57 protein-coding genes and 1 pseudogene (1 of these 58 running past the window's edge) are annotated in these 57,671 nt (G+C 52.6%); 37 read left to right on the top strand and 21 right to left on the bottom strand.

Annotated elements, in window-relative coordinates:
* The 15 genes from DZC51_RS06235 to DZC51_RS06165 all read left to right on the top strand — a co-directional run.
* On the top strand, positions 1–1,468 hold the 3' portion of the coding sequence (locus DZC51_RS06235; protein WP_157294519.1) for a class I adenylate-forming enzyme family protein. 101 nt of this gene lie to the left of the window's left edge; the window shows 1,468 of its 1,569 coding nt (coding positions 102–1,569); its start codon lies beyond the left edge, outside the window; its stop codon occupies positions 1,466–1,468.
* The gene (locus tag DZC51_RS06230) at positions 1,462–2,703 is read left to right on the top strand and encodes an acyl-CoA dehydrogenase family protein (RefSeq protein ID WP_157294518.1); all 1,242 of its coding nucleotides are present in this window, start codon (positions 1,462–1,464) and stop codon (positions 2,701–2,703) included. The genes DZC51_RS06235 and DZC51_RS06230 overlap by 7 nt, the downstream gene beginning before the upstream one ends.
* On the top strand, positions 2,700–3,692 hold the full coding sequence (locus DZC51_RS06225; RefSeq protein ID WP_157294517.1) for an NADPH:quinone oxidoreductase family protein: 993 nt from the start codon (positions 2,700–2,702) through the stop codon (positions 3,690–3,692). The genes DZC51_RS06230 and DZC51_RS06225 overlap by 4 nt, the downstream gene beginning before the upstream one ends.
* 190 nt (positions 3,693–3,882) lie before the next feature.
* Positions 3,883–5,004 carry a TRAP transporter substrate-binding protein DctP gene (gene dctP, locus DZC51_RS06220; protein WP_157294516.1) on the top strand — a complete coding sequence of 374 codons (1,122 nt, stop codon included), beginning with the start codon at positions 3,883–3,885 and terminating at the stop codon, positions 5,002–5,004.
* 64 nt (positions 5,005–5,068) lie between these two features.
* A complete protein-coding gene (locus DZC51_RS06215; RefSeq protein ID WP_157294515.1) occupies positions 5,069–6,421 on the top strand; it encodes a TRAP transporter large permease in 1,353 nt (450 codons plus the stop codon).
* Between the two features lie 5 nt (positions 6,422–6,426).
* Positions 6,427–6,990 (top strand): TRAP transporter small permease, encoded by a 564-nt coding sequence (locus tag DZC51_RS06210; protein WP_157294514.1) that lies wholly within the window; start codon positions 6,427–6,429, stop codon positions 6,988–6,990.
* Positions 6,991–6,998: 8 nt separating this feature from the next.
* Positions 6,999–7,742, top strand: coding sequence for a 2-phosphosulfolactate phosphatase (locus DZC51_RS06205; protein WP_157294513.1), 744 nt, complete (start codon positions 6,999–7,001; stop codon positions 7,740–7,742).
* The gene (locus DZC51_RS06200) at positions 7,739–8,770 is read left to right on the top strand and encodes a phosphotransferase family protein (RefSeq protein ID WP_157294512.1); all 1,032 of its coding nucleotides are present in this window, start codon (positions 7,739–7,741) and stop codon (positions 8,768–8,770) included. The genes DZC51_RS06205 and DZC51_RS06200 overlap by 4 nt, the downstream gene beginning before the upstream one ends.
* Complete coding sequence (locus tag DZC51_RS06195) at positions 8,767–9,159, top strand: FAS1-like dehydratase domain-containing protein (RefSeq protein ID WP_157294511.1); 393 nt, start codon at positions 8,767–8,769, stop codon at positions 9,157–9,159. The genes DZC51_RS06200 and DZC51_RS06195 overlap by 4 nt, the downstream gene beginning before the upstream one ends.
* Positions 9,156–9,521: a MaoC family dehydratase gene (locus DZC51_RS06190; protein ID WP_157294510.1), complete on the top strand. Its 366-nt coding sequence runs from the start codon at positions 9,156–9,158 to the stop codon at positions 9,519–9,521. The genes DZC51_RS06195 and DZC51_RS06190 overlap by 4 nt, the downstream gene beginning before the upstream one ends.
* A complete protein-coding gene (locus DZC51_RS06185) occupies positions 9,518–10,417 on the top strand; it encodes an NAD(P)H-dependent flavin oxidoreductase (RefSeq protein ID WP_157294509.1) in 900 nt (299 codons plus the stop codon). The genes DZC51_RS06190 and DZC51_RS06185 overlap by 4 nt, the downstream gene beginning before the upstream one ends.
* A complete protein-coding gene (locus DZC51_RS06180) occupies positions 10,410–11,240 on the top strand; it encodes an enoyl-CoA hydratase-related protein (protein ID WP_157294508.1) in 831 nt (276 codons plus the stop codon). The genes DZC51_RS06185 and DZC51_RS06180 overlap by 8 nt, the downstream gene beginning before the upstream one ends.
* Entirely contained in the window at positions 11,237–12,004 is a 768-nt protein-coding gene (locus DZC51_RS06175; RefSeq protein WP_157294507.1) for an enoyl-CoA hydratase/isomerase family protein, read from the top strand. The genes DZC51_RS06180 and DZC51_RS06175 overlap by 4 nt, the downstream gene beginning before the upstream one ends.
* 4 nt (positions 12,005–12,008) lie before the next feature.
* Positions 12,009–12,881, top strand: a complete 873-nt coding sequence (locus DZC51_RS06170) for a 3-hydroxyacyl-CoA dehydrogenase family protein (protein WP_157294506.1) — start codon at positions 12,009–12,011, stop codon at positions 12,879–12,881.
* A 17-nt stretch (positions 12,882–12,898) separates the two neighbouring features.
* Entirely contained in the window at positions 12,899–13,651 is a 753-nt protein-coding gene (locus DZC51_RS06165; RefSeq protein ID WP_157294505.1) for an SDR family NAD(P)-dependent oxidoreductase, read from the top strand.
* A 587-nt stretch (positions 13,652–14,238) separates the two neighbouring features.
* On the opposite strand, the gene DZC51_RS06160 is transcribed toward DZC51_RS06165, so the two are convergent.
* Entirely contained in the window at positions 14,239–15,099 is an 861-nt protein-coding gene (locus DZC51_RS06160; protein ID WP_157294504.1) for a glycerophosphodiester phosphodiesterase, read from the bottom strand.
* Positions 15,100–15,602: 503 nt separating this feature from the next.
* Between DZC51_RS06160 and DZC51_RS06155 the strand changes: the two genes are divergently transcribed.
* The 4 genes from DZC51_RS06155 to DZC51_RS06140 all read left to right on the top strand — a co-directional run bounded on the left by DZC51_RS06155 (position 15,603) and on the right by DZC51_RS06140 (position 17,702).
* Positions 15,603–15,818, top strand: coding sequence for a hypothetical protein (locus tag DZC51_RS06155; RefSeq protein WP_157294503.1), 216 nt, complete (start codon positions 15,603–15,605; stop codon positions 15,816–15,818).
* 153 nt (positions 15,819–15,971) lie between these two features.
* On the top strand, positions 15,972–16,886 hold the full coding sequence (locus tag DZC51_RS06150) for a hypothetical protein (protein ID WP_157294502.1): 915 nt from the start codon (positions 15,972–15,974) through the stop codon (positions 16,884–16,886).
* Positions 16,864–17,070 carry a hypothetical protein gene (locus tag DZC51_RS06145; protein ID WP_157294501.1) on the top strand — a complete coding sequence of 69 codons (207 nt, stop codon included), beginning with the start codon at positions 16,864–16,866 and terminating at the stop codon, positions 17,068–17,070. The genes DZC51_RS06150 and DZC51_RS06145 overlap by 23 nt, the downstream gene beginning before the upstream one ends.
* Before the next feature lie 113 nt (positions 17,071–17,183).
* The gene (locus DZC51_RS06140) at positions 17,184–17,702 is read left to right on the top strand and encodes a YfiT family bacillithiol transferase (protein WP_157294500.1); all 519 of its coding nucleotides are present in this window, start codon (positions 17,184–17,186) and stop codon (positions 17,700–17,702) included.
* 64 nt (positions 17,703–17,766) lie between these two features.
* Here DZC51_RS06140 and DZC51_RS06135 read toward each other — a convergent pair whose 3' ends face one another.
* Positions 17,767–18,030, bottom strand: coding sequence for a hypothetical protein (locus tag DZC51_RS06135; RefSeq protein ID WP_157294499.1), 264 nt, complete (start codon positions 18,028–18,030; stop codon positions 17,767–17,769).
* 216 nt (positions 18,031–18,246) lie between these two features.
* On the opposite strand from DZC51_RS06135, the gene DZC51_RS06130 reads away from it, so the two are divergent.
* On the top strand, positions 18,247–18,405 hold the full coding sequence (locus DZC51_RS06130) for a hypothetical protein (protein WP_157294498.1): 159 nt from the start codon (positions 18,247–18,249) through the stop codon (positions 18,403–18,405).
* 64 nt (positions 18,406–18,469) lie between these two features.
* Here the strand turns inward: DZC51_RS06130 and DZC51_RS06125 are convergent, their stop codons facing one another.
* Positions 18,470–19,162, bottom strand: a complete 693-nt coding sequence (locus DZC51_RS06125) for a GDSL-type esterase/lipase family protein (RefSeq protein WP_157294497.1) — start codon at positions 19,160–19,162, stop codon at positions 18,470–18,472.
* Between the two features lie 137 nt (positions 19,163–19,299).
* Here DZC51_RS06125 and DZC51_RS06120 point away from each other — a divergent pair, with 137 nt between their 5' ends.
* Complete coding sequence (locus tag DZC51_RS06120; RefSeq protein WP_157294496.1) at positions 19,300–19,998, top strand: GntR family transcriptional regulator; 699 nt, start codon at positions 19,300–19,302, stop codon at positions 19,996–19,998.
* Between the two features lie 36 nt (positions 19,999–20,034).
* On the opposite strand, the gene DZC51_RS06115 is transcribed toward DZC51_RS06120, so the two are convergent.
* Complete coding sequence (locus DZC51_RS06115) at positions 20,035–21,672, bottom strand: SLC13 family permease (protein ID WP_157294495.1); 1,638 nt, start codon at positions 21,670–21,672, stop codon at positions 20,035–20,037.
* A 226-nt stretch (positions 21,673–21,898) separates the two neighbouring features.
* Between DZC51_RS06115 and DZC51_RS06110 the strand changes: the two genes are divergently transcribed.
* From DZC51_RS06110 to tcuA, 3 genes are all read left to right on the top strand, one after another.
* On the top strand, positions 21,899–22,993 hold the full coding sequence (locus DZC51_RS06110; protein WP_198304073.1) for a tartrate dehydrogenase: 1,095 nt from the start codon (positions 21,899–21,901) through the stop codon (positions 22,991–22,993).
* A gap of 95 nt (positions 22,994–23,088) precedes the next feature.
* Positions 23,089–24,234, top strand: a complete 1,146-nt coding sequence (locus tag DZC51_RS06105) for a glycerate kinase family protein (protein ID WP_157294493.1) — start codon at positions 23,089–23,091, stop codon at positions 24,232–24,234.
* 147 nt (positions 24,235–24,381) lie between these two features.
* Positions 24,382–25,872: an FAD-dependent tricarballylate dehydrogenase TcuA gene (tcuA, locus tag DZC51_RS06100; protein WP_157294492.1), complete on the top strand. Its 1,491-nt coding sequence runs from the start codon at positions 24,382–24,384 to the stop codon at positions 25,870–25,872.
* 307 nt (positions 25,873–26,179) lie between these two features.
* Here tcuA and DZC51_RS06095 read toward each other — a convergent pair whose 3' ends face one another.
* Positions 26,180–27,058: a LysR family transcriptional regulator gene (locus DZC51_RS06095; RefSeq protein WP_157294491.1), complete on the bottom strand. Its 879-nt coding sequence runs from the start codon at positions 27,056–27,058 to the stop codon at positions 26,180–26,182.
* A 111-nt stretch (positions 27,059–27,169) separates the two neighbouring features.
* Between DZC51_RS06095 and yyaC the strand changes: the two genes are divergently transcribed.
* Complete coding sequence (gene yyaC / locus DZC51_RS06090) at positions 27,170–27,766, top strand: spore protease YyaC (RefSeq protein ID WP_232524071.1); 597 nt, start codon at positions 27,170–27,172, stop codon at positions 27,764–27,766.
* A gap of 101 nt (positions 27,767–27,867) precedes the next feature.
* On the opposite strand, the gene DZC51_RS06085 is transcribed toward yyaC, so the two are convergent.
* On the bottom strand, positions 27,868–29,181 hold the full coding sequence (locus DZC51_RS06085) for a CitMHS family transporter (RefSeq protein WP_157294490.1): 1,314 nt from the start codon (positions 29,179–29,181) through the stop codon (positions 27,868–27,870).
* 165 nt (positions 29,182–29,346) lie between these two features.
* Positions 29,347–30,210, bottom strand: a complete 864-nt coding sequence (locus DZC51_RS06080) for a LysR family transcriptional regulator (RefSeq protein ID WP_157294489.1) — start codon at positions 30,208–30,210, stop codon at positions 29,347–29,349.
* A gap of 149 nt (positions 30,211–30,359) precedes the next feature.
* Between DZC51_RS06080 and DZC51_RS06075 the strand changes: the two genes are divergently transcribed.
* A complete protein-coding gene (locus tag DZC51_RS06075) occupies positions 30,360–31,487 on the top strand; it encodes a 2-methylaconitate cis-trans isomerase PrpF family protein (protein ID WP_157294488.1) in 1,128 nt (375 codons plus the stop codon).
* Between the two features lie 866 nt (positions 31,488–32,353).
* On the opposite strand, the gene DZC51_RS06070 is transcribed toward DZC51_RS06075, so the two are convergent.
* Complete coding sequence (locus DZC51_RS06070; RefSeq protein ID WP_157294487.1) at positions 32,354–32,869, bottom strand: SMI1/KNR4 family protein; 516 nt, start codon at positions 32,867–32,869, stop codon at positions 32,354–32,356.
* A gap of 22 nt (positions 32,870–32,891) precedes the next feature.
* Complete coding sequence (nhaC, locus tag DZC51_RS06065) at positions 32,892–34,265, bottom strand: Na+/H+ antiporter NhaC (protein ID WP_157294486.1); 1,374 nt, start codon at positions 34,263–34,265, stop codon at positions 32,892–32,894.
* Positions 34,266–35,589: 1,324 nt separating this feature from the next.
* On the opposite strand from nhaC, the gene DZC51_RS06060 reads away from it, so the two are divergent.
* Both DZC51_RS06060 and DZC51_RS06055 read left to right on the top strand, forming a co-directional pair.
* Complete coding sequence (locus tag DZC51_RS06060; RefSeq protein WP_157294485.1) at positions 35,590–36,549, top strand: S8 family peptidase; 960 nt, start codon at positions 35,590–35,592, stop codon at positions 36,547–36,549.
* Positions 36,546–37,307: an endonuclease I family protein gene (locus DZC51_RS06055; RefSeq protein WP_157294484.1), complete on the top strand. Its 762-nt coding sequence runs from the start codon at positions 36,546–36,548 to the stop codon at positions 37,305–37,307. Before DZC51_RS06060 ends, DZC51_RS06055 begins: the two co-directional genes overlap by 4 nt.
* 36 nt (positions 37,308–37,343) lie before the next feature.
* On the opposite strand, the gene DZC51_RS06050 is transcribed toward DZC51_RS06055, so the two are convergent.
* The 10 genes and pseudogenes from DZC51_RS06050 to DZC51_RS06005 all read right to left on the bottom strand — a co-directional run.
* A complete protein-coding gene (locus DZC51_RS06050; protein WP_157294483.1) occupies positions 37,344–38,237 on the bottom strand; it encodes a sulfurtransferase in 894 nt (297 codons plus the stop codon).
* A 228-nt stretch (positions 38,238–38,465) separates the two neighbouring features.
* The gene (locus DZC51_RS06045; RefSeq protein ID WP_157294482.1) at positions 38,466–39,071 is read right to left on the bottom strand and encodes a hypothetical protein; all 606 of its coding nucleotides are present in this window, start codon (positions 39,069–39,071) and stop codon (positions 38,466–38,468) included.
* A 277-nt stretch (positions 39,072–39,348) separates the two neighbouring features.
* Positions 39,349–40,062 (bottom strand): PoNe immunity protein domain-containing protein, encoded by a 714-nt coding sequence (locus DZC51_RS06040; RefSeq protein ID WP_157294481.1) that lies wholly within the window; start codon positions 40,060–40,062, stop codon positions 39,349–39,351.
* A gap of 3 nt (positions 40,063–40,065) precedes the next feature.
* Entirely contained in the window at positions 40,066–40,797 is a 732-nt protein-coding gene (locus DZC51_RS06035; RefSeq protein WP_157294480.1) for a PoNe immunity protein domain-containing protein, read from the bottom strand.
* Between the two features lie 5 nt (positions 40,798–40,802).
* The gene (locus DZC51_RS06030; protein WP_198304072.1) at positions 40,803–41,519 is read right to left on the bottom strand and encodes a PoNe immunity protein domain-containing protein; all 717 of its coding nucleotides are present in this window, start codon (positions 41,517–41,519) and stop codon (positions 40,803–40,805) included.
* Positions 41,520–41,524: 5 nt separating this feature from the next.
* A complete protein-coding gene (locus DZC51_RS06025; RefSeq protein ID WP_157294478.1) occupies positions 41,525–42,241 on the bottom strand; it encodes a PoNe immunity protein domain-containing protein in 717 nt (238 codons plus the stop codon).
* A gap of 18 nt (positions 42,242–42,259) precedes the next feature.
* On the bottom strand, positions 42,260–42,973 hold the full coding sequence (locus DZC51_RS06020; protein ID WP_157294477.1) for a PoNe immunity protein domain-containing protein: 714 nt from the start codon (positions 42,971–42,973) through the stop codon (positions 42,260–42,262).
* Entirely contained in the window at positions 42,970–43,701 is a 732-nt protein-coding gene (locus DZC51_RS06015) for a PoNe immunity protein domain-containing protein (protein ID WP_157294476.1), read from the bottom strand. Before DZC51_RS06015 ends, DZC51_RS06020 begins: the two co-directional genes overlap by 4 nt.
* A 119-nt stretch (positions 43,702–43,820) precedes the next feature.
* Complete coding sequence (locus DZC51_RS06010) at positions 43,821–44,555, bottom strand: PoNe immunity protein domain-containing protein (RefSeq protein WP_232524070.1); 735 nt, start codon at positions 44,553–44,555, stop codon at positions 43,821–43,823.
* Positions 44,556–44,686: 131 nt separating this feature from the next.
* Positions 44,687–44,770, bottom strand: a pseudogene (locus tag DZC51_RS06005) (PoNe immunity protein domain-containing protein); the annotation flags it as partial.
* A gap of 31 nt (positions 44,771–44,801) precedes the next feature.
* Between DZC51_RS06005 and DZC51_RS06000 the strand changes: the two are divergent.
* The 4 genes from DZC51_RS06000 to DZC51_RS05985 all read left to right on the top strand — a co-directional run bounded on the left by DZC51_RS06000 (position 44,802) and on the right by DZC51_RS05985 (position 48,461).
* Positions 44,802–45,218, top strand: coding sequence for a DapH/DapD/GlmU-related protein (locus tag DZC51_RS06000; protein ID WP_370513676.1), 417 nt, complete (start codon positions 44,802–44,804; stop codon positions 45,216–45,218).
* Positions 45,219–45,498: 280 nt separating this feature from the next.
* Positions 45,499–46,473: an agmatinase family protein gene (locus tag DZC51_RS05995; RefSeq protein WP_157294474.1), complete on the top strand. Its 975-nt coding sequence runs from the start codon at positions 45,499–45,501 to the stop codon at positions 46,471–46,473.
* Positions 46,474–46,494: 21 nt separating this feature from the next.
* Positions 46,495–47,136 carry a helix-turn-helix transcriptional regulator gene (locus DZC51_RS05990; RefSeq protein ID WP_157294473.1) on the top strand — a complete coding sequence of 214 codons (642 nt, stop codon included), beginning with the start codon at positions 46,495–46,497 and terminating at the stop codon, positions 47,134–47,136.
* Positions 47,137–47,210: 74 nt separating this feature from the next.
* On the top strand, positions 47,211–48,461 hold the full coding sequence (locus DZC51_RS05985; protein WP_157294472.1) for an Nramp family divalent metal transporter: 1,251 nt from the start codon (positions 47,211–47,213) through the stop codon (positions 48,459–48,461).
* Positions 48,462–48,633: 172 nt separating this feature from the next.
* Here DZC51_RS05985 and DZC51_RS05980 read toward each other — a convergent pair whose 3' ends face one another.
* Entirely contained in the window at positions 48,634–49,611 is a 978-nt protein-coding gene (locus DZC51_RS05980; RefSeq protein ID WP_157294471.1) for a DMT family transporter, read from the bottom strand.
* A 123-nt stretch (positions 49,612–49,734) separates the two neighbouring features.
* Between DZC51_RS05980 and DZC51_RS05975 the strand changes: the two genes are divergently transcribed.
* From DZC51_RS05975 to DZC51_RS05955, 5 genes are all read left to right on the top strand, one after another.
* Positions 49,735–50,628 (top strand): LysR family transcriptional regulator, encoded by an 894-nt coding sequence (locus DZC51_RS05975; protein WP_157294470.1) that lies wholly within the window; start codon positions 49,735–49,737, stop codon positions 50,626–50,628.
* Positions 50,629–51,035: 407 nt separating this feature from the next.
* On the top strand, positions 51,036–52,073 hold the full coding sequence (locus DZC51_RS05970) for a hypothetical protein (RefSeq protein WP_157294469.1): 1,038 nt from the start codon (positions 51,036–51,038) through the stop codon (positions 52,071–52,073).
* Positions 52,070–54,088 carry an McrB family protein gene (locus tag DZC51_RS05965; RefSeq protein ID WP_157294468.1) on the top strand — a complete coding sequence of 673 codons (2,019 nt, stop codon included), beginning with the start codon at positions 52,070–52,072 and terminating at the stop codon, positions 54,086–54,088. Before DZC51_RS05970 ends, DZC51_RS05965 begins: the two co-directional genes overlap by 4 nt.
* Positions 54,072–55,811 carry a DUF2357 domain-containing protein gene (locus tag DZC51_RS05960; protein WP_157294467.1) on the top strand — a complete coding sequence of 580 codons (1,740 nt, stop codon included), beginning with the start codon at positions 54,072–54,074 and terminating at the stop codon, positions 55,809–55,811. Before DZC51_RS05965 ends, DZC51_RS05960 begins: the two co-directional genes overlap by 17 nt.
* The gene (locus DZC51_RS05955; protein ID WP_157294466.1) at positions 55,808–56,212 is read left to right on the top strand and encodes a hypothetical protein; all 405 of its coding nucleotides are present in this window, start codon (positions 55,808–55,810) and stop codon (positions 56,210–56,212) included. The genes DZC51_RS05960 and DZC51_RS05955 overlap by 4 nt, the downstream gene beginning before the upstream one ends.
* Positions 56,213–56,263: 51 nt before the next feature.
* Here the strand turns inward: DZC51_RS05955 and DZC51_RS05950 are convergent.
* Positions 56,264–57,591, bottom strand: a protein-coding gene (locus DZC51_RS05950; protein WP_370513675.1) for an IS3 family transposase whose coding sequence is annotated in 2 segments (ribosomal slippage) — positions 56,264–57,204 and positions 57,204–57,591 — 1,329 coding nt in all. Because the reading frame shifts where the segments join, the coding sequence is not laid out codon by codon here.
* Between the last annotated feature and the right edge of the window lie 80 nt (positions 57,592–57,671).

The raw sequence follows: 57,671 nt of genomic DNA, 5'->3' as shown, positions 1-57,671 counted from the left end.
GGTGGAAACATACCCCGATAAAACCGCTGTCTCGAGCGAGCAGGGCGACCTCACCTACAGGGAGTTCGAAAGATGCTCGAAAAACCTGGCCGCCTTTCTCCAAAATGAGCTGCATATCCGAAAAGGCGACCGGGTGGCGAGCCTGATCGGCAACAGCCTCGAGTTTCCGATCGTCTGCTACGCCTGCGCCATGATCGGGGCCATCATGGTCCCTGTCAATACGAAACTGTCCAAAGAAGAAATCGCCTACATCCTCAATCACTCGGGAGCAAAAACGGTCCTGCATCAGGAACCGCTCAAAGAAAAAATCACCGACACACCTCACCTGGAATCACACCATGAAATCACCGGACTCATCCGGAAAGTCGCCCGGGCCAACCTGGTCAATCTCCGGGATACCACCGTCGAAGAAACCGATCCCGCCTATATCCTGTACACGTCCGGCACGACCGGACGGCCAAAGGGCGCGGTCATCTCCCACATCAATGTCATCCACAGCATCATGAACTACAAAAACATCCTGGACTCTGATGAGACCCTGTCGACCGTCATCGCCGTGCCGATGTTCCATGTGACCGGCCTGGTCGGGCAACTGCTCCATCAGTTCTACAACGGCGGCACGGTCTACTCGATGGAACGCTATCAGAACGAAGCCTACATCGACCTTGTTCTCGAAAATAAGATCAATTTCCTTTTCAACGTACCGACCATCTTCATCATGATGTCGACCAGCCGGAAGTTCCTTGAGAACGACTTCAGCTTTGTACGAAAAGTCGCCTATGGCGGTTCGCCGATCTACCGGCAGACATTCGAGACGATGAAGCGGGCGTTCCCGAATGCCGAACTCCACAATGCGTATGGCTCAACGGAAACCACTTCTCCGGCGACGATCATGCCGACCGCATACGACGAAAGCAAGGTCCGCTCCTGCGGCCGCCCGGTTCCGGTCGCCGACATCAAGATCGTCGATGAAAACGGAGAAGAGCTTCCGGCCGGAAAGACAGGTGAGCTCTACATCCGGGGCCCGATGGTCGTGGAAGGCTACTGGGAAAATGAAGAAGCCAACCTGAAAAACTTCACCGACGGCTACTGGCACTCCGGTGACCTCGGCCAGATCGACGAAGACGGATTCGTCTACATCCTGGACCGTAAAAAAGACATGATCAACCGCGCAGGCGAGAAGATTTTCTCCATCGAAGTGGAGGACGTCCTGAAAGCCCATCCCGAGATCAATGAAGCGGCCGTGGTCGGTGAGCCCGACACCGTATTCGGCGAGCGGGTCAAGGCATTCATTGTCTCCCCGACGCTGGACGAAAAGGACACCGAAGCCATCCGCCAATTCTGCCTCGAGCGCCTGGCCAAATTCAAAGTACCCGAATCGATCGTATTCCTGGATGAACTGCCGAGGAATGCCTCCGGCAAAATCCTGAAGACAGCCCTGAAAAACAAAGGAGGATCATCATGCTAAAAGAACTATCCCCGAAAGCGCAAAAAATCAAGGACCAGCTCACTCAATTTATGGACGAACACGTCTACAAAAATGAGGCGGTGTACGAACAGCAGCTGAACGACGCGGAAAACCGCTGGGTCGTCCCGCCAGTCATCGAGGAACTCAAGGCGAAAGCCAAGGCGGAAGGCCTATGGAACCTGTTCATTGACAACGAGGAATACGGTCTTGGGCTGACCAACTACGAATATGCCCATCTGTGCGAGATCATGGGACGTTCCCTGATCGCACCGGAAATCTTCAACTGCAACGCACCGGACACCGGCAACATGGAAGTGTTCATGAAATACGGCACCGAAGAGCAGAAGGAAAAATGGCTCAAGCCGCTCCTGGAAGGCGAGATCCGCTCCGTCTTCTCGATGACCGAGATTGAAGTCGCTTCCTCGGACGCGACGAACATCCAGGCATCGATCACCCGTGACGGCGACGAATACGTCATCAACGGCAAGAAATGGTGGTCGTCGGGCGCGATGGACCCGCGCTGCAAAGTCGCAATCGTCATGGGCAAGTCCGATCCGGAAGCGGAAACATACCGCCAGCAGTCGATGATCATCGTTCCGTTCGATGCGCCGGGCGTGGAAGTCAAACGCTATCTGCCGGTATTCGGCTATGACCATGCTCCGCACGGCCATGCGGAAGTGCACTACAACAATGTCCGGGTTCCTGCTTCCAACATCCTTCTCGGAGAGGGACGCGGATTTGAAATCGCACAGGGACGCCTCGGGCCTGGCCGTATCCACCACTGCATGCGGGCGATCGGTGCCGCTGAACGCGCGCTGGAACTCATGATCGAGCGGGCGGACGGCCGCGAGACATTCGGCTCCCGCAACATCGACAAAGCGGTCATCCGCGAACAGATCGCGGAAAGCCGGATCGAGATCGACGCGGCGCGTCTCCTCACTTTGTCCGCTGCCCACAAGATGGACACCGAAGGCAACAAGGCGGCCCGCAAGGAGATCTCCATGACGAAAATCGCGGCACCGCGGATGTGCCTGAACGTCATCGACCGCGCCATCCAACTGTTCGGCGGAGCAGGTGTATCGGATGACACCGTCCTCGCGGCGCACTGGGCCAACGCCCGCACGCTCCGGATTGTCGACGGCCCTGACCAGGTCCACCTCCGCGACATCGCCAAGCTCGAAATCCGCGAGCAGCTGAACGAAAGGACGTCCAAAGAAAAGGAGCCCGTGCGATGAGGGCCTGGCAGATCACTAAGCTGGACGATCCGCATGAAGCGCTCCAGCTAAACAAAGTCTCACCGTCCCAACTGCAGCCCGGCGAGGTCCGCATCGGCGTCCGGGCGGCGGCGATGAATTTCTTCGATATTCTCCAGTGCCAGGGCAAGTACCAGGAAACCCACGACCTCCCGTTCACACCGGGAGCGGAAGTCAGCGGCGTCATCAAGGAAACGGCTGCCGGGTCCGTCCTGAAAGAGGGGGACCGGGTCATCGCCACACCGCTCCTGCCGAACGGCGGATTCGCGGAAGACCTGGTGATCGACGAGTCGCTCGTCTTCCCGATCCCTGATGAGCTGAGCCATGAAAAAGCGGCGTCGATGTTCATCACCTACCAGACGGCCTACTTCGCTCTCCATAGAATGGGCGGAATCAAAGAAGGGCAGGTGCTCCTCGTCCACGCCGGTTCCGGCGGCGTCGGCTCCGCTGCCATCCAACTCGGAAAAGCGGCAGGCGCCACGGTCATCGCGACCGCCGGATCAGATGAAAAAACAGACATCTGCCGCAACATCGGAGCGGACTATGCGATCAACTACCGGGCCGAAGACTTCGTGAAAGAAGTCAAGGCGATCACGGAAGGCCAAGGGGCGGACCTGATTTTCGACCCGGTCGGCGGGGACGTGTTCGACAAATCGAGAAAATGCATCGCCTTCGAGGGCAAGATCCTCGTCATCGGTTTTGCGGGCGGACGCATCGCGGATGCCCCGACCAACCACGTGCTCATCAAGAACTACTCGGTCGTCGGCGTGCACTGGGGCTACTTCAGGAAGCTCCACCCGGAAGAAGTGGCCAACTACCACGCCGCACTCATGGAGTTGTATAAGGAAGGGAAAATAGACCCGCTCGTCTACGGAGCCTATCCGTTCGAACAACTGCCGGACGCACTCGGCAAACTGTCGAACCGGGAGACGTACGGGAAGCTGCTGCTGAAGGTCGGAGAACATCAATAAAAGAAATGACCTATTAGAGGAAAGTGCTGTATTTACCTGTTGATTGCAGTGAAGGCCGTCGACTCCTGCGGAAAAGGAAGTGCGGAGAGACGCTGCAGGCGGCTTGATGCCTTCCCCGCGGAAAGCGTACGGCCGTAACGGAAATCAACAACGATCTATAACAAAGCCAAAAGAAAAGGAGTTGACAGAAATGAGATGGACCAAGAAATCAAAAATGTTGGGGGCCGTTCTTCTCGGGGCCTCGATGATGCTTGCAGCATGCGGGGGAGAGACGTCCTCTGAAGACGCCGCTTCCGCAGAAGGCGAAAAGATCACGCTCCGCGCCGCTACGGGACTCAGCCCGCAGCATGCCTGGTGGGCAGGCGGGATGGAGCCTTGGATGGAGCGGGTCACCGAGCTGACGGACGGCCAGGTGGAGTTTGAGACGTTCGTATCCGGCGAGCTGGTTGCCGTTCCGGACGAGGCGGAAGCGGTGGAAAACGGTACGGTTGACGTCGCCCTGGTTCTGCCGATTTACCAGCCGGACCAGTTCCCGATGGCGGAAGTGACTATGCTCCCGCTCAACCACTCGGACACGCTGATCGCCTCACATGCATGGAAAGCGCTACTTGAGAGCGATGTGGAGCTTCAGGACGGCAAGACGTTCACCGAGCTCCAATTCGACCAGTTCAAAGTCTTCCCGATCTCGACCACTCAGGAATACTCGATTTCGACGACCGGCAAGGAGTTCGCATCTGCGGGAGATGTCAAAGGCACATCACTCCGGACGCCGTCACGGATCCATGAGATGTACGCCAAGCAAACCGAACTCAACAGTATCACGATGCCTGCGGTGGAAATGTATGATGCGCTGAGCCGCGGCGCGTTCGACGGCAGCTTCTACAGCATCGCGGACTGGACCGGCTACGGCTTCCAGGACCTGTTCAAGTACACGGTGACGGGCATCAACTTCGGACACTTCAACGCGTTCATCGGCATGGATGAAGAGAAGTTCGAGTCTCTGCCTGAAAATGTCCAGGAAGCGATGGAACAGGCGACAGAAGAGTACTTTGAAGACTCCGCGCAGATCTGGATGGACCGCTCAGAAGAAGTGAAGAAGATGAACGAAGAGCAGGGCGGCGAGTTCGTCGACTTCGCGACGCTTCCTCAGGATGTGCAGGACCACTTTAATGAAGGAATCGAAAACACATGGGGCGACTATGCCAAGCTTCTCGAGGACAACGGCCTTCCGGGCACCGAACTCGTCAAGCTCTGGAGGGACCTTATGATCGAACAGGGCGGAGAAGTGCCTCAGAAAGTCAAAGATATGTAATAGAAGAAAAGGCGATAATCCTGGCATTATCGCCTTTTCTCAACCTAAATGGGGGTGAAACAAGATGGACAGCTATTTGGTGGTCGGAATCATCATCTTCATGATGATCATGTTTCTTCTGATGGGGATGTACATCCACTCAGTCTTGCTGGCAAGCGGCATCATCGGCCTGATCCTGCTCGAGGGCTTCTCGATCCTTCCGGGCCTGCTCGGAAATGAACCATTCAACCGGGTGGCGAGCTATACGCTCACGACCATCCCGCTGTTTGTCCTGATGGCGCAGTTTATCCTGCACTCAGGCCTGGTCCAGGACATTTTCTACATCGTGCACAAAATCTCCCGCGGCCGGCGGAGCCTGCTCGGCACCTTGACGCTCATCATCGGCGGAATGCTCGGGGCGGTATCCGGCTCAGGGACGGCGACGGCCGCATCGCTCGGACAGGTCGCGGTTCCCGAACTCCGGAAACACGGTTACAGCGGACCGCTTGCCGGGGCCATCGCATCGGCCGGCGGCTCACTGTCCGGCATCATCCCGCCGAGCATCATCCTGATCCTTTACGGGGTCGCGACGGAAACACCGGTCGGTGCGCTGTTCATCGGCGCGTTCATCCCTGGCGTGCTTGTCATGGTGACGTTCATCATCGCAATGCTGTTCTATTACCGGAGAGAAGCCAAAAGGTCCCCGGCCGCTGCGGAAGTCCAGGCTGAAATTGCAGCCGCGGCCGAGGCGGAGGCAGCGGAGGAGAATGTCCCGGTCTCGAGACTGGCCGTCTCCGTCCTCATGGGCGTGGTCATCGTCGCCACCATTTTCGGAGGCATCTATTCCGGAATCTTTACGCCGACGGAAGCCGGAGCAGTCGGCTCGGTAGTGGGCCTTCTGACCGCGCTTCTCCTCGGCAAGGTGAACCTGAATTTCTTCAAGGCCTCCCTTACAGAGACCATCAAGCTCACGGGGATGGTCATGCTGATCATGATCGGCGCGCAGATTTTCGGCCGGTTTGTCTCGCTGTCGCTCTTGCCGAGAAAGCTGATCAACCTGCTGGAGCCCCTGATGGCGACGCCGGCACTTGTCCTTCTACTGATTTCCGCCATCCTTTTCATCATGTTCATGTTCATCGAAGGGGCGGCGGTCATCCTCATGACGATCCCGGTGTTCCTGCCGATCATCACGGCGCTCCAGGTCGACGTGCTCTGGTTCGGGGTGTTCATCTCCGTTATCTGTACAATCGGCCTCATCACGCCGCCTGTAGGACTGAGCGTCTATGCGGTGTCTGGCGTGACCGGCATCAGTTCGGGTTCGATCTTTAAAATCGGTATGGGGTTTGCGGTATTTTCGATGATCGTCGTCTGCGGACTCATGATCGCATTCCCTGAACTGGCGACATGGCTGCCGTCGATCAGCAGCGGAAAGGGGTGAGCGGAATGACGACTTTCTATAAACTATACGGTTACTTCGGTGTTCTGAAGAAAATCGGCCTCGTCATCAGTGCCGTGGTCGCGCTGATCATGATGTTCTTTATTACGTACGACGTGGTGATGAGGAACCTGTTTTCCAGTTCCGTTCGGGGTGGCTTTGAGATCATCCAGAACTATATGATGCCGCTTGTCGTGTTCCCGGGCCTGGCCTATGTGTATGCGTCCGGCGTGCTTCCGAAGATGGAGCTGCTGTTTGCGAAGTTCTCGCCCGCGGTAAAGCGGATCCTCATCCTGTTCCTCATCGCAATCGAGATTTTCATCCTCATCCTGGTCGTCCAGTTCAGCTGGGGCTACGCGATGGACGGGATGGAGCGGAACACGTCCTTCCCGGCAGCCGGGACGCTGTACCAGCTATGGCCGGTGTTCTTCACAATTCCGGTTGCATTTGCGCTGATCGTCGTTGAAAACATCTTCCTGTTCATTAAAAACCTGATCGAGAAAGATCCGACCTTCGTCGTGGAATACAATCCGTCGGAGGAAGAGCAGATCATCAATCAGGCCGTGAAATGAGGAATTCCATGAGAAAAATACATGTGGTTCCGCTAAAGGAATCCATTGAACCCGAAAAACTCAAAGATTGCGTGGCAGTAGTCTACGATGTGTTCCTGGCCACTTCCACGATCCTGTTTTTGCTTGAAAAGAAATACGGGCCGGTCACGGCGGTGGAGAATGAGGCGGCGGCACGGGCATTCCGTGCTTCCGCCCATTCGCCCGCTGTCATGGTCGGTGAATCTGACGGTGATCCGATCGAGGACTTTCTTTATCCGGATCCCCAGCAGATCGGTCTTGCCGAGAATGGCGAACGGGCTGTTTTCTGTTCAACAAACGGCACGAGGGCACTAGAGAAGGCGAAAGGGGCAAAGGAGCTCCTGATCGGATCCTTGCTGAACGGGCGCTCGCTCGCCGCCTACATCGCCGAACAGACGGAAAGCGAATCGATCGTCATCGTCGCCGCGGGCAATGCCGGAAGGCTTTCGGTGGAGGACATGGTCGGCGGAGGCCATCTGATCGATGAGCTGCTGAAGCTGGGCGACTATCAGCTGTCCGATGCGGCCGTGATCGCGCACCGCCTTTATGCTGAGTCGGCGAACGCGGATCACCGGGATCTCCTGGATGTCGAGACCTTCCATCTGCTTGAGGCGAAAGGCTTTCCCGATGCGGCTGAATACGTGATCAGCCATAAGGACCGGGTCCCGGTGATTGCACGGTATTCGGCAGAGGACAGAGGGATCGTGAAATTACAAGAAGGGGTGTTTCCATGACCGTCCAAACGTTTTATATCAACTGGGAACCGCTGGAGCAGCTGCTGAGGGACAAGATAGACCTTCCGGCGGAGCCGCTCCGCTGGGAGAAATTCTCAGAGGGCTATTCGAATATGACCTATCTCCTGAAGGCGGGGGACTGGGAAGGCGTCATGCGCCGTCCGCCGGGCGGGCCGCTTCCGCCTCGCGCCCACGACATGGAGCGGGAATATACGTTGCTCGAGAAGATCAATCCGTTGTTCCACTACGCGCCGAAGCCGTATCTGCTTCATGAAGACGAAGCGATCATGGACAAACATTTTTACGTGATGGAGAAAAAGGAGGGTGTCGTCGTTGACGAAACCTTCCCGGAACGCTGGGGGAGTTCCGAGGTGGTCGGCCCCAAACTGTCCCGCAACCTGATCGGCACGCTGATTGAACTGCAGCAGGTGGACTATAAAAAGGCGGGCCTTGAGAAGATGGGCAAGCCGGAAGGATTCATGGAGCGGCAGGTGAACGGCTGGATCCGGCGCTATGACGCCGCGAAGACCGAGGATATCAGCGGCATCGGGGAACTCGAGGACTGGCTCAAACAGGCCGTCCCGCTCAACCCGGAAACGACGATCGTCCATAACGATTTCAAGCTGAATAACATCGTCATCGATGCGGACGATCCGTCGAACACGACGGGCGTCCTCGACTGGGAACTCGCCACAATCGGCGATCCGCTCAGCGATGTCGGATCAGCGCTCGCCTACTGGGGAAGCGCCCAGGACCGGGACATGGGCATCAACGCCGTCTCGAGCCTGCCCGGATTTTATTCCAGACGGGAATTCACGGAAGAATACGCAACGAAGAGCGGCCGCGACATGACCCATATCGACTTCTACCTCGCGTTCGGCTTCTACAAGCTGGCGGTCATCCTCCAGCAGATCTACAAGCGATGGGCGGACGGCACGGTGGAAGACGAGCGGTTCGGCACACTGAACGGGGCGGTCCGCAACCTGATTGAGATGGGCCATGACGCCCGGGCGGGGAAGCTGCTGTGACCGCTGTCGGATACCAATTCGACTACACGCCGCTGGTCCTTGAACCGGAGCTCGTCCGGACATTCTCAGAAAGTGTCGGATACAGTGGCCCCGGGCTGCCGCCGACGATCTACTCGGCCGCCCTCTACAAGGGAGAGCGGAATCTGTACACCTTCCTTGAGGAACTGGGGTTTGGCGAAGCCCATGTTCTCCATGTGGAACAGCACTTTGAAACGATTCGCGAACCCGAGGAGGGGGAGACCCTCCGGATGACTTCCCGGGTGACGGGGGACGAACAGAAAAAGAAGTGGCGTGTGCTGATAGTGGAAACTTCCATCCGCTCGGAATCGGATGAGGTTGCCCGCGCCAAAGCGACCTACTTCTGCAGGGAAGGGAGCCGTACAGAATGACCATGCAGCAACTCATGATTCCGGTCACCGTCACCGCGGAACAGGTCGTGGATTACGGCCATGCAAGCGGTGACCTGAATCCGATCCATATGGACCCGGAAGCGGCAAGAGCACATGGATACCGTGACCGCATCGCTCATGGACTTCTGATGATGGGCATCTGTTCGTCAAGAATCACGGAAGCGCTCGGCGAAAAGCCGGGGCGGCTGTCCGCCAAGTTCAAGGATATCGTCTACCCGGATGAGCCGCTCCAACTGGAACTGGAGATCGGCGCTGACGGGGAAGGGGCCGGCAGCCTGATCGGCCCGGACGGCAAGGTGAAAGTCGCTCTTGAATTCGGACTCAAAGGAGGAAACCCATGAATCTTCCGGTAATCGTATCGCCCATGTTTCTCGTCTCGACCCCGGCGATGGTCGTGGAAGCCTCCCGGAACGGACTGATCGGCTCAGTGCCGCTCCTGAACGCACGCACCCGGGAAGCATGCGAGGAGTGGCTCCGGGAAATCAGTTCCGAACTGATCAACGGCGAACCGTGGGCGGTGAATTACATTTCCCATAAGACTAACAAGCGATTTGAAGAAGACCTGGAACTCGTCAGGGAATTCGAACCGCCGATTGTCATCGCTTCGCTCGGACATCCGGGACGTGTCGTCGAAGCCGTGAAATCCTACGGAGGCAAGGTGTACGCGGATGTCGCGACGATCAGGCACGCACGGAAATCCTCAGAAGCCGGCGTGGACGGACTGATTCTCGTATGCGCCGGCGCGGGAGGTCATGCCGGCAATCTGAACCCGTTCGCCTTCACACAGGCGGTCCGGGAATTCTGGGACGGCACATTGATTCTGGCCGGCGCGATTTCGACCGGGAAAGACGTCCTTGCCGCACAGACGATGGGCGCCGACTATGCCTATATGGGCACACGTTTCATCGCGACCGCAGAAAGCAGCGCACCGCTGGAATACAAGGAAATGCTTGTGGAGGCAGGCCCCGAGGACATCATCTACACCGATTCCTTCAGCGGCGTCCATGCCAATTACCTCATCCCGAGTTTGCTGAAAAACAACATCGACCCGTCTTCACTCAAGCCGAGGGAAGACGTGGACCTCGCGCATATGACCGACGCCAAAGCATGGCGGGACATCTGGTCTGCCGGACACGGCGTAACAGCCGTCAAGGAAATCCAGTCAATGGCGGACGTGATCGGGCAGCTGAAACAGGAATATGAAGACGCGCTGAAGGGAGTGACCCAGCTTGTATGAAACGATTTCCATAGAGACGAAAGCTGGCATCCGGACGATTTTCCTCGACCGGCCCGAAGCAATGAATACATTCTCTGAGAAAATGATGGAAGAACTGATTGATGCTTACACGAAGGCGGGCGAGGATGACGACGTCCAGGTGATCATCGTGACCGGCAAGGGACGCGCCTTCTGCGCAGGGATGGACCTTTCGCAGGGAGATGACGTGTTCGCCTCAACCGAAAGCTTCGAGGATTTCCGGGACACCGGGGGCCGCGTCAGCCTGGCCGTTTATCGGCTCAACAAGCCGGTCATCGCCGCGATCAACGGTGCCGCCGTCGGAATCGGCATCACGATGACGCTGCCGATGGACATCCGGATTGCGGCACCTGCCGCCAAAGTCGGATTCGTCTTCGGCCAGAGGGGCATCGGGCCGGAAGCGGCCAGCGGCTATTTCCTTCCGCGGATCGTCGGCCATGCCAAAGCGCTTGAATGGGTATACACCGGCCGGATCTTCCGGGCGGAAGAGGAAAAGGAGAGCGGGCTGTTCTCCTACATCGATGCCGATCCATATGCACGTGCCGTGCAGCTGGCGGAAGAGATGATCGGGAACACGTCGGCGGTATCCAGGGCATTTTCAAGGCAGCTCTTCTATTCGATGCTCGGAAGCAGCCACCCGGAAGAATCCCATCTTGTCGAATCAAAATTCCTTCATTGGATCTCGGATTCCCCTGACGTAAAGGAAGGGATCGCTTCATTCAAAGAAAAGCGGAAAGCCAACTTCCCGATGCGGGCCGGTGAGCTGCCGGACTTTTTCAAAGAAAAGAAAGGAGCAGGCGTATGACGGTACAAATTGAGCAGGAGGGCGCAGTGTTCACCCTCACGATCAGCAATCCACCGATGAACACGCTGAACGCGGACGTGTTGCGGGAACTGGACGAAGCGATCACCAAAATTGCAGAGGACGAAACGGTCCGCGCATTGATCATCACAGGAGACGGCGACCGGGCGTTTGTGGCGGGTGCGGAGATCAGCGAGTTTCTCGGACTGGACGAAGAAACAGCACCGGCACTGCTCGGCAAGGGCAGCGGCATTTTCCGCAGGATCGAGCAACTGGAGATTCCGGTCATTGCCGCAATCAACGGCTATGCACTCGGCGGCGGCCTGGAGCTCGCACTTGCCTGCGACATCCGAGTGGCTTCGGCCAAGGCAAAAGTCGGACTTCCGGAGGCTAAGCTCGGTATCGTTCCGGGATACGGCGGCACACAGCGGCTCACCCGGATCGCAGGACCGGGAACGGCTAAGGAGCTCATCTTCACTGGCCGCATGATGGACGCAGAAGAAGCACAACGGCGAGGCATCATCGAAGTGGTTGCAGACGGGGAAGTCTTGGACAAAGCCCGGGAAATCGCCGAGACCATCACGAAAAACGGCCCGCTCGCGGTATCTGCCGCCAAACGGGCGATTGATGAAGGGGCAGCACTTCCTTTGGATGATGCGCTCCAGTTGGAGACCGACATCTGCAGCCCGCTCTTCGGGTCGGGGGATATGCGGGAAGGGGCCACAGCCTTTTTAGAAAAGCGGCAACCACAATTTACGGGGAGGTAATGAGATGAAAGTAGGGGTAATCGGAGCAGGAACGATGGGGAACGGCATTGCGCAAGTGTTTGCGCAGTATGATCACGAGGTCATTTTATGTGACCAGTCCGAAGAAGCGCTGGAACGGGCCAAACAGACGATGGAAAACAGCCTGAAGCGCATCTACGGCAAACAGGGCAAGACGGAACAGGATATCGCGGACACACTGAACCGGATTTCGTTCACGCTCGATATCGAATCGCTCCAAGACCGGGAGCTCGTAGTCGAGGCGGTCGCGGAAAAAATGGAAGTGAAGCTGGAGGTGTTCCGGAAGCTGGATGCCATCTGTCCGGAAGAGACCTTGCTTGCAACCAACACTTCGGGACTGAGCGTGACCGAGATCGCAGCCTCAACAGGACGGCCGGACAAAGTGATCGGCACCCACTTCTTCAACCCGCCGCCGATCATGAAACTCGTCGAAGTCGTCACGGGCGAGGAAACGTCCGAAGAAACGGTGAAGGCAGTCCGCGATATCTGCGGATCGATCGGGAAAGAGACGATCCAGACGGTCGACTCCCCGCTCTTCATCGTCAACCGGATCCTCGTCCCGATGGTCAATGAGGCGATGTTCGTCTACCAGGAAGGCCTCGCATCAAAAGAAGATATCGACAAGGCCATGAAGCTCGGTACAAGCCAGCCGATCGGACCGCTCGCATTGGCTGACCTGATCGGCCTCGATACGCTGCTGTTCGTCTGCGAGACGCTGCTGGAAGAAACGGGCGACTCCAAATACCGTGTGCCACAGATTCTCCGCAAGAAAGTCCGTGCCGGCCACCTCGGCAGGAAAACCGGCCGCGGCTTCTATGAATACGAGCCGGCAAAAGAAAAACAGCCATCGCTCACGTAACATCGGGAGGTGAAAACATGTTCGACCTGACCGGAAAAACCGCCCTGATCACCGGAGGCAGCAAGGGAATCGGACTCGCGATGGCCGAAGCGCTCGGCAAACAGGGCGCCAATATCGTCATCACAGGACGGGGAGAAGAAGCCCTGTCTGCGGCAAAAGAACAGCTGGGGTTTGAGGGCGTCCGGGCAGAAGCCCAGCAATCCGACGTCACCGACCGCGCCAGTATCGAGTCGGCAGTCGAACGGACGGTGGAACACTTCGGTTCACTTGATATCCTCGTCAACAACGCGGGCATGAACATCCGGAAGCCCCTTGTCGAAGTGGAAGAGGAAGACTGGGACCGCGTCGTCGACACCAACCTGAAAGGCATCTTCCTCGCCGGACAGGCCGCCGCCCGGCAGATGATCCGTCAGAAACGGGGCAAGATCATCAACATCTCCTCGGTGTACGGCCTGATCGGCGGACCCAACCAGACCAGCTATGCCGCAAGCAAAGGCGGCATCAACCAGCTCACACGCGTCTGGGCGGAAGAACTCGCCGAACACGGTATCCACGTCAACGCCATCGCCCCCGGCTATATCCAGACCCCGATGACCGCATCGTTCCTCGAAGACAAGGAACGCACCCGGAAACTCATCGGCCATACGATGCTCGGCCGCCTCGGCGAACTGGACGACCTCGCCGGCCCCGTCGTCTTGCTTGCATCAGATGCATCCGACTACATCACCGGCCAGATCATCAGCGTCGACGGCGGATGGTCGGCGAGATAATGAGGGTAGAAAAGCTCCCGGCTGCAGCCAGGAGCTTTTATCTGCGCTAAGATAGGCTCTGTTAGCCTAATGTTAGGCGGAAAGAAAATCGGGACTGCGAGGGGCAGCCCCGATTCTTCAGTAATGATGATTTCGTCATTAGAGTGGAAAGTTTCGTCATTCATCCATTCAATCTCGTCATTGGGATGAAAAGTTTCGTCATTCGCATCCGGAAAACTCATGAATGACGAAACCGGGACGCCGAATGACGAAACTAAGCCTGTGAATGACGAAACCGAAGCAGCGAATGACGAAACCACGCGCCAACCCTTCCAAGGTAAAAAAGGAGCGGGACTGCCAGAGGGCAGTCCCGATTTAAAATGATTTCGTCATTGGAGTGGAAAGTTTCGTCATTCATCCATTCAATCTCGTCATTGAGATGAAAAGTTTCGTCATTCGCCCGCGGAAACCTCATGAATGACGAAATCGGGACCTCGAATGACGAAACTAAGCCTGTGAATGACGAAACCGAAGCAGCGAATGACGAGACCGGCGCCCCCCCAAAAAAACAAGGCCGCCCCGGAGGCGGCCCTGTTTGACAATCCCATTCAGCTGTTTTTCACCGGGTGCTTGTACACATGTTCCGTATAGTCGGTGATGATGCCGTCCACGCCAAGGTCGAACAGACGGAGGGCCTGCTCCTGGGAGCGGGACGTGTACGGATAAATCTTCATGTCCGCTTCGTGAACATCAGCGACCAGTTCATGAGTCACGATGCCCATGCTCGGGTTGAAGTAGTCAGCGTATGTAGCGAACTCCGCCAGCTGCTCATCCGTCACATTCGCCCAGCCGCCACCGACGAGAACGCCATGAGGGACGTTCGGCAGAAGCTCCTTCGATGTCTGCATCGATTCATGGTTGAACGACTGGATGATGATCTTTTCATTGTTCGGGTTCTGCAGATTGCGCTCGATCAGCGCTTCCGCGACCTTTTCCTCGATTCCCGGGTAAAGTTCCGGCGCCTTCAGCTCGATCAGGATGCCGACCTTGCCGCGGAATGCGTCAAGGATCTCTTCGAATGTCGGGACCTTCTCGCCGGCGAACTCCGGTCCGAACCAGCTGCCCGCATCCAGCTGACGGATTTCATCGAATGTCAGGCTGCCGACTGCGCCCGTGCCGTTTGTAGTGCGGTCGACGGTCGTGTCATGGATGGCGACGAGCTCGCCGTCCTTCGTCATCTGGACATCGATCTCGATATAGTCCGCTTTCATCTCGAATCCTTTATGAAATGCCGCCATCGTGTTTTCCGGTGCATGTCCGGATGCCCCGCGGTGGGCCACGTTGATCATCTTCTGCTGCTCCTGCTTGGAAACGATGCTTGTGGGCTCAGCCTGTTCCGCTCCCACAGTCCCTGCAAAAGAACTCATTGCGATTCCTACGCCTGCCAATACTGTTACGATCCGCTTCATCCAATCACTCCTTAGTGGTTTGTCGACTTCAGTATAAGAATCGATTATGAAGCGGATGTGAATAGAATATTAATAAGCGATTGAGTTTCAAGAAAGTATTTTAATAAAATATCAACGATGAGCCCCCGGAACCATCCGGCCGGGGGCTTATTTCCTATGTAATAGCGGCACTACCGGGCTCGCACCCCGGCCGGAGCGGCGCGTGTTTGTTTTCCACTCTCCGTCAAGAGTGCCCGTACGCGCAGGACAGGGCGGTGCCGCGGCCCTGTGATGAGGTTAGGATATGCGCATGGAAACTATTTTATACCCGGTATTTTTATTTTTTACAGACAAAATCAGGAGGTGCTTTAGACTCTTTACTTTATCCAATTTAATAAACCATATTCTAGTACTGGGTCATTTTCAGGAAGGCGTTGCAGGAAGAAGGTACAGAATCAACCGCCCAGCCCACCAAGCCCATTACGCATACGATGTACTTGATTCCCTATAAAAGGAGAGATCTGGTGGACCCGAGATTGGCCCAGCTTCTTCAGATGACGAGTTTGTATGGAACACTGGCAAAGTTCTACGAACACAGTGACCCCGAGAAGCATATTTATTTCTACAAGAAACATGTCCAGTATGAAATGCAACTGGTCCAAATGTATTGGGCGTTGCATGGCCATGACCATCACGAAGCCCATTCCTATGATGAATACAATGACTATTATCAGGCATGACCGTACGGCATTATTTATGGGCAAAGGAGCCGATCCGGCTCCTTTTGCTGTTTTCCGTGTCCTCCATAGCATCCTTCCATTTCATTTCCCGGACGCCAGCGGAGAAGAACGGGAGCAGCGTTGCATACACTGGTGCAAAGGGGAGGGGAAGCGATGTGGAATGCCTTCTGGACGCTCCGGCTGAGGCCCTTTGTGACCCGGTACTTGCCGATCGGGCTCTACTTTGCGGGGCTGCTGTTTTTGCTTGGGGTCATCTTCCGCAATGTGCTGGCGTTCGAAGGCGTCAGGGAGTTTACCGAGGCGGAGCTGGAGAAGTTCAGCCTGTTGAAGCTGTCGATCGTAGCGATCGGGGATTCGTCTGAGCTTCAGAAGATCACGGTCAGCGCCTGCCTGATCTTGCTCTGGATCCTGTTTTTTGTCGTGGCCCGTCTCGGCATGAAAAACCTGCAGCGCCTGAAGGTCATGAACTTTGAACTGGAAGCGGAAAGTCCGGAAAAGAAAATCGAAGTTCTGAAGGGGGAAGTCGAAGACTCCATCCACCCCGCGAAGCTGATGAAGTTTTTCTCGGGGCAGGAAGTGTACGACTTTGTGTTTGAAGTGCTGCTTGAGGAAAGCTTCCAGCCCGCAGATCGGATGCGGCCGATTGGCGAGGTTTACGAATCACTCCTGTCAGGCTACCTGGAACAGACGGCCGACCAGTACCTGAAGCATTACGGACACAGCTTTGATTATGCAATCATCAGCGGGACGGAGACCGAATCTCTCTCCAAGCCCTTAAAACTCCTTGTGAACAAGGCCCGGCACTCGGCGGACTCGGTTTTTGTGAACCGGGAGGCAGACGTCTGGCCGAAGAAAAACACCTTTATCCACCGGCATATTTTTGAAGACGGGGAGTACTTCACAATCCTCACCAGCTATTCCTATGCATTCCGGACGAGTGATGACTTCCTGTTCTCTGTGCTGCACAACATCCTCATCGCCAACATCGACCGCGCGCTCCATGTCATCACCCTTTCACAACAACTGCTAAAGGAGGAGAGTCAGAATGAAAGATCGTCGAATCAATAAAGCCTTTATGGAAGCGGCATCCCAAAGGGCGCAGCAACAGATGCAGACGCACATGGACCGGCTGAAGGAGCAGGGCACTGCCCGGACATGCCGGATCGACCCGAGGCTGGCAGAGAAAACCCGGCTGTCGGACAATGATGGAGCGGTGCTGGACATTAAAAAAAGAATCAGGAAAGTCGACTGAAGGCATGCACTGTAACAGTGCATGCTTTTTAGTTTGCAAGAGACAAGCCCATTCGGTATATTGAAAGTTAATGACGAAATATTTAGAAATAAATTCGGAAAAGGGGTTTTAGCATGGATGTGAAGTTCCCGATCGGCCAACTGGACGTTCCCGAAAAGGTCACCCTAAGCGATGTCGAAGGATGGCTGGAGAAAATCAAAACATACACGACCCGGCTGAGAGAAACGGTAGACTCCTTAAGTGAAGAGGAGCTGGGCCGAAAATACCGGGAAGGCAGCTGGAACGTCCGGCAACTGGTACACCATATCGCCGATTCCCAGCTGAACATGTACCAGCGCCTGCGACTTGCATTGACGGACAACAGCCCGACCGTACCCGGCTTTGATCAAGACAAATGGGCGGTCCTACCGGATACCGAACTACCTGTTGAACCCTCTATTAAAATGCTGGAAGGCATTAATGAGCGAATTGTCGCCCTCGGCCAAAGCATCACCGAAGACCAGCTGGACCGCTCATTCATCCATGAAGCAAACGGAGAAATCAAAGTCGCCACCAAGCTGGCGAAACTCTCTTGGCATCAGGAGCACCACTTGGCACATATCAAGATTGCGTTGGAGAATCCGGGCGAGTGATACCTTAAAAAGTTCAAAGAAGGCCGACCGGTTTCCGGTCGGCCTTTATGTTTTCTGTTGCCTCTCAAAAAGAACGGTGCGGCTTGAGGAAAATACGCCCGTCTTCCACCTGCTCCACTTCGTACCTGCCGCCAATAGCGACATAGGTACCGTTAAGGGCAGTGAGATTCGTGATGATTATCCGATTTGCCTCAAGGGTACGGAAATGCTCCTGAATCGGCCGGTCTGCCGTCAGAATTTCGACACCCTTGACTGAATAGGCAATCGATCCTGACGCAGCACACTCCCATTTATCATGCGCCAACTGCCTGAATATGACCGGCTCCAATTCATCACCCCTGAATATTGGCGATAATCGCTTTGAATTCAAACTGACTTCTTCGACAAATTTTAACATAAAAAATGGTGGTGATGTCAGGTTAAGATTACCAGAGATTTTAAATCGAGTATTTTAATAGCTATTTATTTTATCTTTTTGGATTTTTTATTTCCAAATTCGGGTATTAAAAAAACATACTAAGCTTCTTCAAAGGAGGGAGGGACCATGAAGCAGCAAGATCGAACCACTGAAGTGATGATGTTTTCTTATGAATTATTGCGACTGCACAGAGACCGTACCCGTTGCCGAGACAAAGAAATACAAGCGAAAATTATGGAAGATATCAAGTTTCTCAAACAGGCGCTGAAGGAATGGGTGGCCTGAAAGACTGGAAGCCGGAAATAAAAAGCATGCGCGGACTCGCGCATGGTTTTTTATATACCATTCATCACTTCATCTGCTCCAGCCAAACATCGTAACCCTTCCCGTTCAAGTGCAATCCGTCCACCGTGTATTGCCTTGCCAGCTGCTCCTTGTCGTCCAAGAAATGCGAATGGAGGTCAATAAATTCCGACCCGCTTTCCTCCGCGACCTGACGGATGATTTCATTGAACTTGGAAATCTCCTCGTCACTGACCGCATTGCCGACCAGGTCATGGTTCACCGGCAAGATGGAGAACAGGGTCACCTCCGTTACAGAAGGATCGAAGGCATCGATAATCCCGCGAAGGTTCTTTTCGTATGTCTCGGGTTTGACTCCTTTGATGATGTCATTGATCCCGACCATCACATACGCTTCCGCCGGCTCCCGCCCGGCAACTTCATCGATGCGGTTCAGGACGAGCTCGGACGTGTCGTCATAAACACCCCGATTGATCACTTGCTCATCCGGGAAGTACTCGCCGAAAGAACCGTAATCGGTCAGGCTGTCACCGATAAATGCCTTGTCGACCGGCGCAACAGGCGACTCCTTGAAGACCGATGTTTTGGTCTGATAATATTCACTGAACGACTTGTCGGAGGTCAGCGCCCGCCACTGGGCCTTGACGAAACGCTCCCCGCCATTCAATTGGATGATCCATATCGCTGCCCCGATCAGCAGGATATTCAATAAAACCGATACCACTAGCCATTTCTTCATGATGTCCACTCCAAGTCATGTAACAGATAAAAAGTGTCTACCCGTTCAGAGCCGGATGCAATCAGAGTTTAGCAAAAGCTATGATTAAGCAACCCCGTTCCCTTATAATAGAAACAATAGGAAATGGAGCGGATGGTATGGATATCGTGTCAACGTTAACCCCCTTTGCGAAAAAACTCGAGGGATTGGACGAATACCGCCTGCCGCAGCAGGCGTATCATACGGTGAGGCTGGCGATCCGTAATCTGGTGCTGCCGCCGGGCCAAGCCATCCTCGAGCGGGAGATCAGCGAGGCACTCGAGATGAGCCGGACGCCGGTTCGGGAAGCGCTTGTCCGCTTGGAGACGGAAGGGATGCTGACGCTCGTGCCACGGCGGGGGTTCATTGTGGCACCTATTGAAGCGGATGATCTTAAGGAGATTTATGCAATCATCGGCACGCTGGACGGGCTGGCGATCGAGCTGGCCGCCGAGCGGGCGGCAGAGGATCTGCTCGGGCGTCTCGACAGCATCATCGGCAGTCAGGAAGAGGCACTCCGGTCCGGCGACCTGAAAAAGTGGTCGTCCCTGGATGATGAGTTCCATGACCGGATCGTCCGATGCGCAGACAACCAGCGGCTCACCGGCATCATCGACAGCTATGCCGACCAGTCGTACCGGGCGCGGCTGTATACGATTGCGGAGCGGCCTGTGCCGACGCAGTCGATCATCGAACACAAGGCAATTGTTGCGGCAATGAGAGCCAAAGATGGAAAGGCTGCGCGGAAGCTGATGGAGTCCCACCGGAGCCGGGCACAGAAAGAGATCCTGGAAGTGTTGAGCCGGATCAACGAATAAAAGGATTGGAAGCCCGAAAGCTTCCAATCCTTTTTGTCATTTCATCAGTCCGCCAAACACCAGTGGAACAAAATAGGTGACGACAATCAAGGTGAACACCAGCGAGAACAGGTTAAGCCAGAAACCGGCGGCAGCCATCTTGCTCATCTTAACGTACCCTGTACCGAAGACGATAGCATTCGGCGGAGCGGCGACCGGGAACATATAAGCGAATGTGGCGCCCATGTTCGCAGCGACCATCAGGATGATCGGGTCTGTCCCCAGGGAAACGGCGGCCACGGCGACAATCGGATAAACCATTGTAGCAGTTGCCGTGTTGGAAGTGAATTCGGTCAGAATCAGGATCACAGTAACCATCAGGGCAATCGAGGCAATTAGCGGGAGGCCGCTAAAGGCAGTCAGTTGCTCGCCGATCCATTTATCGAGTCCCGATTCCATGATGCCTGCAGCAAGCGCAAGGCCACCGCCGAACAGCCAGAGGATGCCCCACGGCAGCTTCTTTGCGGTCTCCCAGTCCATAATGTTGCCTTCCCGGTTTTTAGCAGGAAGCAGGAACAGCAGGATGCCGGCGAACACCGCGATCAGCGTATCATCGAGGCCTGGGATGAACTTGTTGAGGATAAATCCGCGCGTGATCCAGGCGGCACCGGTGAGGGCGAAAACCGCCAGGACCACTTTTTCCTCGTACCTCATCTTGCCGAGCGAGTCGAGGTCCTTCTTGACGATGTCGCGTCCACCAGGGATATCCTTCACCTTCATAGGGAAAGCGATTTTTACAAGGTACAGCCAGACGAGCGGAATCAGGATGGCGACAAGCGGCACACCGAACATCAGCCAGCGGGCGAAGGAGATGTCGACGTCATACATCGTCTTCACGGTTCCGGCGAGGATGATGTTTGCCGGAGCGCCGACGATGGAGCCGAACCCGCCGATGGTCGCGGAATAGGCAGTCCCGAGCATAAGTGCAGTGCCGAAGGCGAATTTGCCCGGCGTCGTGTCCACGGAAGGATCATTTTTCAACGAATCGGCGACATGCTTTGCAACGGCCAGGCTGATCGGCACCATCATCAGTGTCGTTGCCGTGTTCGAAATGAACATCGACAGGGAGGCCGTCGCAATCATAAAGCCAAGAATGATCGTCGACGGGTTCGTTCCGACCGCATGGATGATCGACAGTGCGATCCGCTTGTGCAGGTTCCACTTTTCCATCGACAGGGCGATCATGAAGCTTCCCGCAAACAGGAAAATCAGCGTATCCCCGTAGTTGGCGGTCACCGCTCCGGTTTCCATGACTCCGAGGAGAGGAAGCAGCATGATCGGCAGCAGGGAAGTGACCGGAATTGGCATCGCCTCGGTCACCCACCACGTGGCGACCCAGACAAGGGAGGCGAGTACGGACACGGCCTCATCCGACATGCCGGCCGGCTGGACGAACAGCTTGATCAATAAGAAGAAAGACGGTCCGAGGACAAGCCCGATTTTCTGCGGAACGGTATACGTTGGTGCACGGGGCGGGCTTTTCAGCCGGCCTTTTTCCTCTTCAGATCCCGATGAGCCGGATCCGGCGGTGGTCACGATCGCCATGACATTCAGTGTCACAATGGCCTTTAAGAGGGCCTTGGCCTGATCGTTCCAGACCCAGAGCTGACCCCACAGGTTTTCAGCAAATGACATCTACTACTCTCCTCCTTTTCACTGCTTCGAATGAAATCGCTTTCAACAACCAATCTTGAATCAGATTGTAGACAATGAATACATTGTAGTCAATAGCAAATAGAGAAATTTCTAAAAATAAAGGATTTCAGGTGACTTTTGATACCGTTTTCATTTTCTTCTTGACTTTAATGTATACGTTAATCTAAGATTCAGATAACCAGAAACACGAAGGAGGAGCATGACGATGGCAGAACAGACATTCAAGATTGCAGTCATTCCGGGGGATGGGATCGGTAAGGAAGTCATCAAGGAGGGGCTGCGCGTACTGGATCATCTTGCAGAGGAATCGGAAGGGAAGTTTGCTTTTGAATACGACCATTTTCCGTGGGGCTGCGAGTATTATTTGGAGTACGGCAAGATGATGGATGAGGACGGAGTAGAGAAAATGCGCGACTACGACGCAATTTATTTCGGTGCAGTCGGCTTCCCGGGCGTGCCGGACCATGTGAGCCTTTGGGGGCTGCGTCTCGCAATCTGCCAGGGCCTCGACCAGTGGGCGAACATCCGCCCTGTCGAATTCCTGCCGGGCGTCCCGCACCGCATCAACCATCCGGACCCGGAAAGCCTCAACTGGATCCTCGTCCGCGAAAACTCGGAAGGCGAGTACTCCGGTATCGGCGGCCGCAACTTCCAGGGACGCGGTCCTGGCGGTGAAGTCGCTGTCCAGTCTGCGCTGTTTACGGAAAAGGGCACCGAGCGGATCATCCGCTATGCATTCGACCTTGCCCGAACACGCAAGCGCAAGAAAGTCACGAGCGTGACGAAGAGCAACGCCCAGCAGTACGGCATGGTGCTCTGGGATGAAGTGTTCGCCCGCGTCGCGAAGGACTATCCCGATGTCGAAACCGACCAGTGGCTCGTCGACGCCATGGCAGCTCACTTCGTCCTCCATCCGGAAGACCTCGAAGTCGTCGTTGCATCCAACCTGTTCGCCGACATCCTGTCCGACCTCGGCAGCGCACTTGCCGGAAGCCTTGGCATCGCGGCAAGCGCCAACCTCAGCCCGGATCATAGCGCGCCGAGCATGTTCGAATCAGTGCATGGTTCCGCACCGGACATCGCCGGCAAAGGCATCGCCAACCCGATCGGCACCATCGGCAGCGCAGCGCTCATGCTTGACCACCTCGGCCTGAAAGAAGAAGCGGATCGCGTCAACCAAGCGATCGCCAATACGACGGGACAGGGCGTCCTGACACGTGATATCGGCGGTACTGCGGACACAGTGGAAATCACTGACGCCATTATCAAGAACCTGTCGAAGGTGAATGTGGAAGCGTAAGGCGGAAAAGGACTTTTCGGGGACAAAGAAGAATGAAGAAATAGACGAGGGGTTGCCATCCGGCAGCCCCTCATTGAATAAGGAAGGTGATTCCGGTGAACATCCTCATCGCCATCGACTCATTCAAAGGCAGCCTCACCTCAGCCGAAGCGGGGAAAGCTGCGGCTGCCGGCATCTGTGCCGCAAATCCCAATGCAGAAATCGAGGTCGTCCCGCTCGCGGACGGCGGGGAAGGGACGGTAGAAGCGCTCGTACAAGCAACGGGCGGGGAATTCGTCCGCATCCAGGTAACCGGTCCGCTCGGCGACCCGGTCGAGGCGGCATATGGCATTCTCGGAGACGGCACGACTGCCGTCATCGAAATCGCAGAGGCATGCGGGTTGCCGCTCATACCTGAAGCCGATCGCAATCCGCTCAAGGCCACCAGTTACGGTGTTGGCGAGCTGATCTTGGATGCCGTTTCCCGAGGCGCGCGTTCACTCATTGTCGGCCTCGGCGGCAGTGCGACGAACGACGCAGGAGTCGGCATGCTGCAGGCACTCGGCTGCCGCTTTCTGGACGGGGCGGGGGAAGAGGTGCCGCGGGGCGGGGCGGCGCTGAGCGCCATCCGTTCGGTCGATGTCTCAGCTCTGCACCCTGATATTAAAGATCTTGACATCCAGGTCGCCTGTGACGTGAACAATCCTTTGCACGGAGAGCAGGGAGCTGCTTATATCTACGGACCGCAAAAAGGAGCGACACCTGAAATGGTGAAGGAGCTGGACAGCGGTCTCCGCAACTTCGCGGAGGTGGTGAAGGTGGAACTCGGGAAGGACATCCAGGAGATTCCCGGCGCCGGAGCGGCGGGCGGACTTGGTGCTGCGTTTGCCGGCCTTTTGGATGCCGAACTCCGGAGCGGGATTGAGTTGATCCTCGACACGATTAAGCTGGAAGATAAGGTGAAAAAAGCCGATTTCGTCATCACAGGCGAAGGCCGCATGGATGCCCAGTCTTCCATGGGCAAGACGGCGATGGGTGTCGCCGCACTCGCAAAGAAACACAGCGTGCCTGTGATCGCCCTTGCCGGGAGCGTCTCCGAAGAAGCCGCGGAACTGAACCGGCTCGGCGTCACCGCCTATTTCTCCATCCTGCAGGAAGTCGTTTCGCTGGATGAGGCGATGAACCCTGACACCGCCGGGCGCAACCTCCGCACCACAGCCGAACAGATTTTCCGGCTGATCGGGTATTCATCAAAACCATAAAAGGAAGGTCCCGAACCATTCCGGGACCTTCCTTTTTCGCAGTCAGCCATAACTTTATTGTATGGCGAATCATACAATAACGATATTTTATTTATTCTTCTATTCAGCTTACGATAGATTCATCAAGAAATCGCAGGAGGAATAGATATGACCAAGAATTACGACGTGATCGTTGTAGGAGCGGGGAACGCTGCACTGTGTTCGGCTATTGCGGCAAGGGAAAACGGTGCGGAGGTTCTGGTCCTTGAGCGCGGTCCGAAAGAAAAGCGGGGCGGAAACTCCTTCTTCACGGACGGGGCGATCCGGGTGGCCTACGAGAACCTGGATGCCATCCGTAAGGTGATCCCGCTCACAGATGAAGAAGCGGAGAAAATCGAAATGCCCAAGTACACGCAAGAGGATTTCCGTGCGGACCTGATGCGTGTCACGGAAGGCAAGAGCGATCCGAAGCTTGCCAACCAGCTGATCTCCAAATCCTATGAGACCATCGCCTGGATGGCGGAGCAGGGCGTCCAGTTCGAGCTGAACTTCGAGAACCAGTCGTTCGAAAAAGACGGCAAGCGCCATTTCTGGGGCGGCCTTCCGATCCGCACCAAGAACAAAGGGATCGGCTTGATCCAGGATCTTAATAATCGTGCCGAAGAACTCGGCATCGACATCTGGTACAACTCGCGTGCGACCGATCTGGTCATGGACCAGGGCCGTGTTACCGGTGTGGTGCTTGTGCAGGAAGGTAAACAAGTTACAGTCAGCGCTCCAAGCGTGGTCCTGGCGTCCGGTAGCTTTGAAGCCAATAAGGAAATGAGAAGCAAGGAAATGGGCGAGGAGTGGGAAGCAGCGATCGTCCGCGGAACCGAGTTCAACACAGGAGACGGCATCAAGATGGCACTTGCCGCAGGAGCACAGAAGTACGGACAATGGGACGGCTGCCACTCGATCGGAACGGACTACAACGCGCCGAAGGTCGGGGACTTCAACAAGCCGGGCGACATCTACAAAAAGTCCTCCTTCCCGCTTGGTCTCCTGATCAACAAAGAAGGAAAGCGGTTCGTGGATGAAGGCGCCGATTTCCGCAACTACACGTATGCCAAATATGGCCGCGAAGTGCTGAAACAGCCTGGCCGGACGGCATTCCAGCTGTTTGACGCACAGGTCCGTCCGATGCTGCGCAAGGAATACAATCTTGAAGAAGCCACAGTTCTTCAAGCGGATACCCTCGAGGAGCTCGCGGACATGATGAAAGTCGACAAAGAGCAATTCCTTGAAACGATCAACGCATACAACGAGGCTGTCCAGGAAGGGGAGTACAACCCGACTGTGAAGGACGGCAAGGGCACAGTGGGCATCACCCCGCCAAAATCCAACTGGGCGCTGACGCTCGATCAGGCACCGTATTACGCCTACCCGCTCACATGCGGAATCACATTCGCATTCGGCGGCGTGCATGTCAGCCCTGAAGGTGAAGTGCTGGACGAGCAGGAAAATCCGATCGCCGGACTTTACGCAGCAGGCGAAATGGTCGGCGGGATCTTCTACCACAACTACCCGGGCGGCTCGGGCCTCATGTCCGGAGCAGTCTTCGGAAAACAAGCCGGCACCTCCGCTGCGCGCTACTCGCAAGCTAAACTCACAGTCTGATTAAACACAGGAGGCCGCAGACCAGCCAGAGGAACCTCAAGAAAGCAAAATACAACCGCCGCTACATCCATCTTCGGAAGTAGCGGCGGCCTTTTGTGTTATTTAGAATGCTAGAGACAGGCTAACATTATCGGCATTTCAACGTAAGTAGATTGCAGCGGAGGGCCCGAGACTCCTGCGGGAAAAGCGTTAGCCGAAGACCCCGCAGGACGCAGTCCGAGGAGGCTGAGGCAACGCCCGCGGAAAGCGAGGGCCCGAAGCGGAAATCCGGAGGATTCAGGCAACGGCTCTTTTTAATGCCTCAATTTCAATCCGTCAGCCATTCCATGGCATCTGATTCCTTCACAAAGTTGACGAACGCCTTCACGATATTGAGCTCCAGCGATTCCTCGTGATAAAGCATCCAGGTTTTGCGGACAATCGGATTGCCGTCGGCAGTATGGATGACGTGCGACCGGATGTCATCGTTGCCCTCAAGGACCATCGACGGCAGGATCCCATAGCCGAGTCCATTCATGACAAGCTTCTTGCATGTACCGGCTTTGTCCACCTCGATGCTGACCAGGGGCGGCTCGGAAAAGTTTTCGTGCCACCAATTATCGATGGAATGTTTCAGGACCGGATCGGTATGATAGTCGATTCGCGGCAGCTCCGGCAGTTTCCGGATATCGATTTCCCGGTCGGCAGCAATACTCAGGGTATCTTCGAACAATAGATGCTTTTGTCCGTTCCAGGCATAGTCGCCCCGGACAATCGCGATGTGAACTTCCTGATTGTAGATCAGATCCGCGATGTCGCTGCTGAAACCGGTGGTGACCTTGAACTCAATACCCGGGTACTGCTCCTTGAACGCCTTCAGAAGACTTGGCATGACATAGTCGGTCGAGAAGTTGGAGACGGCGAGTCTCAGGGTGCCGGTAAGCCGCTCCTCGAAATTCAGCACGTTTTCCTTGATCCGCTGAATGGACAACAGTATTTCCGATGCGGCCTTCGCCAGGTATTCTCCCTGAGGCGTGAACTGAACGCCGCGCCTTCCCCTGTTGACGATCTTCACATTCAGCTTCCGTTCCAGCTGATGCAGTCGGTTTGTCAGGGCGGGCTGTGAGATATAGAGCATCTGTGCCGCCTTGGTAATGTTCTTTTCCTGATAGAGCGTCTGGATCAGAATCCAATCCCGTTCATCCAACCTTTTCCCCTCCTTTCCATAGAACTTCGAACAATGTTTGTCGTGTTCATCTCCCGGTTAGGATATGATAGAAGCAAAGCTAGTTCATGCCAAAACGTGAGGGTGATGTTCGTGTGTTCTTTATTCCGGGATCCTGAAAATCGTCTGCAAGACTCCACCCCATTTTATCTGAAACCCGGCGGGAAGACAGTAGAGAACGAGATTGCGGACCTGTCTCTGACCATTGGGAACATCATCGGGCAGGCTTCCGCTGAAGGCCGGGAAGTGGTCTTTTTGTGCATTGGGTCTGACAGGTACGTCGGGGATTCCCTCGGTCCCCTGGTGGGATCGATGCTGGAAGACAGCGGGGTCCCATACAAGGTATACGGGACTTTAAAAGACCCGGTCCATGCATTCAACCTGAAAGGGACGATCAAGGAGATCAACAGGCAGTTCACAAAGCCGGTCATCTTCAGTGTCGATGCATCCCTCGGCACAAAGGAAGAAGCGGGATCCGTCATCTTTAGGGAGGGGCCCGTGAAGCCGGGCAAGGGAATCGAAAAAGTGCTCCCTTCGGTCGGTGATTATCATTTTGCGGGTGTCGTGAATTACATCGACCCGCTCCCGACCTCACAGTTCCTGAACGATACGAGACTGTATACCGTCATGACGCTCGCGCAAGCAATCGTGAAAGTCATCACGGCGACTCTGCCGGACGAAAATCAGTGATAGAGGTCACCATATCAAAAGCCATCCAACTCCAGTACACCTGGTTGGATGGCTTTTGAATGTGGTACGAATCACAAGGTTGCCACGGAGACACATGTTCTTCAGATTACACCGGTCAGAACGGCGATTACGATCATGAACACGGAGCAGAGGAAGGCCCATTTAAAGGCGAACTTCTGAATATCCCCGAGGTCACGCTTGATCATGCCGGAAAGCAGGAGCGTGGAAGCTACGAGTGGGCTGAGGAAGTGTACAGGCTGTCCCAATACGGAAGCCCTGGCGATTTCCAAAGCCGTCGAGCCATACGCCGTGCCCGCTTCTGCCAAGATCGGCAGGACGCCGAAGTAGTAAGCATCATTGGACAGGACAAACGTGAACGGCATGCTGGTGATGGCAACGATCAGTGGGAAGAAGCCGCCGGCAGATTCAGGAATGATGGCGATCAATGCATTCGAGATGGCATCGACCATTCCCGTACCGGAGAAGATCCCCGAGAAGATTCCGGCTGCGAACACCAGAACAACTACCGTCAGTGCATTTCCCGCGTGTGCCTGAATCCGTTCTTTCTGCAGATCAAGGTTCGGGTAGTTAATGACGCAGGCAAGGACGAATCCGATCAGGAACAGCACAGCTACCGGCATAACGCCGATGATCAAAAGTGACATGACAGCGATAACCAGGATCAGGTTGACGAATCTAAGTTTCGGGCGTTTTAGGCTATTTTCTGCAGCGGCTGTAGCGGATACCGCCATTTCAGTCATTCCAAGAGGGACACGGGAGTTGTCCTTTACTTCGACGACTCCGATTCTAGCCCGCTCTTTCAGGCCAAGGACATAAGCGATGAACAGGATGGAAGCCATTCCTCCAAGCATCGTAGGGATAATCGGGAGGAAGAATTCATTGGCGTCCAGCCCCAATGAAGCAATCGCTCTTGTAGCCGGCCCGCCCCATGGCGTCAGCCCGCTCACGACACTGACAGCGAGCAGCGAGATGGTTGCAAGCACGAGAGGATTCATGCCGATCCGGAGGTACAGTGCAAACATCGCTGAAATGGTGATCATGTGGGTCGTCGTACCGTCACCATCCAGCGCAACCGTCATGGCGATAACAGCTGTGCCAAGTGCGATTTTGGCCGGGTCTCCCTGAACAAGTTTTGTGATCGTATTAATCATAGGGTCAAATAAGCCGGCGTCAATCAAGATGCCAAAGAACAGAATGGCAAACAGCAGCAAGGCAGCTGAAGGAGCGACTTCTTTCAGACCGTCCATCATCATGTCCCCGAGTTCCAATCCAAACCCGGCAATCACTGCAAAGATAATAGGGATTGCCACAAGCGCAGTAACCGGTGATAATTTCTTCGCCATGATCAGATAAGTGAATGTAAGAACCATCGCAATACCCAAGAACGTAAGCATGGATAAATCCCTCCCCCAGAATAAGTAATCGCTTTCATCGATGATAACAAAAAAAGCATCGAAAAAAAGTATTGTTTTTAGACTATTACAACGAGAGGGATAAGTGAAATAGTTTTATTTTAGAGGTTTTATAAAAATTTATTTATAATCCAACGTGCGATTTCTTTATACAGAAGGACGGTTTTCAAGAAACTCCACAAAACTTCTTACTGTAGGCAGCTTGAGCAAGTCCTGGTCATACATCAGCCAAGTATGTCTGCTGACCGGATTTCCATTTTTGTACGAGAGTTCATAGACATGCAGATTGTCCGTTGGCTGGAGACAGATCTGCGGAACGACAGCGATTCCCAAATCATTCTTCACCATCTCCTTGCAGGTTTCAAGACGGTCTGTTTCCATCACTACTCGCGGAGGCTCCGAAAACTGATCCTGCCACCATCCCATAATGAGCGCCTTCAGTGAATTATCAGTTTTGTAATTGATAAAGGGAAGGTCTGCAGAGTTCTCGATGGAAATTTCTTGGGCGGATATCAGACATAAGTTTTCGGTATGCAATAGTTTTCTTTCTCCGTACCACTCATAGTCCCCGCGGAAAATACCCAACTGGACCGTTGAGGAATTAAGCAGGTCCATAACCTCCGTGCTCCATCCTGTATTGACGCTGAACTGGACTTGCGGGTACTCGGTGGAGAACTCCTTTAGGATCTTCGGGAGCTTATATTGGGCAAAGTTGCTGGATACACCCAGCCGTAAGGTTCCTTTTACTTCACCCTGCATATTCATCATGTAGTCTTTTGTGTGCTGCAGTTTTTTGATCATGTCATCCGCGTACTCAGCCAGATGGGTTCCTTCCGGAGTGAACTCAATACCGCCTTTGATTTTGAAAAAAATCTTGGTCCCGAACTCTGCTTCCAGGTTTTTGAGCCTATAACTGAGTGCCGGCTGAGAGATGTACAAGCGTTCGGCAGCTTTGCTTATATTTTTTTCTTCATAAAGTACCTTGATTGCATTCCAATCTTTTTCATCCAATCTTCTCTCCTCCTTTATTAGTTATAAAAATTTTTATTAGTTTGGAGAATAAAATATCTATTTTACTTATGACAATAACTATCATACTCTAATTTTACAAGTAGGGTGTTAAATGATTTTAAAAATTAAGTAAAAAGGTGGTTGGTGACATGAAAGTTCCTGTAGTGGTGATGCGGGGCGGAACCAGCAAGGGCGTTTTCATCAATTTCGACGATATGCCGGCAGACCGGTCCCTGTGGGAGGAGTTCCTTCTGGATATCATGGGAAGCCCGGACCGCAGGCAGATTGACGGACTTGGCGGAGCCAATTCACTGACCAGTAAAGTGGCCATCATCAAGCAGTCGAAACTGGCCGGAGTGGATGTGGAGTACACCTTTGCCCAGGTCAGCATTGAGCACCAGATGGTCGATTTCAAGGGGAACTGCGGCAACATCTCTTCCGCGGTGGGACCATATGCCATCCAGCAGGGGCTGGTGGCAGCCGTTGAACCGGTCACCAAAGTGAGGATCTTCAATACGAACACGAAAAAAATGATCGGTGCGGAAGTGGAAGTCGAGGACGGGCAGGTGAAAACGGAGGGACTGTGCTCGATCCCGGGCGTCCCGGGAACCGGCTCGCCGATCTACCTGGCGTTCAAAGATGCCGAAGGGGCCGTCACGGGAAAGGTGCTGCCGACAGGAAAACCGGTCGAGCAGATCACAACATCCAAGGGTACGGTGTCCATCTCGATCGTTGATTCTGCCAATCCGCTGGTCTTCGTCAGGGCTGAAGAAGTCGGACTGACAGGCGCCGAACTGCCTCACGAGCTGTCTCAGGAAAAACTCGACGAACTGGAGGAAATCCGCTCCATTGCAGCCGAACTGTGCGGTTTTGCATCCAGAGAAGAGGCGACAGTGAAGTCACCGGCAGTTCCAAAACTGACCCTTATCGCACGGCCTCAGGATTACATGGATGTCACCGGCATCCTCAGGAAAGCCGAAAACATGGACTGCACGATCCGGATGATATCGATGCAAAAACCTCATCAGGCACTGGCCATCACAGGGGCCATCTGCTCGACAACAGCCATCTTCCTGAAAGACACGCTCCTGTATGACCTGGTCGAGCCCAAGCAGGAAGTCATCCGGCTGGGCCACCCGGCAGGCATCATGGAAACCAAAGTCGACCTGATCGCCGGCAACATCAGCTCGATCAAAGTCGTCCGCACGGCACGCACTATCCTGGAAGGAACCGTTTATACGAAGAATAACTACGAGTACGCTTATCATCTGGCGTAATGGTGACAAAAAAAGGCGCCCCTGACCGGGACGCCAACAATACAAGCTCTGATTGGCTTCCGCTCAGGCGGAAGCTTCTTTTTAGTTTATAGAGGCATTCGATCGTGGAGCGGGGGGCACCAGCACTTAACTCCTCGTAAACTGATCCATCCGAATGCTCCACATCATCTGATTATGTATGAATTGCCCATGAATAATAAAGGCCACGGTCATCATATAACCTAAAGGGGAGTTGAGCCATCCGCCCTCCAAAAACACGGAATCGTTTGAGAAGTATGCTTTTGGTGGTATACTAATGTCGATAACAGTCGAATCCGCCAAAAAGCCACCCGGGGGCAACCGGATGGCCCAGCGGATGCGGCGCAGGGAAACCTGCCCGACACATATGGATCAAGCAAAAAATGACCTCACCATCCGAGCGGCTATTCTCTAACGGGGGGTCATTTTTTCTGTGCTGATTCCATAATGGTAGCGACCAGGGCCGCGAATGCGACAGCAAACATCAGTGCCTCGTGAATAGACACAAGCCTCACCCCCTTTCGTCTGGGAGTAGGCAGATTACCTTTGCAAGCCGCACCGCTGTCCTATAATTATACCATTTGTCGATCAAAAACTTACTAGGCTAAGAGTAGGGAATACTATTCTATATAAAGGAATAAAGTAGCATTTTTGTATAATCGTTGTTTATTCTTTTGCTTGTTGAGATGCTGATTGCCCTACGAAATAGCACATTCCTTATAGACGGGGATACAATCAGTGGAATGGGCCAGTACCCAAAAAGAAGGCGCCAATATGGACGCCTTCTTTTCAAATATTATTGTAAGCATGTCATAAAAATAGTAAGGGAGACGAATCTTTATTCATCTTTACCCCAAAGCCAAGACTTCCTCTCGGTTATAGTCGATCATGGCGAGGAAAAAGTCCTCGAAATTTTGGAACCGGTCGATCTCCTCTCCGGCAAACCAGATGACCGTGCCGGGGGCGGGGGAACCCTGCAAGGCGATAACAAAGAGATCCTTGTCGAATGATGACGCGGCAATCGGAAACAGATGCTCTTTTGCAACGCCACTACACTCCAAGACATCCGGCTCGACCGAATCAAGAAATGCCATGGCATCATCCAAGACCCCGGAGCCGGTTAACTGCCCGGATCCGAACAGGTCCACTGTCTGAATAAAACCTTTCCAACCGTCGGCGTACAGCAGAAATTCGCGATACTGAGAATCCAGCGAAAAGCCCAATGCCATCTCGGCAGCCTGCAGCTGTTCTTCGGTTGCGCCGACTTCGGGCAAATGATGCGGCCAAAGTTTGTCTTTATCCCGCTTCACCAGTTCCTGTTTAACCAGATGCATGACCGCGATATGGTCTTTCCAACTGCTCATTATCCGGTCCTCCCGCCATTGATTATTGTTTGGACAAACCGATTTTGGTTAGGCCACTTAAAATCGTCAAAATCGGGCACAGCAGGCAGAAGATCGCAAATGGCACGTATTCCACTGTCGGAACACCCAGCACGCCTGCGATAAATACGCCGGCCACTCCCCATGGGACAAGCGGATTGATTACGGTTCCCGCATCCTCCAGCGCTCTTGATAGTGCTTTTTTATTGTAACCCAGCTTGGTGTAGGGTCCTTCAAACGCTTTTCCTGTGATCAGAATCGATAAATACTGTTCACCGACAAAGAAATTCAGGCCGATCGCCGTAAAGGCCGTGGCAGAAATGAGGCGCAAAGCGCTTGTCAGCATCCCTTCGACTGCCTGGAGAATCGCCGGAATGATCCCCAGCAAGAACAACAGCCCCCCCATGCCAAGCGCCAATAGAACCAGGGAGATAGAAAACATCATGCTCTCGATCCCGCCTCCGGAAAGCACGGAATTCAATTGATCCACATTGCTTTCCATGACGAATCCGGAAAACAGGATGTCAGCCATTTCCTTAAACGTGATGGAGCGATCCTGGAAAAAGGCAATCACGACACTGCTGACGATACCGGCCGATAACGTCGGGATCGCAGAAACTTTCATCATCGCAAGAACGGCGACAATGATGAACGGAATAAAGGCGACCCAGCCAATATGGCTATATTCTTTGAGTGCCTGTAAAAAGGTTTCGATCTCTTGTGTGTTCTGTCCTTTTACCGGCGACATGATGACAAACACGACTGCGGAGATGATAAATGCCGGGATCGTGGTCCACATCATGTTTTTAATATGTTCAAAGAGGGGGACACCGACGGTTTCGGAAGCGAGGTTGGTCGTTTCCGAAAGAGGGGACATTTTATCTCCCAAAAAGGCTCCGGAAACAATGGCTCCTGCCGTAATGGCCAAAGAGGCATCAAGCGCCGTGGCCATTCCGATAAAGGCCACACCGATGGTCGCTGCTGTCGTGAACGCACTGCCAATCGCCACACCGACAATGGACGTGACAACAAACACGGCGAAATACAGCGGCAGATCTGAGAATAGATGAAAACCGTAGAACATAAGGCTTGGAATTGTGCCACTCGCCATCCAGCTGCTGATCAGCATCCCGATAAAGAAGAAGATATAGACAGCGCCAAGTCCTGAGGCTGCGCCATTGATCATGCCCTTTTCAATTTCATGAATGGGAAGGCCCTTTAACCGCCCATAGACCATCAGGAAAATGATCGAGAAAATAATGGGCAGATGCGGATTCATGCTAAGCGCGATGATTCCGATGCTGATGGATGCGAAAACCACCAGCAAAACCAGAACCGCTTCCCAAACCGGTAACTTTAACTTCGACGACTGCAGCATGTCATTCTCTCCCCGTAACAAGATAGCCTCAGAAAAAGAGCACAAAAAAAGCCCTTCTCCGTATTAGGGACGAAGAGGCTTCGCGGTACCACCCTAATTGACAAGAAAAGCTTGCCCACTCAATTCGAATCCGCCTGAAAGGCGCAGGTGTAATTCACTTTGGTTCCGCTCGGATTCGCACCAACCATCCGATCTCTTTCTTCTGCGGGAATTCAAAGCTACTGTGTCTGCTGGCAGATGATGATCTTTTATCGTGAAAAAGTATAAGACTTAATTTACGGATGAACCACCCATTTGTCAACCATGGTACTGCACGTAACTGCGTCGTGCGCGCTAAGAATGCCCAATTTTGCATTGGTTGACTGAAGCCGCTCTTCATCCGCTGTAATTTCGGAAAGATGTTAAAGCCACCGAGAAGCGAACTTGTTCTGAATAATATCAGCCGACTTGGCGTATGGTGATAGGGGACTCATTAAGGATTTTTTCATCATGGTTCCTTTGAGGCTATTGTAAAGAAGTTTACCATGATAGATTCGTAAAACCTCAATCGTAGTAGGTAATTACTCAAGTTCTTTAGGTAAGAACTGAACAGCCGTAGGTAAAGTCTCAAGAGTTGCAGGTGGGAATTCGCAGTCCGAATGCTTTCACGGAATCGTTTCATAACGCCGCCATCGGTGGTATACTAATGGCGACAAGAACGATAAAAGCCATCCGGCGGCAACCGGATGGCCCAGCGGTACGGTGCGGTATTGAGACCTGCCCGACGCTACGATCAATCAAAAAATGACCTCACTATCGAGCGGCTATCTCAGATGGGGGTCATTTTTTTTGTTTCGCTTCCATAACGGTTGCGATCAGTGCTGCAAAAGCAACTGCAAACATGAGTCCCTCATAAACGGACATCTGGCCTCACCCCCTCTCGGCGGGGAGTGGGCAGACCACCCTTCGCAACCGTACCGCTGTCCCAAAATTATACCATTTACTGATAAAAAACTTACTAGGCAAAGAGTAGTTATTATTATTTTCTGCAAAGGAATAAAGTAGCATTTTTGTATAAGGATTGTTTCTCTTTTCGTATGCAAAGAGGCTGATTTCCCTATAGATTGGTAGGGGAAGAAAGGCCAGAACTCGATTGTTGTCGAAATATGGAACTCGGGAAGAAGGTGATCCAAGTGGATGCCTTCTTTTTTGTTTCATAACTAACTCTATTACTGAGATAGTATTTTTAGTCCGAATGACTCTATCTAAGAGTATTTTTAATTGTTAAAATTTAATAACACCTAGAGCCGGCTTCTTTTGAATCTCATAAGAGGAGGGGGAAGAAATGAAGCATGATGTTCGCGTAATTCCTCACACGGTGATTCAGCAGGAAGAGTCAGTCAAGGAAGTGCCAAAGGGTGTTGAGCTGATACAGGCGCCAAAGATCTGGAGTGAAACCAAAGGCAAAGGCGTGAAAGTCGCTGTCCTGGACACGGGCTGTGATACCACTCACCCTGATCTGGAAGAACGGATTATCGGCGGCCGCAATTTCACAAATGATGATCATAGCAACCCTGAGATTTATAAGGATTACAACGGGCACGGCACGCATGTGGCCGGAACGATCGCTGCCCGGGAAAACGATGCGGGGGTTGTCGGGGTCGCACCGGAAGCGGACCTTCTGATTGTGAAGGTGCTGAACCGGAACGGGTCCGGTCAATACGAGTGGATCATCAAGGGCATCCATTATGCGATCGAGCAAAATGCGGATATCATCTCGATGTCCCTCGGCGGACCGGTGGACGTTCCGGAGCTGCATGGTGCTGTCAAAGCGGCTATCAGAAAGGGGATTCTCGTTGTTTGCGCAGCGGGCAATGAAGGGGACGGCGACCATTCCACGGATGAATTCGCCTTTCCCGGCTGCTACAACGAAGTGATCAGTGTCGGGGCGGTCAACCTTGAACTGGACCCGTCCGAATTCACGAACTCCCACAATGAAGTGGACTGCGTGGCACCCGGTGAAGAGATCCTCTCCACTTATCTGAATGGGAAATACGCCACCTTGAGCGGCACATCGATGGCCGCCCCGCACGTCTCCGGTGCCCTGGCATTGATCAAAGATTATGCAAACCGTCATTTCGGAAGAAAGCTTACAGAACCTGAGCTGTATGCTCAACTGATCAGGCGGACGGTTCCGCTCGGCAATTCACCGAAGCTGGAAGGGAACGGACTCGTCTACCTGACTGTTCTGGAACATCTGGAAGGCATCTTTGAACAGAAAATCAGAGCCGCTGTTGCCTCATGAACGTTTCGATCCGGAATGAAATCTATTACGATACGGAAAAGGACCTGAAGGTGCAGGAGGACTACTACAGCGAAGTGGATTTCGGAAAAGAAAACCTCCCGGAACAGATTCACTCGCTGCTCCTCGGCACCCACACCCGCCCATTGAATTATTCACCGCACCAATACGTCTATCCCTGGGTGGACCTGCAGGAAAACGGCAAGCTGAAGAGCCTGTACTCAGGTGCCAGCCTCGACCCCATCGAGACCATCAATCAGGATCTGAAGCTCCTGCAGATAATCCGTCAGGGAGGGGTCATCGCCAGCGAGAAACTCATGTTCAATACCGAGCATGTCGTGCCCCAATCCTGGTTTGATGAAAAAGAGCCGATGAGGGGAGACCTCCATCATCTGTTTGCCTGCGAACCAGCCTGCAACAGCATGAGAAGCAACTATCCGTATCATGATTTCGAGTCGTATGTTCCTGAATTCCAGGCGGACAAGATCCGGAGCGGCTGCGGAATGGCGGAAGAAGGCAAATTCGAGCCCGAATATGGGAAAGGAATTGTTGCTCGGGCTGTCTTCTATTTCGACGTGAGGTATAAAGATGGATTTCGGATGGAAGACAAGATGGACCTGGAGCTGCTGCTGAGGTGGCACGAGGAGCATCCTGTGGATGTTTATGAAAGACACAGAAATGCGGCCATCCAGGAGCTTCAGGGAAACCGTAACCCGTTTATTGATTTTCCGGAGCGGGCGGGGGAAATGCTTGGCATATAAAGAGAGAAGGCGCCCATTGCGGGACGCCTTCTTTTTTTATTTGGTTTCCATTGGCAGTGAGGGATCGTTGGCCCATTCAGTCAGTGAACCGTCATAAACGGATACATTTTTCTGTCCCAGTTTATTTAGAATCATTCCGGTCCAAGTGGCTGCAATGGCGCTGCCGCAATACGTGATGACTTTCTTGTCCGGGTCGAGTGCGCCGACACTTCCGAAAATCTCACGAAGCTTTTCATCGTCATAAAGTTCTTTTGTATCCGGGTCGGAAAGCGCGCCAAAGAATACGTTGACACTTCCGGGAATATGACCGGGTCTGTCGTAAGTGATTTCATCTCCGCTATAGCTTTCCGGTGATAAACTATCCAAGATGACAACATCTTCATCGTCGATTGCCTTTAGGACATCCTCTTTCGTGACAAACAGTTCAGGCCTTCTTTCGCCCGTAAAATTCCCTTTTGGATAGGAACCGGGCTCTGTCGTCACCGGACGGCCTTCTTCCTTCCACTTCGGAAAACCACCGTCGAGAACCGCAACATTGTCAAAGCCTTCATATTGGAGTTGCCAAGCAAGGCGCGATGTCCAATCCGATGCGATGACTTCAGGGATATTGACGATCGCCCCCTGGTCATAGACGACGACATAAGTGCCCTCGCCGACACCCAGCTCACTGATCTTCTCTACAAATCTCTCGCGGGAAGGGTGGGTAAAGGGAAGATCTGCATCCGGGTCCGAAAGCTCCTTATGCAGGTCAGCAAATACGGCACCAGGGATATGCCCCTTTTCATATGCTTCCTCACCCGACCATACGTCATAATACCCGCCCTCTTCAGGGTGTTTCAGGAAGGTCGTAGCATCCAGCAATCTCAGGTTAGGATCATCCAATCTTTCCGCAAGCCATTCAGTCGTTACAAACTTAGGTACGTTAAGCATTTGGACAGCTCCTTTAAAACAGATTTATTTAATCGGAATTAAAAATAGCGTAACACGCAGTTATGCTTCTTTCAAACGAATCACATCTAGAATAAAAAGGAAAGCGACCATTGCGGACGCTTTCCTTTCAGTCTTTGTAGTGGACCAGGTCATACGGGTAATAGGGGACGTCTTTCAGTGTTCTACCAGGAGGTCGTTCCGTGGTGGAAACCGTGGGCCGGCGGTACATTACTTGGATGGAACTATAACTTTATAATCGCTAGGTATATGTAAAACTGTTTCGTAATATTGAGCTTTGGTGTATTTGTCTGAGATATCTTTCTCAATTGTTTTATAAGTTATATAAGCTTTGTCTATCTGTTCTTTTTGTACAATTGCTTGGAGACGCATCTTTTGTTTGATACTGTCTAAGTCCTGACTCTTAGAGATTTCGACTACTATCGGTTGTGTACCCTTGTTCATATATATAGATTTAATCGTATTTTCATCATCATTATTTAAAACCTGAGAAAAGTCCTCTATGTTTTCTTTTGTTTCTGGCAACGACTCAATGTAAGCATTCAAATAATTTTCTTCCCATTTCTCTTCATTCATAGAGAAATTATATTCTTTTATTGTGTAGGTTAAATAACCTGTAACAGCAAATAAAATAACTAAGAAAGAGAAGCTATAAATCCAACCTTTCAGAGAAAGGGCTTTTTTCTCTTTAAATAAAAAAACAATAAATGCAACGGTTATGAAAATCCAGATCGCTCCTGCGATTATAGCAAGTGGTGCATTAGAAAGAGCGGATACTTCTTCCTGTACTTTAATTACATCTTCAATATTAGGCACATCTACACTCCTGAATGTTGTTTTTGAACTGTCCCGTTTTTGGTGACTTTGAGGGTATTTTTGGATTATATCTTTTTATTTTCCCATTATCTTGAAGGTTTGCTGGCTTGTCCATACCTAGTTGTCCTTCCAAGCACGGTTTTATGTGCATTACGTAGTCATAAAAAAAGCACCCATCTGGATGCTGATAATGATGTTAATATCTTGCTAATACCTATGCATGCTAAAACAACTACTGCTTATTGTACTAATTTGTTTGTACACTCAACTAAACGGGTTACCCGTTGCATGAAGCCTTCTTGTAGTGGACCAGGTCATAAGGATAATATGGAACACCCTTCATGCTGCTATCATCGATTCCCAAAATCTTCACTACAGCCCCGCTTTCAAAGCTCCAATACCCACAGTAAATAGCATCCCGGTGGTTATGGGTATCATGCCAGCCGGCATGCTTGTTGCCGTCATACCAGTACTTCTCTAGGTATTCTTTTAATATCTCTGGCTGCGCTTGTTTGTTACCGCTTTTAATGACATCAAGAAGTCTGTCGTAGGGAACTTCAACCCTTGCTGAACCTTCGGGTGTTGAACTGCCTTGGATCACCAACTCAATGATAGGATTTTGAAGGTCATGCTTCCTCACCAGGTCTACGAGTCGGCTGAATAACTCGTTCTCCATCTCCAGCATGACACCAACGGAGAGCACCCAAAGCATCTGTTCAACATCTCTGACGATCCACGTTTTCTCCATCGATTCGATCAGCGGGGGCATCAGTGCTTCGATTTCTTCTATTGGCCGCCCTGCGGAATACAGCGCCCTCAGCTTTTTGAGATATCGGTTATTCAAGATGGAATAGCCATTGTGAACACCGGGATCGTCAGCACCCCGGGCTTGTTTTACTTGTTCAATCGCCAGTTGGAATTGTTGAATGCTGTCATCCGCCCAGTTCAGATAATCCTCAAAATAGCGTTCGTCTTTGATGAAGTCGCGCATTCTTCATCCCTCCTGGCCGGTGTCTCGGGGATGGACCATATCATATGGGTAATAGGGGACATCCCTGAGAATCTGGTCATCCAAACCAAGGATTTTGATGATCGCCCCACTTTCAAAGCTCCAGTAACCGGGGTAAATGAGGTCGTCGTCAAGGTGGGAGTCATACCACCAGGCATACTGATGGTCCTTGTACCATTCGTTCTCCAAATAGGATTTCAGTTGGGTGACCTGCAGGTCAGGGCGATCTCCATCAATGATCGGGTGGAGCTGCCGGAGCGGTTGTCCAAATAAGGATGAAGTCTGCCGGGGCTTTCGTGTGTTCAAAAGGAATTCAATCAGGGCATCCCGGCCGGCGTAGGTCTCGGCCAGCCGTTTCACTTTGGAGAATAACGGTTCTTCGATCTCCAGCATGATGCAAATGGACAACAGCGAGACAGTTTCCAGGTAATAGTCGTAGCTTTCGATGGCGTGAGGTTTCCAAGTTTTCTCCATGAGGTGGATAGTAGGCGGAAGGGTATCCTGAATCTCCTCCAGCGGAGCACCTGCCGAATACATTGAGAGCAGTTTATTGAAATAAAAGCCGCTGAGGGATATATAGCCGCTCTGGACCCCGGGGTCGTCCTCGCCACGCTCGCGAACGACTTTCTCCACCAACTCCTCGAATTCTCGGATAGAGTCGTCTTCGAATGCCAGTTTTTCCTTGAAAAAGGCTTCGTCTTTCAAGTGGTCTCTCATCTCATTCATCCTCTGTAGTGAACCATGTCATACGGGTAATAGGGGACGTCCTTCAGGCTGCTATCATTCAGATCTAGTATCTTCACAATTGCGCCGCTCTCAAAGCTCCAATATCCCCGGTAAACAAAATCATCAATGGCATGCGTGTCATGCCAGCCGGTGCCTTCGTGGGCCGGGTACCAGTCGTTTTGCAGGTATTGAGCGAGGTGCATGACGGAAGTATCTTTGTCGGACGCCATGAGGACATTGGCTAATTTTGCGTAAGGCCGGTCCATAAGAAAATGGCTTTTTCCGCTCACCGAACCGTTCATCAGGAAATCCATCAGCTTGTCATGATCCTGATAAATTTTGGCAATCCGTTTGATCCTATTCATAAGCCCTTCCTCGATGTCCAGCATGATCCCAATGGACATCAGCCAAAGGCATTCATTGTAGTAATCCATGTTCCGGTTCACCGAAGGGGTATAGGCTCTCTCCATGATCCCGACAACTTCAGGGAGGAATCCGCGAATTTCATCCAAAGGGCGTCCCGCCGAATACAGCGCAATCAGCTTGTTGAAATAAAGGACTTCCAAATAGTTGACGAGCGTGTAGACGCCTTCACCGTCAGGCCCTCTTTCTGCAATTAAAGCCTCTGCGGCACGTTCGAACTTTGTGATTCTGGCATCGTGATTATCCAAAAACCCCTCAATATAGGCCGTGTCCTTGTATCCGTCTCTCATACCACTCATCCTTTGTAGTGCACCATGTCATACGGGTAATAGGGGACGTCCTTCAGGCTGTTGTCGTCCAACCCCAAGATCTTTACAATCGCTCCGCTCTCGAAGCTCCAGTATCCATGGTAGACAAAATCATCGATCCCGTGGGTATCATGCCAGCCGGCGATGTCGTGCGCGGGGTACCAGTGATGTCTCAGGTAATCTGCGAGTTTCTTTACATCTTGATGGGTGCTAGTGATGACTCCATATAACTTTGAATAGGGCCGATTAATAAAGAACTTTGTTTTTCTCGATTTCATATTTCTGTTCAAAAGAAATTCAGCCAGTGCATCCTGGTCGTGATAAATACTTAGCAACTGTTCTATTCTGGACCACAGTCCCTGGTCGACTTCCAGCATGATTCCGATGGAGGAAAGCCAGATGGTCTCAACATAGTAATCGTAAGACTCGTGAACCAATGGATCTTTGGAGCGTTCCATGCTGTTCACCACGTCTGGGAGGAAGTCCTTGACTTCATCAAGAGGACGGCCGGCTGAATACATGGCGATCAGCTTGCTGAAATAAAACACATTCAATGCAATAAATAACGAGTGAACACCCTTATCCTCGGCACCTCTTTCTTCGATAAGAGTGGCTGCCACGTTCTCGAATTTCTCAATTCTTGCATCGTGAAAGTCCAAAAAACCTTCAAAGTAATCAGCGTCTTTCATGTGGTCTCTAATCAAATCGAATGCACTCCCAGCTCAATCTATGTAATGAACCATGTCGTACGGGTAATAAAGGGCATCCTTCAGACTCTCATCATCCAGCCCCAGTATCTTCACAATCGCGCCGCTCTCGAAGCTCCAATAGCCCCGGTAAACAAAGTCTTCTTTGTGGTGGGTATTGTGCCAGCCGGCATCCTCGTGTCCCTCATACCAGTCGTTTTCCAGGTATGCCTTTAACTGATTAACCTGATCCGATGAATCACTGCCTGTCATCACATCCCAAAGCTTCAGATAAGGCTCGTCCAGGAAGAATTCCTTGTTTTCAATCCGGCGATCCAGGAGGAAATCAATTAACGCATCCCGATTCCGGTAGGTCTCTCCCAAGCGCCTAAGCCGGTCCATCTGCTTCTCATCAAGCTCGAGCATGTAGCCGATCGACAGCATCCAGACGCACTTCATGTAATAATCGTAGCTCTTGATTACCGATGGCCTCCAAGCTTTCTCCAAGTTATCGATGACTTCCGGGATAAACTTCTTGATCTCATCAATCGTGCAGCCCGCTGAGTACATGGCAATCAGCTTGTTGAAATAAAACACGTTGAGTGAAACAAACCCGCTCTGAACTCCTTTATCATCGGTACCTCTTTCAGAAATGATCGTTGCCATGGCATCCTTGAACCTATTGATCTGCATTTCATAAAATTCTAAGTAACCTTCAAAATACGATTTGTTCTTGCGGGTATCTCTCATCTTTGGCCCTCTCGTTTCTTGAAATGCACCATGTCATACGGGTAATAGGGGACGTTCTTCAAACTGCTATCATCCAGATCCAAGATCTTCACAATAGCTCCGCTCTCGAAACTCCAGTAGCCGGGATAGATTATGTCATCAATTAAGTGGGAATCAAACCACCATGCCTTGCCATGGCCTTTATACCAATCATCCTCCAAGTATGATTTTAGACTGAGGACCTGCTGAGCAGGGTCGGTACCGCTGATGATCGGCAGAAGGTTTTTGTAGGGGCGGCCAAACAAGAAGGTGGACTTGGGGCGTGAATCCCGAGGGTTCAGCAGAAAATCAACCAAAGCATCCTCCTCATAGATCATTGCCAGCTGTTTCACACGGGAGAGCGATGTCTCGTCGATCTCCAGCATGACTCCTATAGAGAGCAGCCAGACCACTTCAAGGTAATCGTCATAGTTTCCAATTGCATTTGTAGGCCGGCTTCTTTCCATCAGATCGATCAGCTTTGGAAGGGCGTCCTTGATTTCATGAAGCGGGCGTCCGGCAGAATACTTGGCAATCAACTTGCTGTAAGAGTAAACACTCAGGGAGTTATAGGTGTTATCGACACCTTCATCGCCTATTCCGCGCTCGTAAATTAACTGTTCCACTAGATTCTCTAACTCACCGATTGCGGAATGATAGTTTTCGATGTAATCCTTGAAATAGCCTTCATCCTTCATACGGTCTCTCATCATATCTATTCTCCTTAACCAGACATCCGTTACCAACAGTTTACCATTTGGAGTTTTGGCCAGTAGGTATAGTGGAGAAGAAATAAAAAAGAAAAGCGCCCGTTGCGGACGCATTCTTTTCAGTCCTTATAGTGAACCATGTCATAGGGGTAGTAGGGAACGTCTTTCAGGCAACTGTCATCCAGCCCGAGAATCTTTACGATTGCACCGCTTTCAAAGCTCCAGTATCCGGGGTAGATGATGTCATCATCATGGTGCGCCTCATACCACCACGCTTTTTTATGCCCCTTATACCAATCATTTTTCAAGTAGGATTCTGGCTTCTGGGTTTGTTGTTCAGAAACATCGCCATGAATGACCGGCAGAAGTTTTTTGTAAGGCAACCCAAATAAGAATGTGGAGTGATGAGGCTCCCATCCAGAACGACGGGAATTCAGAAGGAAATCAACCAAGGCATCTTGCTCCTTATAAACCTGGGCTAACTTCTCCAGCCGAGCGAACAGTGAATCTTCAATTTCTAACATGATTCCGATGGCCAGTAGCCAGACCGTTTCCAGGTAATAGTCATAATCCTTAATGACGCCGGGATCCCAGGTTTTCTCCATGGAATCGATTAGCGGTGGGAGAATATCTTTAATTTCATCCATCGAATACCCGGCAGAATACAAAGAAATCGCTTTGTTGAAATAGTATCCACTCAACGAAATGTATGCACTGTAGACACCTCTATCGTCAGCGCCACGCTCATTGATCAGCTGCTCCGCCAAGTCCTCAAACTCCACAATTGCGGAATGATGTTGTTCGATATAATCCTTGAAATAATCCTCGTCTTTGAGGTGGTCTCTCATCAGCATCGATTCCCTTCAATTAGCTTGCAATACCATTGGAGTTAAGGGTATCAGTGCTGTCTGAGAAGTGAGCGGTGGCAGGGTCTTTTAGAGGAAGGACTTGAAAAAGAAAAGCGCCCATCGCGGACGCTTTTCTTTTAGCCTTTATAGTGAACCATGTCATACGGGTAGTAGGGGACGTCTTTTAGGCTGCTGTCATCCAGTCCGAGGATCTTTACGATTGTCGGCAAGTACTGCTCTGTGGCGGCGCAGGTGTGCATTAACCCCGTAAATCATCCGGTGGAGCGGGTCACCCAGCATCATATGACGTACCGGCGCCGTTCGTACGTTTTTGCAGATACGGATGACGAGGAGATTTTTGATTGGCGGCGTTCCCACCGGGTGAAGATCGGCCATGATGTCTGGATCGGCCACGGTGCAATCATCATGAAGGACGTCACGATCGGGGACGGAGCGGTGATTGCATCAGGAGCGGTGGTGACGAAGGATGTGGCGCCGTATACGATCGTCGGCGGGGTTCCGGCGAAAAAGATCAAGGACCGTTTCCCGAAGGAGATCGCGGACAAGCTCCAGCGGATCGCCTGGTGGGACTGGCCGAGAGAAGTGATCGAAGAGCGCTTTGAGGAACTCAATGACTTGGAGCGATTTTTGGAGAAATACGGTCAATAAAGGGAACGGGTCCGGAAGCAGCATTTCCGGACCCGATTTGTTTTGGGTGGAGGTGGGGATTTGCTCCCTATTCGTAGTGATTCAACGGGGTGGAGGTAGTGATTCAGCCCCCTATAGGTGGGGACTCAGAGGGGGTGAGGTGGGGACTCGCCTGTATGCCCTCATACCGAAGGCCCCTAATACATAACTTTTACAAAAAGTAAAAGATTATTTGACTAATGCTAAAAACCTACGTACTATTGCACTAATAACTTCCAATCTCTCAAGAAAGGATGATTTCATGCTATACGGCAATACACCATGTTTCCTCGATGCGAAGAACATTTCCAAGTCGAAGGACACCACGGATATCGACGCGGTTGTCTACGGGGTGCCTTGGGAAGGTGCGGTGACGTGGGGGGATTACACGGGCTGCGAGCTGGGGCCGAAGGTGATTCGTCTGGCGTCGGGACGCTACAGCGGCTATCTTCCGGAACTTGACCATATCGATGTGTTTGAGCATATCCGTCTGGGGGACGCCGGGGACATCGATGTCGTGCCGGCGGATGTAGAGGAGACGATGGACCGGATTTCCGGTTTCACCTCAGAACTCTGGAAAAGCGGCAAGTTCCTGATCGGGCTCGGCGGCGACCACGGGATCACGTACCCGATCATCAAGTCGCTCACTGAGACGACAGGCAAGAAGGTCGGGATCATCCACCTGGATGCACACTATGACAACATGCCGCATTATCAGGGTGACAAGTACGCCCGCTCCACGCCGTTCGCGCGACTGTATGAACTCGACGGCGTGCGCAATGAAAGCCTGATCCACACCGGCATCCACGGACCGCGCAACAAGCCGGACAGCGGGAAGATCGCGCGTGATGCCGGTGCGGTCACGCTGACGGTCAACGATATCCGGGGCCGCGACCTGAAGGAACTCGCAGATGAAATCTACGAGATGGCAAGCAAGGACGTCGACTGCGTGTACCTGAGCATCTGCAGTGATGTGCTCGACTTCGCCTTCAACCCGGGCGGACCGGTCGACGGCAACGGCATCACTTCTTATGAACTCGTCACGCTCGTCCACGAGTTCACGAAAAAAGGCATCATCGGCATGGACTTCGTCGAAGTGTACCCGCAGCAGGACGCCAACCAGAACTCCGCGCACTTCGTATCGACAGTCGTGCTGTATGCACTCGCGGGCCATGCGCTGCATCAGCAAAAAAAGCAGGAAAGCAGCAGCCAGGAGACGGTCAGCTCCAGAAGCTAATAAAACAGAACAGGTGAAATCATGACAGCCAAGGAACATCAGGACATATTCAACCGCTACATCCCGATCGCCGACATGATCGCAGCGACGTTCGGCAGCCGCTGCGAAGTAGTGATCCATAATCTGAGCGACCTCGAGTCTTCCCTCATCTATATCACCGGGAACGTCACGGGCCGGAAGATCGGCGCGCCGACGACCGAGGTGATCCTGAAGGAACTCAAGAACCACGGGGACGAGATCGAAGACATGCTCGGGCAGGTCACCCGGACCGAGGACGGGAAGTTCATCCGGACGTCCACATCGTTTATCCGCGACAGCCGGGGCAAGGTCATCGGCCTCATGGGCATCAACTTCGACATCTCGGCATTCGCGGAGATGGATTCCGTTATCAGCGAGTTCACCGCCGGGATGAAAGATCAATTCGCCCCTCCTAAAGAGTCCTACGCTCAGACAGTCGGAGAGGTGTTCGAGAAGCTGATCGATGATGCCCTGAGTGAAGTCGGCGTCCCGATCGAAAAGATGAAGAAAAGCGAAAAGGTTCGGTTCGTGAAAAAGCTCGAGGAAAACGGCGTGTTCCTGATCCAGGGGGCCGCCGAACGCATCGGCGCGGTGCTCGGCGTCACGAAACAGTCGGTCTACAACTATCTGGACGAAACCCGGTGACGGCCCCAAAGGCCGCACCGCCTTCGGCAAAGTTGAAAACGCTTTAGGGGGAAACTATCAAAAGGGGTGGAAGGATGGAAACAACCGTAAGCAAATCGGAGGCTCCCAGAAGGGGACTGGTGGAGCGGCTTAAATCCATCGGTCCGGGAATGGTCATCGTCGCAAGCTTTATCGGACCGGGTACGGTCACGACGGCGACACGGGCCGGGGCTTCGTTCGGATATGCCCTTCTCTGGGCGGTCGTGTTCTCGATTCTCGCGACGATCATCCTGCAGGAAATGAGCGCACGGCTCGGCATCATTACGCAAAAGGGCCTAGGGGAGGCCATCGCCGAGCAGTTTTCCAATCCGATCATCAAATACGGGACGATGACGCTCGTCATCGTGGCCATCACCGTCGGGAGCACCGCCTACATCACGGGCGACCTGATGGGCGGCTCCACCGGCCTGTCGATCCTTACCGGGCTGCCGCAGAAAGTAATCGGCCCCGTGCTCGGCATCATCATTTTGTTCCTGGCACTGAAAGGGTCCTACAAGATTGTTGAGAAGTTCATGATCGGGCTCGTGCTTGTCATGGGCATCACGTTCATCACGACGATGATCGTGGTCAGGCCCAACATCGGCGAGGTGTTCCAGGGGGCCTTCCTGCCATCGATTCCGTTGGGCTCGATCATCACGGTCATCGCATTGATCGGGACGACGGTCGTGCCGTATAACCTGTTCCTCCACGCCGCAACGGTGAACGAACGATGGAAAAGCCCGGACGATCTGAAAGAATCGCGCAGGGACAGCATGATCTCGATCCTGATCGGCGGGCTGATCACCGCGGCCATCCTGATTACCTCCGCGACGGTGATGAAAGGCATGACTGTTGAAAGCGTCGGCGACCTGTCCATCCAGCTCGAGCCCGTGCTCGGCAGCTGGTCATCCGCCTTCATCGGAATCGGATTCTTCGCGGCAGGTTTGTCCTCCGCGCTCGCGGGTCCGCTCGGCGCCGCCTACACCATCTCCGGCCTCCTCGGCTGGAAAAACGGCATGAAAGACAAACGATTTAAAGCGGTATTTGCCGGCATTACGGTCTTCGGCATCTTCTCCACACTGACCGGCTTTGAAGTCGTCTCGGTCATCATCTTCGCTCAGGCGATCAACGGGATTTTGCTGCCATTCATCGCGTTCCTTTTGCTCGTCATCGTCAACAACAAAAAGCGCCTCGGCGGCTACGCCAACAACCTCACTCAGAACATCATCGGCGGGGTTGTCGTGATCATCTGCGCGGGACTCGGTATCTACAGCCTGGTCGATGCGATCGGGGCGTTTCTTGGATAAAAGCATAAAGGAAAGCCCGGACGGATTCCCGTCCGGGCTTTATTGGGGTTGGTGGAGATTCAGGCAAGTTTGGTAGGAGCTCAGTATAGAGAAGGTGGGAACTCGCACCCCCCTTCGTAGGGATTCACACCCCCATAGGTAGGAACTCACGATTCCTTGCCAAGTCCCTCTCTTATGCTTCCGTTTCCTGCAATCTTCCTCTGAAATCCTCTTTTGTTTCCCTTTTCTTCTGCTGTAACCGAAGAAACAGATTGTTTAAAAGTAAGGATACGATAATGAAAACTGTGCCGATATAATCATAAGCTGTGACGCTTACACCTTGGGAAATTTGAATGACTAGCGTTGTGACGGGCACAAAGTTAAGAAATAACAACCCATTCAACGGTGTGATGACACTTACGCCATAGTTCCATCCCACCAGTGCGATCACTCCAGGGAAGATGACCATAAATGCAAGATGCGGGCTTGTAATGGTCAATGTTTCAACGGTTGGAAATGAGACATATCCTGTAAGCGTTACACCAATCACGACAACAGCCGCAGTAGCCGTTCCGAGCAAACAGCTCAAAGTCGAATAGCGCAATGCAGACCAGCCATCGTTACTGAATCGGGTTCCACCCATCGTGTACACTACCCACCCAACGACTGCGATAAAGATCAATAAAGATGGAATGATTGCATTTGAAGCTGAGAAGAAGGCGCTGAAATCGCCTTTTGTTACGACTAACGATGCGCCGACAAACCCAAGAACTACACAAAACATCGTAAATGCATGAGGTCGTTGCCTAATGAACACCCAAGCAATCACAATAGAAATCATAGGCATTAACGATTCCATAATCGAAGCAATCATCGTACCCGGATCACCCAATAAATCCTGTCCCCAGAAAATCAGCAAATTATAAACCGCAAAGGCCATTGTTCCAAAAAACCAAAGGAGCCGGCCCTTCCCTTCAAAACGGAAAGCTTCCTTCCCTTCCTTCCAAAACAGCCATACAACTAAAATAATCGTTACAAAACCATACCGAAAAAGTGTGAAGTAAAATGGGTCGATATGTTGAAATGCGTGATTCGCAACTGGAAACATGGCTCCCCAGGAAACTGCGGAAATCAGGCATAACATAGCGGCCCATACTACGGTGTTCTTCATGATGTTCTATCTCCTTCAACTCTATTAAATCACAGGTTCGATATCTCTCAAAATGAACAATAACGATGCCTGCCATCTCGATTAGTGATATCATAAGAAGGAGTATATTGAAGGAATGATCATATGGAATTTAAAGACTTAGAGATTTTTCAAATGGTTGCACAAAAAGGTACAGTTACCGATGCTGCAAAAGAATTAAGTTATGTCCAATCCAATATCACCTCAAGAATTAAAAAACTTGAGACTGAAATGAATACAGCTCTTTTTAACCGTCATAGTCGTGGAATGACATTAACGCCGGAAGGAAAAAAACTTCTTGTTTACTGCGAAAAGATCCTTGCACTGACAAATGAAATGAAGAAAGTCGTTCAAAGTAAAACTGAACCGGCAGGCAAACTTGAAATCGGGACTGTCGAGACCGTTATGAAATTGCCGGTTATACTGGCTTCTTATAACAAAAAGTATAAAAACGTAGACTTATCCCTCTTCACTGGTGTGACTCATCAACTCCAAAATGATGTGCTGCACCACCGTTTGGACGGTGCTTTCGTGACAGAAATCGATCACCATCCTGAACTGGTTTCCCATGATGTTTTTCAAGAAGAGCTTGTCCTGATATCAGACAGTACGAAGACTTCTTTGGATCAACTAAAAGAAGAACCGATTCTTTGCTTTAGCGAAGGATGCGGCTACCGGGCACGACTGGCAAAGTGGTATCAAGATCAAAACATCACACCGCAAAAATTAATGGAGTTCGGGACATTGGAAACGATTTTGGGGAGCGTAACAATGGGACTGGGCATTACGTTCGTTCCCAAATCAGCTGTTGCCCATCTGGAAGAAAGAGGAATCGTGCACTGCCATTACTTGCCTGAAAAATATAGTAAAGTCAATACAGTATTCATTAGACGGAAAGATGCCTATTTAACGTCCACACTCGAAAAGTTCATCGAAACATTTGAACGGATCGGCGAAATGGCATACCCGCTCGCGAATAAAAAAGTCCTCAGTACTTGAAAAAGTATCTGAGGATTTTTTCAGTGATTACTGGGGTGACGTAGTAACTCGCACCCGATTGGTAGGAGCTCAGTATAGGGGAGGTGGGAACTCGCACCCCCCTTCGTAGGGATTCACACCCCCATAGGTGGGAACTCACTAAAAAGGAGGAGTGTCCATGCACTCCTCCTCCAACATTACTTAGCTGCTTCACTTGCCAGCCATTCATCCTCAGAGTACACATCAATCGTAGCCATAGCCTTCTCTCCTGATAATTTATAGAAACTAAAAATGTCCCATCCGCTTCCCTTATCGGGAGGCGTTTTTTTGTGCGGAATAGGTTGTGATTCCAGTTATTGAGTGGTCCGAAAGTTCCGAAAAACGGACCTTCTTTATAGTATAATAGAATCAAAAAGGGGGAGATTGAATTGGGTGTTGAAGAAGAAAAGTATATGGAGAAAGCATACATAGAATGGCTGTTGTCCGACCTGGGGAAGGTGCAGTTGGCAGGGCTGGCTTTTCTGGTCGACTCAAAAAAAACGATGAGCCAATATGAAAAATTACCGGAAGGATTTCTTAAAAATCATCTACTTAAAGCGAAGACGAGAAAGTTCCTGAGGGATAAGAAGTTCTTGCTTCCGTTGTCATTCTTGGTGGATGAACCGCAGAGGGAGTGGACAGCTGAAGAGTTGATTGAGGCGGCGGATGAGCATGGCGTGCCGGCATCCGCAAAAGCCGCCGCCCTGTTCAGCAAGAATTTTCACGAGGAAGCCTATCTTCTGTATGAGCAGAGAGACCAGGCACCCGAACAGCAAAGCTCGGTGACAGATACACCGGAAGCGCCTCCTTCTGCACCTGCGCAGGACCAGGAGAAAAGTAATGACAAAAAAGTAGAAAAAAAACTCCAGAAAAAGATCGATAATCTCAGGCAGGAAAATGATGCGCTCCAGGCGGAAGTGCGGAAGCTGAAGGAAGAGATCAAAGACCGGACGGCGGAATGGATCCAGCAGGAAAACCGGCTGAAGCAGGAAACGGCGGAAGAAAAGAAACAGCGGATCCAGGCCGAAGAAGCACTGGAGGCCGAAAAGGCGGCCCGCGAGAAGGCGGAAAAGATGGCTGAAGAAATGAATGCACTCAAGTCCGAACTGCATGCCAGGGAACTCTCGGCGGCACCGCCGGAGAGCGCAGCTACTTCCGACGGGGACGCAATCAGGCTTGCCTTCATCGGCGATCCCCGCAACAGGAAGCTGGTCTCACAGCCGGGTCTTGAAGTGGATGTCTACAACCTGGATACGATCGAGCAATATCTGGAGCAGGCGTCTTCCTATGAAAAATGCTATTACCTTTCCTATAAGATCGACGAGGTCGAATTTGAAATGAACGTGCCCGCAGAGTACCGGGCATCGATCATCACGGTGGAAAACTTCAAACAACTCAAAGACAAGATGGGAGAACTAACGATATGAACTTGAACTGGGAACCGTATGCACTTGGAGTATTGGCTGAAGACGGCTATGCCACGAATTACTACTCCTCCATATTCGTCAATAACGCAAATGATCTGCAATGTTCGATCCGCATCATCTCCGGCATGCCGAACAGCTTTCCGAGCAACCAGAGGACGGTGACGGTATATGGAACAGAGTTCGAAGAACATGGCTTCGAGGATGAACACTTCGACCGGACCTACCGGATCAACAGCCTGAAGGAGTTCCTCAGCGACATGCTGCTGGTGTTCCAGGTGGACCGCAAATCCACGCCGCGCGGGGATTTCTATAACGCCCGTAACATTCATCTAATCCCAAAAAAGTCCTCTTTCCAGGAGGACATGAGCTTCACCCCGATCCCGCTGTTCATGGAAAAGAAGCAGCGGGCATCCGGACAGGACACGCCGTGGGAGCCGTTCGTCAAAAATTTGGTCGAAGGCACCTATGTCGGTCGCAATGACCATATTTCCAAAGAACTGGACGACACGCCGGGCTTCCTGCTTTACCGGACAGCCCAGTCCGAATACTATGCAGCCGGGGAGTTCGACAGCCATCACCACGCACACGGAGGATTCAGTTTTACAAGTGAGGAAGGGGAGATCCGCCATGCGGTGATCAGCCGCGAGATCACGGATGAGATCTACTTCTTCCAGGACGTGGCGTTTGTCGGGCTGGACGAGGAAAGCCGTATTCTCGCAGAAGTCCGGTCCGGCCGGCCGATCACGGACATCACCGGAGCGCCCCAGCCGGCAGCCCGGGAAAATGCCGCGGTGGAAGCGGCGGCGACGATCCTACAGGAGAAGGCGGCAGCACCAGTTGCCACAGCCACTTTGCCGGCAGTAGAAAAACCGGCCGTCCCGTCCGCGGCAGCGCCTGAAGCGGAAGAAAAGGCTCCGGAAGAACTGTTCATGAACCAGTTCATCGCCGAAACAAAAAGGATGAACCTCGTCTACAACCTGGAGGATCTGTACAACTTCCACACGTGCGTGAAGTCCGGCAGCCTGACGATCCTTGCCGGCATGAGCGGAACGGGCAAGTCCCAGCTGATCAATGCGTACCAGCGGGGCCTCCACATCGACTCCGGGAAGTTCCTTATGATTCCGGTGAGCCCGACATGGACCGACGACACCGACCTGATCGGCTACCCCGACATGATGAACAACGTCTACCGCCCGGCGGAGAGTGGCCTTGTAAATCTGCTGATCGAGGCGGATAAAAACCGGTCCGAGACGTTCATCGTCTGCTTTGATGAGATGAACCTTGCGAAGGTCGAGCATTACTTCTCGCAATTCCTGTCTGTGCTCGAGATGGAGAGGGGCCGGCGGAAGCTGAAGCTGTACAACCGGGACCTCCAGAACAAATTCTACAATGGCGACTATTATCCCCCCGAAGTGCAGATCGGGGAGAATGTCATCTTCACCGGTACGGTCAACCTCGATGAAAGCACCCACCAGTTCAGCGACAAGGTGCTGGACCGGGCGAACCTCATCAAGCTGGACGTCATGCCGTTCCGCCGTCTTCTTGAAGAAGAACCGGCCGGGGAAAAGGCGGAACCGAAGCTGAAAACGTCGTTCGCCGTCCATGAATTCGTCGTCCAGGACAAGAAAATCGGGCTGACCGGCGAAGAGCTGGACTTCCTATGGGACGTGCACGAAGCGCTCCGGGAGCTGTCGGACAACCAGGGCATCGGGCCGCGGATCGTCAAACAGATTGATTCGTACCTCAAGAACATCGGAAACCTTCCGGATTGCCCGATTGACCGGGGAACCGCATTTGACCTGCAGTTCACCCAGCGGGTCATGCCGAAGCTCCGCGGGTCCGAAGACCTGCTTTCGCAGCTGATCGGACGGTATGACCATGAACGGAAAACAGCCGGACAATCCGTATTGACCGAACTGTTCGATCAGTACGGCGAGGTATCGGACTTCACCCGCTCACGCCGGATGGCTGCCGAAAAAGCGAAAGAGCTGATGCGCAATGGCTACGCATTTTAACGTCAGATTCGTCGAACGGTACGGGACAGCCGAACACATCGTGGAATGCGACCATTTCCGCAAAATCGGGGAAGAAGGGTATCTGACGGAGGAGCGGCTGCTCACGGAAAACACCGTTCTGGAGATTGAATTCCAAGCACCGCCGGGGACGAAGCTCTACTTTGACGGCCTGGACCAGATGGAGCGTGCCTATGTCGAGGAGGACGGCGACGGGCTGTATTTGCGGCCGAGGGATACCCCCTACGTCCTGTACAACCCGAACATCCGGAATAACAGCCCATATCCGTTCATCCCCGGCACGTACTTCCTGAAGGTGGTCACGCCGGAAAATGAAGAATTTGAAGCGAGGACAAAGGTGACGACAAAGCGGGTGACGGAAGACCAGCACAGCCTGATGATTGATGAAATCGAGGACGCCGTCCGCGGGTTGTCACGGCATGCGCTCAGGAAGCGGAGCATCTACAGCGTGGCTGCGCTTGATATTTTCGGGCCGGGCCGAATCGATGAGTATTCGGTGATCCTGTCCAACAAGGAGAAGATCATCTCCGGCCTGTCGTTCATCAGGAAGACCCGGCGCTACTCGGTCGTGAAGCGCCATCCGGTCATTCCGAGAGCCAAGGCGAAGAAGATTGATGCCAAATCGGTCAAATACCTGATGATGCACCCGGAACAGCAGAGCACCATCCAGGCGCCCGTCTCCCACCTAACTTACGATGTGCCGGAAAACCGCTGGGTCAAAGGAATCGCCCAGCTATTGCTCCGATACGTCAATGAGATGGCAGCCTGCTTCCTCACGCCCTACAACCCGAACTACGACCGGGTCCGGGCAAGAGAACTCCGCCAAGAGCTTGCGGTGATCGAGGGCCACCTGACCGACTTCCTGCATGACCGTTGGATGGCAGATGTCCAGGCGACCACTTCCGGTCAGATCCCGATGGCCCTTTTCCAGATCGGGCCCTTCCGCGTGTTCCTGCAGATCTATCAGCATCTGAAGAAAGGCGGCCGCCCCGACGTGTCACAGCCAAGACTCCAGTTTCACCACAAGCGGTCGGACCTGCTGTATGAAATCTGGGGTTATATGAAAGTGGTTGGCTTCCTCCGGAACGAAGGCTACGGAGTCGTGAAAAACTGGTTCCGGACGGACGGTTCCACCTTGGACGACACGATCGTCCATAACCGGGAGGCCTCGGATTACGTCGAACTCGTCAAAGACGACACGGTCATCCGAGTGTTCTATGACGACCAACTGCCGAGAAGAAAGCGGGACCTGAACCCGTTCAAGACGCTCCAGACGATGACGAAAAACCGGCCAGACTGCCGCCTGGATGTCTGGAAATCCGGCAAGTTTCTGGGCACCCTCATCTTGGACTTCAAATACCGAAGGAAAGATTATCTTTGGAGCGAGGCCCGACTTGAAAAAGGGACACCGCTTGCTGTCATGACCCAACTGGAGGCTTACGCCCAATCCATGCAGACCGACACCAAACAGCTGAACGGCCAATTCGACCCCCTCATCAACGCCCGGCCAGTCACCGAGGTGTGGGCGGTCTACCCGGTAAAGGGAGAGCATCCCGGAAAGACAAAGAAAGTCGAAGACTATGATATCCACCTCGTGGAACTGAGCCCCGGCTCGGACCATGGATATTTTGGAGAAAAGCTGATGACTGCTATCGGCAAGATTCTGGAACGGGGAGCCACCCTTAATGGAGGAACAGGCGCATGAAATACGTAGAGCTCGACTTCACACCGCAGCTGGAAAGGACGATTCGGAAGAGGGAAGAGTCGCTGGAGAAGCTGCTGAAGGAAACAATGGACAAGTACCTGCCCCGATTTGAGGAAAAGGGGATGGATCTCGATGGCGAATTGGAGCGGAGAAAGGACGAGCTGTTCGAACCGGGGTATGAATCCTCGCTCTCCCTGGCGGTACTTGACCGCGACGGGGAACTGGAAGAGCTTCACATCATCGACATCTGGGCCTGCCGCCGTGTGTTCCTCGGCCTGTGGGTGAGCCTCCCGTTGCCGGGAAGCCGCATCACCGGTGAACTTCTTGATGAAACGGATGAAGAAATCAGGATGGAGTTGGAGGAATTCCTGCAGGAAAGCCTTGAAGACGAAGACGAATAAAGCCACCTGAACCGAACCCTATAAAGCGGACAGCTTAATAAAAGACCCTGCTTATGCGGCGATGAGATGACTCCGGTATTGTGCCGGAGTCATCTTTTTTAGATTCCATTGATATCGGTGGTTGTTGTACTCGTAAACATACTCATCCACCAGTAGTTTGAGCTCATCGAAGGTTTGGCATTGCCTGTAGTCAATTTCATCTTTCATATGACCGAAGAAGGATTCCATCGGCGCATTGTCCCAACAATTTCCCTTTCGGGACATTGATTGTTTGATGTTCAGGTCCTTGATGCGTTTCTGATACTCGGGATGGGTGTAGTGGAACCCTTGGTCTGAATGAAGGACGATTTCCGGATGAAGATTCTCTCCAAGAGCTCCTTCAAGCTTGTCCAGCGTCCGGTAGACGATTGGCATGGAAAGGCTGGTCGTCAGTTCATGGACGAGGATTTCCTTGGTCGCCGCATCCTTTATCGTGGAAAGGTAGGCTGGCTGGCCTTTGCCGTGATACAGATAGGTAATATCAGTCAGGAGGACCTTGCCCGGCTCATCCTGTTGGAACTCACGATTCAGGTGATTAGACACCGTACGGTGTTCCTGCGTCGCCTTCGCCATCTTCCTGTAGGGATGGGCTCTCCGGATTCTGGCATGAAGGCCGAAGAGGCCAGTGAGGCGAAGGATTTTCTTGTGGTTCATGACTACGCCATATTCATTCCTCAAAATCATATGTAGGGTGCGGTATCCTGCTTTCCCTTTCTTCCGTTCCTGGATCTCGATCAGTAGAAGGGCATCCTCATAATCCGCCTCCGCACGGAGGTCGCGTGAATCACGGCGGATCAGCCATTCATAGTAACCCTGACGGCGGACTCCCGCGACCCTGCATAGATAGGCGACGGCTCTCTTGAGCCCAAACGTCCGGATCACTTCTTCAATCAATGCATATTTCTCTCCCGGTGTAAGCCTTACTTCCTCAGCCTCCTCTCGGCTGCCTCTAACTTTTTTAACAATTCCAGTTCAGCCTCTAGATACTTGATCTTAGCCTGTGCCTTTTTCAGTTGTTCTTCCGCAGACAGATCTCGTGTTACCGGCCGGCCAGTGCTTCCGCGGCCCCGACGCTCAGACAACAGTCCTTCCTCGCCAAGGGCGTCATACGATTTCCTCCATCGCTTTAGCGATTGTTTAGGTATATCCGTCCCAATCTGCTTGGGATCCAACCCTGCCTCCAGGAAGATTTCGTATGGCGTCTTGCCTTCCTGATAGGCCTTCACGGCGTTCAATTTAAATTCAGGCGAGTATTGTATGGTCTTATCCGTTACATGAAGGACATTGGGATTGTCCTCGAGAAGTCGGCGAATGGATTCATTGATAGGTTGGCGGCTCATTGAAAATCTCCTCCGTTCAACTTTGTGTTCAGTATAGCGGAGTTTTTGACCACGCAAAAACCCCGAACCGGGACTTTTTT

The sequence above is a fragment of the Bhargavaea sp. CC-171006 genome, from assembly GCF_009761675.1.
In the GTDB taxonomy this organism is placed as follows: domain Bacteria; phylum Bacillota; class Bacilli; order Bacillales_A; family Planococcaceae; genus Bhargavaea; species Bhargavaea changchunensis.
The sequence above is the reverse complement of the archived record's forward strand: the minus strand, read 5'-3'. Positions and strand labels throughout refer to the sequence as shown.

Coding starts and splice junctions, on each gene's coding strand:
- DZC51_RS06230 (WP_157294518.1), top strand. CDS start 1,462: ATGCTAAAAGAACTATCCCCGAAAGCGCAAAAAATCAAGGACCAGCTC.
- DZC51_RS06225 (WP_157294517.1), top strand. CDS start 2,700: ATGAGGGCCTGGCAGATCACTAAGCTGGACGATCCGCATGAAGCGCTC.
- dctP (WP_157294516.1), top strand. CDS start 3,883: ATGAGATGGACCAAGAAATCAAAAATGTTGGGGGCCGTTCTTCTCGGG.
- DZC51_RS06215 (WP_157294515.1), top strand. CDS start 5,069: ATGGACAGCTATTTGGTGGTCGGAATCATCATCTTCATGATGATCATG.
- DZC51_RS06210 (WP_157294514.1), top strand. CDS start 6,427: ATGACGACTTTCTATAAACTATACGGTTACTTCGGTGTTCTGAAGAAA.
- DZC51_RS06205 (WP_157294513.1), top strand. CDS start 6,999: ATGAGAAAAATACATGTGGTTCCGCTAAAGGAATCCATTGAACCCGAA.
- DZC51_RS06200 (WP_157294512.1), top strand. CDS start 7,739: ATGACCGTCCAAACGTTTTATATCAACTGGGAACCGCTGGAGCAGCTG.
- DZC51_RS06190 (WP_157294510.1), top strand. CDS start 9,156: ATGACCATGCAGCAACTCATGATTCCGGTCACCGTCACCGCGGAACAG.
- DZC51_RS06185 (WP_157294509.1), top strand. CDS start 9,518: ATGAATCTTCCGGTAATCGTATCGCCCATGTTTCTCGTCTCGACCCCG.
- DZC51_RS06175 (WP_157294507.1), top strand. CDS start 11,237: ATGACGGTACAAATTGAGCAGGAGGGCGCAGTGTTCACCCTCACGATC.
- DZC51_RS06170 (WP_157294506.1), top strand. CDS start 12,009: ATGAAAGTAGGGGTAATCGGAGCAGGAACGATGGGGAACGGCATTGCG.
- DZC51_RS06165 (WP_157294505.1), top strand. CDS start 12,899: ATGTTCGACCTGACCGGAAAAACCGCCCTGATCACCGGAGGCAGCAAG.
- DZC51_RS06160 (WP_157294504.1), bottom strand. CDS start 15,099: ATGAAGCGGATCGTAACAGTATTGGCAGGCGTAGGAATCGCAATGAGT.
- DZC51_RS06150 (WP_157294502.1), top strand. CDS start 15,972: ATGTGGAATGCCTTCTGGACGCTCCGGCTGAGGCCCTTTGTGACCCGG.
- DZC51_RS06145 (WP_157294501.1), top strand. CDS start 16,864: ATGAAAGATCGTCGAATCAATAAAGCCTTTATGGAAGCGGCATCCCAA.
- DZC51_RS06140 (WP_157294500.1), top strand. CDS start 17,184: ATGGATGTGAAGTTCCCGATCGGCCAACTGGACGTTCCCGAAAAGGTC.
- DZC51_RS06130 (WP_157294498.1), top strand. CDS start 18,247: ATGAAGCAGCAAGATCGAACCACTGAAGTGATGATGTTTTCTTATGAA.
- DZC51_RS06125 (WP_157294497.1), bottom strand. CDS start 19,162: ATGAAGAAATGGCTAGTGGTATCGGTTTTATTGAATATCCTGCTGATC.
- DZC51_RS06120 (WP_157294496.1), top strand. CDS start 19,300: ATGGATATCGTGTCAACGTTAACCCCCTTTGCGAAAAAACTCGAGGGA.
- DZC51_RS06115 (WP_157294495.1), bottom strand. CDS start 21,672: ATGTCATTTGCTGAAAACCTGTGGGGTCAGCTCTGGGTCTGGAACGAT.
- DZC51_RS06110 (WP_198304073.1), top strand. CDS start 21,899: ATGGCAGAACAGACATTCAAGATTGCAGTCATTCCGGGGGATGGGATC.
- tcuA (WP_157294492.1), top strand. CDS start 24,382: ATGACCAAGAATTACGACGTGATCGTTGTAGGAGCGGGGAACGCTGCA.
- DZC51_RS06085 (WP_157294490.1), bottom strand. CDS start 29,181: ATGCTTACGTTCTTGGGTATTGCGATGGTTCTTACATTCACTTATCTG.
- DZC51_RS06075 (WP_157294488.1), top strand. CDS start 30,360: ATGAAAGTTCCTGTAGTGGTGATGCGGGGCGGAACCAGCAAGGGCGTT.
- DZC51_RS06070 (WP_157294487.1), bottom strand. CDS start 32,869: ATGAGCAGTTGGAAAGACCATATCGCGGTCATGCATCTGGTTAAACAG.
- nhaC (WP_157294486.1), bottom strand. CDS start 34,265: ATGCTGCAGTCGTCGAAGTTAAAGTTACCGGTTTGGGAAGCGGTTCTG.
- DZC51_RS06060 (WP_157294485.1), top strand. CDS start 35,590: ATGAAGCATGATGTTCGCGTAATTCCTCACACGGTGATTCAGCAGGAA.
- DZC51_RS06055 (WP_157294484.1), top strand. CDS start 36,546: ATGAACGTTTCGATCCGGAATGAAATCTATTACGATACGGAAAAGGAC.
- DZC51_RS06050 (WP_157294483.1), bottom strand. CDS start 38,237: ATGCTTAACGTACCTAAGTTTGTAACGACTGAATGGCTTGCGGAAAGA.
- DZC51_RS06040 (WP_157294481.1), bottom strand. CDS start 40,062: ATGCGCGACTTCATCAAAGACGAACGCTATTTTGAGGATTATCTGAAC.
- DZC51_RS06035 (WP_157294480.1), bottom strand. CDS start 40,797: ATGAGAGACCACTTGAAAGACGAAGCCTTTTTCAAGGAAAAACTGGCA.
- DZC51_RS06030 (WP_198304072.1), bottom strand. CDS start 41,519: ATGAGAGACGGATACAAGGACACGGCCTATATTGAGGGGTTTTTGGAT.
- DZC51_RS06020 (WP_157294477.1), bottom strand. CDS start 42,973: ATGAGAGATACCCGCAAGAACAAATCGTATTTTGAAGGTTACTTAGAA.
- DZC51_RS06015 (WP_157294476.1), bottom strand. CDS start 43,701: ATGAGAGACCGTATGAAGGATGAAGGCTATTTCAAGGATTACATCGAA.
- DZC51_RS06010 (WP_232524070.1), bottom strand. CDS start 44,555: ATGCTGATGAGAGACCACCTCAAAGACGAGGATTATTTCAAGGATTAT.
- DZC51_RS05995 (WP_157294474.1), top strand. CDS start 45,499: ATGCTATACGGCAATACACCATGTTTCCTCGATGCGAAGAACATTTCC.
- DZC51_RS05990 (WP_157294473.1), top strand. CDS start 46,495: ATGACAGCCAAGGAACATCAGGACATATTCAACCGCTACATCCCGATC.
- DZC51_RS05985 (WP_157294472.1), top strand. CDS start 47,211: ATGGAAACAACCGTAAGCAAATCGGAGGCTCCCAGAAGGGGACTGGTG.
- DZC51_RS05980 (WP_157294471.1), bottom strand. CDS start 49,611: ATGAAGAACACCGTAGTATGGGCCGCTATGTTATGCCTGATTTCCGCA.
- DZC51_RS05975 (WP_157294470.1), top strand. CDS start 49,735: ATGGAATTTAAAGACTTAGAGATTTTTCAAATGGTTGCACAAAAAGGT.
- DZC51_RS05965 (WP_157294468.1), top strand. CDS start 52,070: ATGAACTTGAACTGGGAACCGTATGCACTTGGAGTATTGGCTGAAGAC.
- DZC51_RS05960 (WP_157294467.1), top strand. CDS start 54,072: ATGGCTACGCATTTTAACGTCAGATTCGTCGAACGGTACGGGACAGCC.
- DZC51_RS05955 (WP_157294466.1), top strand. CDS start 55,808: ATGAAATACGTAGAGCTCGACTTCACACCGCAGCTGGAAAGGACGATT.